57 protein-coding genes, 1 pseudogene and 2 riboswitches (1 of these 60 running past the window's edge) are annotated in these 57,208 nt (G+C 38.8%); of the genes and pseudogenes, 37 read left to right on the top strand and 21 right to left on the bottom strand.

What is annotated here, in order from left to right; all coding sequences use genetic code 11:
• The 3 genes in view from rimI (I6G50_RS07790) to tsaD are tightly spaced (at most 1 nt apart) and all read left to right on the top strand, a layout consistent with a single transcriptional unit that may run on beyond the window.
• Positions 1-154, top strand: partial view of a ribosomal protein S18-alanine N-acetyltransferase gene (gene rimI, locus I6G50_RS07790; protein WP_042753095.1) — the final stretch only. The gene continues 383 nt to the left of window position 1, outside the view; 154 of the gene's 537 nt are visible here — the last part of the coding sequence; the start codon falls outside the window, past its left edge; it ends in the stop codon at positions 152-154.
• The gene (gene rimI, locus I6G50_RS07785; protein WP_232252348.1) at positions 138-578 is read left to right on the top strand and encodes a ribosomal protein S18-alanine N-acetyltransferase; all 441 of its coding nucleotides are present in this window, start codon (positions 138-140) and stop codon (positions 576-578) included. Before rimI (I6G50_RS07790) ends, rimI (I6G50_RS07785) begins: the two co-directional genes overlap by 17 nt.
• 1 nt (position 579) lies before the next feature.
• Complete coding sequence (tsaD, locus tag I6G50_RS07780; protein WP_197908432.1) at positions 580-1,599, top strand: tRNA (adenosine(37)-N6)-threonylcarbamoyltransferase complex transferase subunit TsaD; 1,020 nt, start codon at positions 580-582, stop codon at positions 1,597-1,599.
• A 54-nt stretch (positions 1,600-1,653) separates the two neighbouring features.
• Here tsaD and I6G50_RS07775 read toward each other — a convergent pair whose 3' ends face one another.
• Positions 1,654-2,454 carry a hypothetical protein gene (locus I6G50_RS07775; RefSeq protein WP_197908430.1) on the bottom strand — a complete coding sequence of 267 codons (801 nt, stop codon included), beginning with the start codon at positions 2,452-2,454 and terminating at the stop codon, positions 1,654-1,656.
• 181 nt (positions 2,455-2,635) lie between these two features.
• On the opposite strand from I6G50_RS07775, the gene I6G50_RS07770 reads away from it, so the two are divergent.
• Positions 2,636-5,176 (top strand): M1 family metallopeptidase, encoded by a 2,541-nt coding sequence (locus I6G50_RS07770; protein ID WP_197908429.1) that lies wholly within the window; start codon positions 2,636-2,638, stop codon positions 5,174-5,176.
• Positions 5,177-5,336: 160 nt separating this feature from the next.
• A riboswitch (THF riboswitch) is annotated at positions 5,337-5,435 on the top strand.
• A gap of 43 nt (positions 5,436-5,478) precedes the next feature.
• Entirely contained in the window at positions 5,479-6,018 is a 540-nt protein-coding gene (locus tag I6G50_RS07765; RefSeq protein WP_003134821.1) for a folate family ECF transporter S component, read from the top strand.
• 11 nt (positions 6,019-6,029) lie between these two features.
• On the opposite strand, the gene I6G50_RS07760 is transcribed toward I6G50_RS07765, so the two are convergent.
• The 3 genes from I6G50_RS07760 to I6G50_RS07750 form a co-directional block, all read right to left on the bottom strand.
• Positions 6,030-7,223, bottom strand: a complete 1,194-nt coding sequence (locus tag I6G50_RS07760; protein WP_197908427.1) for an MFS transporter — start codon at positions 7,221-7,223, stop codon at positions 6,030-6,032.
• Positions 7,224-7,318: 95 nt separating this feature from the next.
• A complete protein-coding gene (locus tag I6G50_RS07755; RefSeq protein WP_197908426.1) occupies positions 7,319-7,777 on the bottom strand; it encodes a winged helix DNA-binding protein in 459 nt (152 codons plus the stop codon).
• A gap of 1 nt (position 7,778) precedes the next feature.
• Positions 7,779-8,993, bottom strand: a complete 1,215-nt coding sequence (locus I6G50_RS07750; protein WP_197908425.1) for a cation diffusion facilitator family transporter — start codon at positions 8,991-8,993, stop codon at positions 7,779-7,781.
• Positions 8,994-9,322: 329 nt separating this feature from the next.
• On the opposite strand from I6G50_RS07750, the gene I6G50_RS07745 reads away from it, so the two are divergent.
• Complete coding sequence (locus tag I6G50_RS07745; protein WP_003134815.1) at positions 9,323-11,056, top strand: ABC transporter ATP-binding protein; 1,734 nt, start codon at positions 9,323-9,325, stop codon at positions 11,054-11,056.
• A 70-nt stretch (positions 11,057-11,126) separates the two neighbouring features.
• Complete coding sequence (locus I6G50_RS07740) at positions 11,127-13,220, top strand: ABC transporter ATP-binding protein (RefSeq protein ID WP_003134813.1); 2,094 nt, start codon at positions 11,127-11,129, stop codon at positions 13,218-13,220.
• An 84-nt stretch (positions 13,221-13,304) separates the two neighbouring features.
• Here I6G50_RS07740 and I6G50_RS07735 read toward each other — a convergent pair whose 3' ends face one another.
• On the bottom strand, positions 13,305-14,021 hold the full coding sequence (locus I6G50_RS07735; protein WP_197908424.1) for a hypothetical protein: 717 nt from the start codon (positions 14,019-14,021) through the stop codon (positions 13,305-13,307).
• Between the two features lie 220 nt (positions 14,022-14,241).
• Here I6G50_RS07735 and I6G50_RS07730 point away from each other — a divergent pair, with 220 nt between their 5' ends.
• Positions 14,242-15,507 carry a UDP-N-acetylglucosamine 1-carboxyvinyltransferase gene (locus I6G50_RS07730; protein ID WP_197908423.1) on the top strand — a complete coding sequence of 422 codons (1,266 nt, stop codon included), beginning with the start codon at positions 14,242-14,244 and terminating at the stop codon, positions 15,505-15,507.
• Positions 15,508-15,556: 49 nt separating this feature from the next.
• Positions 15,557-15,772: a YdbC family protein gene (locus I6G50_RS07725; protein ID WP_003133281.1), complete on the top strand. Its 216-nt coding sequence runs from the start codon at positions 15,557-15,559 to the stop codon at positions 15,770-15,772.
• Between the two features lie 70 nt (positions 15,773-15,842).
• Here I6G50_RS07725 and I6G50_RS07720 read toward each other — a convergent pair whose 3' ends face one another.
• The 4 genes from I6G50_RS07720 to I6G50_RS07705 form a co-directional block, all read right to left on the bottom strand.
• The gene (locus I6G50_RS07720) at positions 15,843-16,199 is read right to left on the bottom strand and encodes a DUF3397 domain-containing protein (RefSeq protein WP_003134809.1); all 357 of its coding nucleotides are present in this window, start codon (positions 16,197-16,199) and stop codon (positions 15,843-15,845) included.
• A gap of 109 nt (positions 16,200-16,308) precedes the next feature.
• Positions 16,309-16,788: an aminoacyl-tRNA deacylase gene (locus I6G50_RS07715; protein ID WP_081168052.1), complete on the bottom strand. Its 480-nt coding sequence runs from the start codon at positions 16,786-16,788 to the stop codon at positions 16,309-16,311.
• A 12-nt stretch (positions 16,789-16,800) separates the two neighbouring features.
• Positions 16,801-17,337, bottom strand: coding sequence for an energy-coupled thiamine transporter ThiT (gene thiT / locus I6G50_RS07710; RefSeq protein ID WP_197908422.1), 537 nt, complete (start codon positions 17,335-17,337; stop codon positions 16,801-16,803).
• A 56-nt stretch (positions 17,338-17,393) separates the two neighbouring features.
• A riboswitch (TPP riboswitch) is annotated at positions 17,394-17,492 on the bottom strand.
• 36 nt (positions 17,493-17,528) lie between these two features.
• Entirely contained in the window at positions 17,529-18,317 is a 789-nt protein-coding gene (locus I6G50_RS07705; RefSeq protein ID WP_197908421.1) for a CPBP family intramembrane glutamic endopeptidase, read from the bottom strand.
• Between the two features lie 77 nt (positions 18,318-18,394).
• Here I6G50_RS07705 and I6G50_RS07700 point away from each other — a divergent pair, with 77 nt between their 5' ends.
• Both I6G50_RS07700 and I6G50_RS07695 read left to right on the top strand, forming a co-directional pair.
• Positions 18,395-19,171, top strand: a complete 777-nt coding sequence (locus I6G50_RS07700) for a CppA C-terminal domain-containing protein (RefSeq protein ID WP_197908420.1) — start codon at positions 18,395-18,397, stop codon at positions 19,169-19,171.
• Positions 19,168-20,112, top strand: a complete 945-nt coding sequence (locus tag I6G50_RS07695; RefSeq protein ID WP_197908419.1) for a serine hydrolase domain-containing protein — start codon at positions 19,168-19,170, stop codon at positions 20,110-20,112. The genes I6G50_RS07700 and I6G50_RS07695 overlap by 4 nt, the downstream gene beginning before the upstream one ends.
• Positions 20,113-20,185: 73 nt before the next feature.
• Here I6G50_RS07695 and I6G50_RS07690 read toward each other — a convergent pair whose 3' ends face one another.
• On the bottom strand, positions 20,186-21,523 hold the full coding sequence (locus tag I6G50_RS07690; protein ID WP_197908418.1) for an amino acid permease: 1,338 nt from the start codon (positions 21,521-21,523) through the stop codon (positions 20,186-20,188).
• A 538-nt stretch (positions 21,524-22,061) separates the two neighbouring features.
• On the opposite strand from I6G50_RS07690, the gene I6G50_RS07685 reads away from it, so the two are divergent.
• From I6G50_RS07685 to dinB, 4 genes are all read left to right on the top strand, one after another.
• Positions 22,062-25,172 (top strand): DEAD/DEAH box helicase, encoded by a 3,111-nt coding sequence (locus tag I6G50_RS07685; RefSeq protein ID WP_042753088.1) that lies wholly within the window; start codon positions 22,062-22,064, stop codon positions 25,170-25,172.
• A 132-nt stretch (positions 25,173-25,304) separates the two neighbouring features.
• Entirely contained in the window at positions 25,305-25,934 is a 630-nt protein-coding gene (locus I6G50_RS07680) for a hypothetical protein (protein WP_003134799.1), read from the top strand.
• A gap of 50 nt (positions 25,935-25,984) precedes the next feature.
• Entirely contained in the window at positions 25,985-27,316 is a 1,332-nt protein-coding gene (murC, locus tag I6G50_RS07675; protein ID WP_197908417.1) for a UDP-N-acetylmuramate--L-alanine ligase, read from the top strand.
• A gap of 108 nt (positions 27,317-27,424) precedes the next feature.
• On the top strand, positions 27,425-28,522 hold the full coding sequence (gene dinB / locus I6G50_RS07670) for a DNA polymerase IV (protein ID WP_197908416.1): 1,098 nt from the start codon (positions 27,425-27,427) through the stop codon (positions 28,520-28,522).
• Here dinB and I6G50_RS07665 read toward each other — a convergent pair.
• Positions 28,476-29,123, bottom strand: a pseudogene (locus I6G50_RS07665) (prepilin peptidase). The gene dinB and the pseudogene I6G50_RS07665 overlap by 47 nt on opposite strands.
• A 113-nt stretch (positions 29,124-29,236) precedes the next feature.
• On the opposite strand from I6G50_RS07665, the gene I6G50_RS07660 reads away from it, so the two are divergent.
• Entirely contained in the window at positions 29,237-29,683 is a 447-nt protein-coding gene (locus tag I6G50_RS07660) for a Dps family protein (protein WP_003134795.1), read from the top strand.
• Between the two features lie 32 nt (positions 29,684-29,715).
• On the opposite strand, the gene I6G50_RS07655 is transcribed toward I6G50_RS07660, so the two are convergent.
• Genes I6G50_RS07655 through I6G50_RS07645 form a run of 3 tightly spaced genes read right to left on the bottom strand, consistent with a single transcriptional unit; the run spans position 29,716 to position 31,286 of the window.
• Positions 29,716-30,096, bottom strand: coding sequence for a rhodanese-like domain-containing protein (locus I6G50_RS07655; RefSeq protein ID WP_003134794.1), 381 nt, complete (start codon positions 30,094-30,096; stop codon positions 29,716-29,718).
• A 16-nt stretch (positions 30,097-30,112) separates the two neighbouring features.
• Complete coding sequence (locus I6G50_RS07650) at positions 30,113-31,081, bottom strand: ROK family glucokinase (RefSeq protein ID WP_003134793.1); 969 nt, start codon at positions 31,079-31,081, stop codon at positions 30,113-30,115.
• Complete coding sequence (locus I6G50_RS07645; protein WP_003134791.1) at positions 31,074-31,286, bottom strand: YqgQ family protein; 213 nt, start codon at positions 31,284-31,286, stop codon at positions 31,074-31,076. The genes I6G50_RS07650 and I6G50_RS07645 overlap by 8 nt, the downstream gene beginning before the upstream one ends.
• 317 nt (positions 31,287-31,603) lie before the next feature.
• Between I6G50_RS07645 and typA the strand changes: the two genes are divergently transcribed.
• From typA to I6G50_RS07605, 8 genes are all read left to right on the top strand, one after another.
• Positions 31,604-33,445, top strand: coding sequence for a translational GTPase TypA (gene typA, locus I6G50_RS07640; protein ID WP_197908415.1), 1,842 nt, complete (start codon positions 31,604-31,606; stop codon positions 33,443-33,445).
• 76 nt (positions 33,446-33,521) lie between these two features.
• Positions 33,522-33,752, top strand: a complete 231-nt coding sequence (locus tag I6G50_RS07635; protein WP_003134788.1) for a DUF3165 family protein — start codon at positions 33,522-33,524, stop codon at positions 33,750-33,752.
• 44 nt (positions 33,753-33,796) lie between these two features.
• The gene (locus I6G50_RS07630; RefSeq protein ID WP_197908414.1) at positions 33,797-34,732 is read left to right on the top strand and encodes a class I SAM-dependent methyltransferase; all 936 of its coding nucleotides are present in this window, start codon (positions 33,797-33,799) and stop codon (positions 34,730-34,732) included.
• An 84-nt stretch (positions 34,733-34,816) separates the two neighbouring features.
• Positions 34,817-36,010, top strand: a complete 1,194-nt coding sequence (locus tag I6G50_RS07625; RefSeq protein ID WP_197908413.1) for an acetate kinase — start codon at positions 34,817-34,819, stop codon at positions 36,008-36,010.
• Positions 36,011-36,138: 128 nt separating this feature from the next.
• The gene (locus I6G50_RS07620; protein ID WP_003134782.1) at positions 36,139-37,332 is read left to right on the top strand and encodes an acetate kinase; all 1,194 of its coding nucleotides are present in this window, start codon (positions 36,139-36,141) and stop codon (positions 37,330-37,332) included.
• 90 nt (positions 37,333-37,422) lie between these two features.
• Complete coding sequence (gene pyrH, locus I6G50_RS07615) at positions 37,423-38,139, top strand: UMP kinase (RefSeq protein ID WP_003134781.1); 717 nt, start codon at positions 37,423-37,425, stop codon at positions 38,137-38,139.
• A 32-nt stretch (positions 38,140-38,171) separates the two neighbouring features.
• Complete coding sequence (gene frr, locus I6G50_RS07610) at positions 38,172-38,729, top strand: ribosome recycling factor (protein ID WP_003134779.1); 558 nt, start codon at positions 38,172-38,174, stop codon at positions 38,727-38,729.
• Positions 38,730-38,842: 113 nt separating this feature from the next.
• Positions 38,843-39,703 (top strand): S1 RNA-binding domain-containing protein, encoded by an 861-nt coding sequence (locus I6G50_RS07605; protein WP_197908412.1) that lies wholly within the window; start codon positions 38,843-38,845, stop codon positions 39,701-39,703.
• A gap of 64 nt (positions 39,704-39,767) precedes the next feature.
• On the opposite strand, the gene I6G50_RS07600 is transcribed toward I6G50_RS07605, so the two are convergent.
• The 3 genes from I6G50_RS07600 to I6G50_RS07590 form a co-directional block, all read right to left on the bottom strand.
• Complete coding sequence (locus tag I6G50_RS07600; RefSeq protein WP_197908411.1) at positions 39,768-41,180, bottom strand: glycoside hydrolase family 1 protein; 1,413 nt, start codon at positions 41,178-41,180, stop codon at positions 39,768-39,770.
• A 21-nt stretch (positions 41,181-41,201) separates the two neighbouring features.
• Positions 41,202-42,491, bottom strand: coding sequence for a PTS cellobiose transporter subunit IIC (gene celB / locus I6G50_RS07595; RefSeq protein ID WP_197908410.1), 1,290 nt, complete (start codon positions 42,489-42,491; stop codon positions 41,202-41,204).
• Between the two features lie 86 nt (positions 42,492-42,577).
• Positions 42,578-43,348: a MurR/RpiR family transcriptional regulator gene (locus I6G50_RS07590; RefSeq protein WP_003134775.1), complete on the bottom strand. Its 771-nt coding sequence runs from the start codon at positions 43,346-43,348 to the stop codon at positions 42,578-42,580.
• 206 nt (positions 43,349-43,554) lie between these two features.
• On the opposite strand from I6G50_RS07590, the gene msrA reads away from it, so the two are divergent.
• The 6 genes from msrA to I6G50_RS07560 all read left to right on the top strand — a co-directional run bounded on the left by msrA (position 43,555) and on the right by I6G50_RS07560 (position 46,827).
• The gene (gene msrA / locus I6G50_RS07585) at positions 43,555-44,070 is read left to right on the top strand and encodes a peptide-methionine (S)-S-oxide reductase MsrA (RefSeq protein WP_081168003.1); all 516 of its coding nucleotides are present in this window, start codon (positions 43,555-43,557) and stop codon (positions 44,068-44,070) included.
• Between the two features lie 23 nt (positions 44,071-44,093).
• Positions 44,094-44,282 (top strand): YozE family protein, encoded by a 189-nt coding sequence (locus I6G50_RS07580; protein ID WP_003134773.1) that lies wholly within the window; start codon positions 44,094-44,096, stop codon positions 44,280-44,282.
• A 17-nt stretch (positions 44,283-44,299) separates the two neighbouring features.
• Positions 44,300-44,671: a VOC family protein gene (locus I6G50_RS07575; RefSeq protein WP_081168000.1), complete on the top strand. Its 372-nt coding sequence runs from the start codon at positions 44,300-44,302 to the stop codon at positions 44,669-44,671.
• Between the two features lie 461 nt (positions 44,672-45,132).
• The gene (gene rplK / locus I6G50_RS07570; RefSeq protein ID WP_003133340.1) at positions 45,133-45,558 is read left to right on the top strand and encodes a 50S ribosomal protein L11; all 426 of its coding nucleotides are present in this window, start codon (positions 45,133-45,135) and stop codon (positions 45,556-45,558) included.
• Between the two features lie 89 nt (positions 45,559-45,647).
• Positions 45,648-46,337 (top strand): 50S ribosomal protein L1, encoded by a 690-nt coding sequence (rplA, locus tag I6G50_RS07565; RefSeq protein ID WP_003133341.1) that lies wholly within the window; start codon positions 45,648-45,650, stop codon positions 46,335-46,337.
• Positions 46,338-46,470: 133 nt separating this feature from the next.
• The gene (locus I6G50_RS07560; protein WP_197908409.1) at positions 46,471-46,827 is read left to right on the top strand and encodes a hypothetical protein; all 357 of its coding nucleotides are present in this window, start codon (positions 46,471-46,473) and stop codon (positions 46,825-46,827) included.
• Between the two features lie 4 nt (positions 46,828-46,831).
• Here the strand turns inward: I6G50_RS07560 and I6G50_RS07555 are convergent, their stop codons facing one another.
• Together I6G50_RS07555 and I6G50_RS07550 are read right to left on the bottom strand one after the other, a co-directional pair.
• Positions 46,832-47,059, bottom strand: coding sequence for a hypothetical protein (locus I6G50_RS07555; RefSeq protein WP_003134768.1), 228 nt, complete (start codon positions 47,057-47,059; stop codon positions 46,832-46,834).
• Positions 47,056-47,451, bottom strand: coding sequence for an HIT family protein (locus tag I6G50_RS07550; RefSeq protein WP_003134767.1), 396 nt, complete (start codon positions 47,449-47,451; stop codon positions 47,056-47,058). The genes I6G50_RS07555 and I6G50_RS07550 overlap by 4 nt, the downstream gene beginning before the upstream one ends.
• A 211-nt stretch (positions 47,452-47,662) precedes the next feature.
• Here I6G50_RS07550 and I6G50_RS10535 point away from each other — a divergent pair, with 211 nt between their 5' ends.
• The 6 genes from I6G50_RS10535 (at position 47,663) to I6G50_RS07525 (ending at position 53,203) form a co-directional block, all read left to right on the top strand.
• Positions 47,663-47,926: a hypothetical protein gene (locus I6G50_RS10535; protein ID WP_232252347.1), complete on the top strand. Its 264-nt coding sequence runs from the start codon at positions 47,663-47,665 to the stop codon at positions 47,924-47,926.
• A gap of 59 nt (positions 47,927-47,985) precedes the next feature.
• On the top strand, positions 47,986-49,605 hold the full coding sequence (locus I6G50_RS07545) for a MucBP domain-containing protein (protein WP_232252346.1): 1,620 nt from the start codon (positions 47,986-47,988) through the stop codon (positions 49,603-49,605).
• A gap of 90 nt (positions 49,606-49,695) precedes the next feature.
• Positions 49,696-50,337 (top strand): HAD family hydrolase, encoded by a 642-nt coding sequence (locus tag I6G50_RS07540; RefSeq protein WP_197908408.1) that lies wholly within the window; start codon positions 49,696-49,698, stop codon positions 50,335-50,337.
• Between the two features lie 79 nt (positions 50,338-50,416).
• Positions 50,417-51,250: an Rgg/GadR/MutR family transcriptional regulator gene (locus I6G50_RS07535; RefSeq protein ID WP_197908407.1), complete on the top strand. Its 834-nt coding sequence runs from the start codon at positions 50,417-50,419 to the stop codon at positions 51,248-51,250.
• A 200-nt stretch (positions 51,251-51,450) separates the two neighbouring features.
• Complete coding sequence (locus tag I6G50_RS07530) at positions 51,451-52,191, top strand: ABC transporter ATP-binding protein (RefSeq protein ID WP_420028279.1); 741 nt, start codon at positions 51,451-51,453, stop codon at positions 52,189-52,191.
• Complete coding sequence (locus tag I6G50_RS07525) at positions 52,184-53,203, top strand: ABC transporter permease (protein WP_197908406.1); 1,020 nt, start codon at positions 52,184-52,186, stop codon at positions 53,201-53,203. The genes I6G50_RS07530 and I6G50_RS07525 overlap by 8 nt, the downstream gene beginning before the upstream one ends.
• Positions 53,204-53,227: 24 nt before the next feature.
• Here the strand turns inward: I6G50_RS07525 and I6G50_RS07520 are convergent, their stop codons facing one another.
• A complete protein-coding gene (locus tag I6G50_RS07520) occupies positions 53,228-53,854 on the bottom strand; it encodes a copper homeostasis protein CutC (protein ID WP_003136935.1) in 627 nt (208 codons plus the stop codon).
• 565 nt (positions 53,855-54,419) lie between these two features.
• Between I6G50_RS07520 and I6G50_RS07515 the strand changes: the two genes are divergently transcribed.
• The gene (locus tag I6G50_RS07515) at positions 54,420-56,063 is read left to right on the top strand and encodes a DUF6273 domain-containing protein (RefSeq protein ID WP_197908405.1); all 1,644 of its coding nucleotides are present in this window, start codon (positions 54,420-54,422) and stop codon (positions 56,061-56,063) included.
• A gap of 528 nt (positions 56,064-56,591) precedes the next feature.
• On the opposite strand, the gene I6G50_RS07510 is transcribed toward I6G50_RS07515, so the two are convergent.
• Positions 56,592-57,167: an NADPH-dependent F420 reductase gene (locus I6G50_RS07510; protein ID WP_197908404.1), complete on the bottom strand. Its 576-nt coding sequence runs from the start codon at positions 57,165-57,167 to the stop codon at positions 56,592-56,594.
• Positions 57,168-57,208 lie beyond the last annotated feature (41 nt).

Here is a 57,208-nt window from a genome sequence, read left to right as displayed (position 1 = left end):
GATGACGCTTGAAGTTCGTCGTGACAATACAAAGGCCCAAGGACTCTATCGTCGTCTCGGTTTTACTACCGGAAAGCTCATCTCTGAATATTATGAAGATGGCGGAGATGCGGTATGGATGTCAAGGCAGTTGCGAAATGAACCTGAAAATTAATCGATTTGACCGTCACCATAGTGATGCTGCCGAAATGGCTAAAAAGTTAAAAGAAGTTTTGGAAGCTTGCTATGGACAATCACCTTGGTCTGAGCCATATCTTGTAGGAAATTTAAAAACGGACACTTATTTTTTAGCAGAAGTTGACGGAGAACTTGTTGGTTTTTTATCGCTCCAAGTTATTATGGATGATATGGAGATTACCAATCTTGCAGTGAAGCCAGAATTTCAAAGTCAAAAAATAGCCAGTTCTTTGATGAACCAGATAATGAACTTTTCTGGAACTTTCTTTTTAGAGGTCAGAGAGTCAAACTTACCGGCACAAAATTTATATAAAAAATATAATTTCGAGCAATTTCATACTCGAAAAAATTATTATTCGCACCCGACAGAAGATGCGATTCTAATGAGGAAGATACAATAAAATGAATGATAAATATATATTAGCTTTCGAGACCTCTTGTGATGAGACATCTGTTGCTGTTTTAAAAAATGGCACAGAACTACTTTCTAATGTTATTGCGAGTCAGGTGAATAGTCATAAACGTTTTGGAGGAGTCGTTCCTGAGGTGGCAAGTCGTCACCATGTGGAACAGATTACGGCTTGTATTGATGAAGCTCTAGAACAAGCAGGTATTCAAGCAACGGATCTTACAGCTGTGGCTGTGACGGAAGGCCCGGGACTTGTGGGTGCCTTGCTTATTGGTATTATGGCCGCAAAAACTTTTGCTTGGGCTAATAATTTGCCACTTATTCCTGTTAATCATATGGCTGGGCACCTTATGGCCGCAGCTTTGGTTGATACGATTGAATATCCAGCTATGGCCTTGCTCGTTAGTGGTGGACATACAGAGTTGGTGTATGTGGAATCTGAAGGTAACTACAAAAAAATAGGCGAAACACGGGATGATGCTGCAGGTGAAGCCTATGACAAGGTTGGTCGAGTGATGGGACTGACATATCCATCAGGAAAAGAAATTGACGAACTTGCGCATAAAGGCGAGGACACCTATGCTTTCCCACGTGCGATGATGACCGCAGCAGATGGTCTGGAAATGTCTTTCAGTGGCTTGAAATCTGCTTTTATAAATCTTGTGCATAACGCAAAACAGCAAGGGCAAGATTTAGTAGCAGATGATTTAGAAAATTTAGCAGCAAGTTTTCAAGCAGCTGTGGTAGATGTGCTGATTGCAAAAACAAAACGTGCACTTGCCCAGTATCCAGCCAAGACACTAATCATAGGTGGCGGAGTATCAGCCAATCAAGGCTTACGCGAACGTCTTGCTACAGATATGACCGATATCAAGGTTATCGTGCCTCCGCTCCGACTTTGCGGAGACAATGCTGGAATGATAGCAGCGGCAGCTTCGATTGAGATGGAAAAAGGGAATTTTGGAGACTTGTCTCTTAACGCACGTCCGAGTCTTGTCTTTGGTGATATATAAGCAAATAAAAAAGTTCGGAAATTTTTCCGAACTTTTTTTAGTGTATGGACTTTCTTAGCCAACAACAGTAAGCTCATGGATAGAACGACCTTCATCATCAAACATTTCAAGCCAGCTGTTTGTTCCCGCGAAATAGATAAAATGGCCCATTTCATTAACGGAACGCAGGATAATGTCTTCCGTGGTTGTCCAAGTGTTTTGATCAAATTTATCCTTGTTTTCTTCGCGTAGATTTAAAGCAAATTTGGCTGTGAAACCTAGGGTCCCGTCCGCTCTTTTAGGTGCGGCATCATTCGGTAGAATTTTTGCGCCAGCAAGTAGGCGCATTTCTGTCGCTTTTTGCCAGATCACAGTTCCAGATGTCCCTTCATGCTTAATATGGAACTCAATGGTGGAGATAGCCTTTTTCCAGCGGTGTTGTGCCTTAGCGGAGTAAGCTTTTTTCTTGGCAAACTTAAAACCAAATGCTTCAAGACTTGGCAAAAATTCTGCAGCAGCTTTACTGCAAGCTTTATAAATATTTGAAGGAAGCTTGATCGGCTCAGGTTGTGCAGCTAATTTTATTCCTGCATCTTGGGCAGCTTGGATAAGAAAAGCTTCCAAATATGCTGTTTCTAAATCATAGACAGTAGGATCAAGGATGATAACTCTATCGAACTCGAGTTGAGGAATCAAGTTTTTATCGGCAGCAATCATAATAATATGTCCTTTTTTCGTTAAGAAAAAAATTTCGCCTTTCTTGAGGGCAAAGCGCGTGTTATTACTTTCAAAAATACGTATATTTGACCCAGAAGCAAGCTCCAAGAGGAGCTTTCCTTTTTCATCAATCGTTACTGTAAATCTTGTTTTTGTCATACTTTTATTGTAGCAAAAAAGTCTGTTTTTTCACTCTCTTATGAATGAAACTTTTATTTATATTAAAAAATATTTAGATCGAGCTTTAAAAATTAAATGCTATAGAGACAATCTTTTCTCGAAATTTTCTAAACAATTTGCTATAATTGAATAAACTAACAAAAAGGAAGCGAATAACCCTATGGCAGTAAAACGTTTAATTGAAACATTTGTACCAGAAAATTATAAAATTTTCCTTGATATTGACCGTAAGTCCAAGACTTTTAAAGGTCAAGTGGCAATCAAAGGTGAAGCAAAAGCAGACACCATTTATTTCCACCAAAAAGATTTGAATATCACTAAAGTCTCTGCTTTTAGTGTGGAAGCAGATTTTACTTTGGATAATGCCAATGAAGAAATCGCTGTTAAAGTAGGAAACACGGGCACTGTAACTGTAGCTTTTGAGTATGAAGGCAAGATTACTGACAATATGATGGGGATTTATCCATCATATTATGAAGTGAATGGCGAGAAGAAAATGCTTATCGGTACGCAATTTGAATCTCACTTTGCCCGTCAAGCTTTTCCATCTATTGATGAACCAGAAGCTAAGGCTACTTTTGACCTTTCAGTGAAGTTTGATGAGGAACCAGGTGATATTATTATTGCTAATATGCCAGAGTTGCTCAATATTGGAGGCATTCACGTCTTTGAGCGTACAGTTCGTATGAGTTCATATCTACTTGCTTTTGTCTTTGGGGATATGCAGTATAAAAAAGGACGTACAAAATCAGGTGTTGAAGTAGGAACTTTCTCAACAAAAGCACATTCAGAAGCTGTATTAGATTTTCCTTTAGATATTGCGATTCGCTCTATTGAATTTTACGAAGATTACTATAAAACACCATATCCATTGCCACACAGCTGGCATGTAGCTCTTCCTGACTTCTCAGCAGGTGCCATGGAAAACTGGGGCTGTATCACATACCGTGAAGTATGTATGTTGGTTGATCCTGAAAATGCAACTGTCGCCAGCAAACAATATGTAGCGACTGTCATTGCGCACGAGTTGGCTCACCAATGGTTTGGTGATTTAGTTACAATGCGTTGGTGGGATGACTTGTGGCTCAACGAGTCATTTGCGAACAACATGGAATATGTGGCTATTGATGCTATCGAACCAGATTGGAAAGTCTGGGAAAGCTTCTCAGTTAAGGAAGCCAGTCTTGCTTTGGACCGAGATGCAACTGATGGGGTTCAATCTGTACACGTTGATGTTAACCATCCTGATGAGATTGGTACACTTTTTGATGCGGCCATCGTTTATGCTAAAGGCTCACGCTTAATGGTTATGCTCCGTAAATGGTTGGGAGATGAAGACTTTTCAGCAGGTCTGCGCAAATACTTTGAAACTCACCAATACGGCAACACCGTAGGTGATGATCTTTGGGATGCACTCTCAAGCACTTCAGGTAAAAATGTGGGTGAATTTATGCACTCATGGGTTAACCAACCGGGTTACCCAGTATTGACAGCGGAAGTTGTTAACGACACACTTATCTTAAGCCAAAAACAATTCTTTATCGGACAAGGTGAAGACAAAGGCCGCTTATGGCAAATTCCATTGAACAGTAACTGGACAGGTTTACCAGATACTTTAACAACAGAAAAAATTGAAATCCCCGGCTATGCAGCACTTAAAGCTGAAAATGCTGGCCAACCGCTTTTCCTCAATGAAGCTCATGCGGCACACTATATCATTGACTATAAAGGTGAGCTCTTAGAAAATCTCTTAGATAACCTTGCAAACTTAGAAGATATCACCAAGTTCCAAATCCTTCAAGATCGTAAATATCTTGCTAAGGGTGAAGTTATCAGTTATGCTGACGTTGTAAAAATTCTTCCTGCCTTTGCCAATGAAGAAAGTTATATTGTTAATCAAGCCCTCAATCAAATCTTTGGTGAGTTGGATATCTTTATTGATGATGAGTCAGAAACGGAAAAATCATACAAATCACTCGTTGGTAAAGTCTTTGCTAAGAACTATGCACGCTTAGGTTGGGAGAAAAAGGCCGGAGAGTCTGCTGGAGATGAAACTCTACGTGGAACAGTACTTTCTCGCACTCTTTACTCTGAGAATGCTGAAGCTGTAGCAAAAGCCAGTGAAATTTTTGCGGCTCATAAGGAGAATGTAGCAACAATACCTGCAGACATTCGTCCAATTGTTCTTAATAACGAAATTAAAGCAACGAATTCGGCTGAACTTGCTGAGTCTTATATGGATACATATGTGAAAACAAGCCTTCAAGAGCTTAAACGTGAGTTGGCGGCAGCTGTTGCTAATATTCGTGATGAAGCAGTGATTCAAAGTATTTTAGAGGATTTCAAAAATGCTGATGTTGTCAAACCACAGGATATTGCTTTCTCTTGGTTCTATCTTTTAGCAAAAGACTTTGCTCAAGACGCAGCTTGGACATGGGAGCGCGATAACTGGGATTGGATTGCAGAAAAACTAGGTGGCGATATGAGTTACGATAAGTTTGTAATCTATCCAGGAAACGTCTTCAAAACTTCAGAAAAATTTGAAGAGTATAAAGCATTCTTTGAACCAAAATTAAGTAACCCAGGACTTAAACGTTCAATCGAAATGGCTATCAAGCAAATCGATGCGCGTGTATCCCTTATTAGCAATCAAAAAGCTGCTGTTGAAGCTGCTATTGCTGATGTAGAAAAAGAATTGTAAGATTAAAAGCCCCTTAGAAGTGAGAATAGATCGGACTTCTAAAGGGCTTTTTCTGTACAGAAATTTCTGTAAACATCTAAAACTCAATGTAAAAGAAAAGCCTTTAAACTGAGAAGTATCTGAACAAAGCTTATGGTAAGCTAGAGAGGTAAAAAATATAAACAGAGTAGGGCCAATGCGTTAAGTGCTGTGAAATGGGATGTCGTTCACAGACGAAACTTGGAATTTCCAAGTGCGGTAGAGGCTTGCATCCGCTGATTCTCATATAATCAGTTACTCACCAGATCCTTGGGAGGTACTATATGAAAAGATTTACTGTGAAGCTGTCACTGATACAGCTTGTTTTTTTGGCGATTTTGTTGGCACTCTCCATCATCTTACGCTCTTTTACTTTCGGGAGTAGCTTTTGGAAACTGTCGCCAGGTTTTGTAGCTGATGGGCTAATTGGTTTCTTTGTTGGTCCCTTATGGGCTGGATTAGCTTTAGGCCTTGGCGATATCTTTGGCGTTCTTTTTCGAGGAAGTATATCGTCACCTGGGATGACAATAACCGCTGTTGGAGTTGGTATTATTTATGGCTATGCTTTCTACAATAAAAAGATTAATATTACCCGTAGTAAGGATTGGCTGTATATTTTAGCTATTGTTAGTCTGATAATGTTTTTTCAGACACTCTTGCTCAATACATTTTGGCTTTCGTTAATGTATCAAACACCTTTTAAGGTATTACTCGCCACACGTATACCTTTGTTGATTCAGATACCAATAAGAACGGTAATTTTGATGTTGGTTTTTGACAATATCCAAAGAATCCCGCAGATTATGAGAAGCCTTAAGAAATAGAGAGAAAACCGTCATTTTTGGCGGCTTTTCTTTTTGAGGATAAAGAGGGAAAAAGTTAACAGGAAAGCTCCCATAAAAGCAGGAGAAGATGGTCCGAAAAGGCTGTAAAATTGCCCTCCGATTAACGGGCCGATAATCCTAGTAAGAGCTTGGAGGGCTTGACTTCCACCTTGAATTTTTCCTTGGTGCTGCTCCGATACAGCTTTAGAGAGATAGCCGTTAAAAGTGGGTGAGAAGAGAGAATCACCAAAGCCATAAATGAAAATACCTAAGATAAAGAAGAGTGGATTAAGACTGAGAGCGGAGATAGCGATGAAAATATACCCTAAAAGTTCTGAAATTATAGCTAAAAGGATAATCCGAAAATCAGATAATCGTTTAATCAAATAAGGCATAATAAAAGATTGTGTGAGGATATCTTGAAGTCCCATTATAGAAAAAACTAAACCGATGAGTACAGGTTGCCAAGCAAAACTATCAAGAGAAAATTGGGACATGATAGCCTGTAAAGCTCCGTTAGGAATCCATAAAAGTATACCAGCGATCAGTAAGCGGCTTAACTTTTGAAGCTGAAACAAACTCATAATTTGGCTAAAAGGATTGAGTTGACGTATCTCAAGTTGTGTGAGGCGGTTTTCTTCAGGTAGGCTTTCTGGCATAAAGAAGTAGCCATAGATGAAATTAATCAGGCTGATGAGTGCTGCAAAGAAAAAAGGTGTACGATAGCCAAAATGTGATAAAAGTCCTCCAAATGTAGGTCCTAGCAGGGTGCCAATACCGACCACAGCCGACATCCACCCAAAAATTTTAGTACGTGATTCAGCACTGGTAATGTCTGCAAAATAAGCAAAAAGAGTCGCAATATTTCCTCCTGATATCCCATCAATAATCCTCCCGAGAAAGAAAAGCCAAAGTGCGCCCGCCATTCCAAACATCAAATAACCAAGGGTAGATCCGAGCAAGCAGAAAAGTAAGATAGGTTTGCGACCAAATCGGTCACTTAAGCTACCAAGAGCTGGTGCAGCGAAAAAGGTACACAAGGCATAGACGGAAGTGAGCAGCGTAACCATTAAAGGTTGGGTAGAGCTTGTAGTATAGGGGGTAAGTAAAAAAGGGATGACTGGATTAATAATGGTAAAGCCAAGTCCTGTGAGAAAAACGGAAATCAGGCCAAAACTGAGAGCGTGCTTGTTTATAGTGTGCATAAAACTCCTTAATTAATGTTTCTTAGGAAACTATAATATAGAGTATATCCGTTTATTGTTTCTTTGTCAACAAAAAACTTTGATAAAAAACAGCTCTATTTAGAGCTGTTTCGGAGTTCTTTATCTAAGTGCTCATTGTAAAGTTGGGTGAACTGTAAGATAGTATCCAAATCTTTCGAGCTAAAGGATTCGAACACGGGCTGATCACTGATGAGAAATTCATCATGAAGTTGCTCGTGCTGTTGATTTATTTTTTTACCTTTTGCTGTTAGTTTAAAATAAATTTCCTTTTTATTATCTGCTTTCTGAAAAGTAGCAATGTCTTCTTTTTGAAGTAATTTTTTTGTAGCTTTACTAATCGCTCCTCGTGTGACATACAGCTGATCAGCAAGTTTGGTTACATTTGGTTCATCCAGTTTAGCAATAAATTCAATACAGGCAATTTCTAAAAAGGAGTAGCCTTGAAATTTTTCAACCATTTGCGGTTTTCTTAATTGATCCATCTTATTAAATAAATCAGTAAGACTCAGCATAATCTCTTCTTGTTCTTTCATACTATGACTCTCCTGTTATTTGACGATAGATGCAGCGCCATTGCTCATTTCGCCGCCAAATACTTGATACAGTGTAACGTTTTTGATGTTCAAGATAATGATAGGTGAGAATGAATGTTTTTTTGCTGACTTGTTCCGCTTGGTAATTTTTTATAGCTAAATGTTCTTTCGGAGTAGACGCGGAAATAAATTCTTCAAGATGAATGATTTTACCATTTACGGTAACAGCCTGAAATTGAGGAGCTAAGAGATTTTCAAGGTTTTTTCCATTGAGAAGAGCTTCCTCCTTAGGTAATAATTCAAGGGCACGAGAAGCAAAATGCTCTTCTTCTGGTAAGGCGGCTGGTTCAACATGAACATCGACATCGTAAACATCAAAACCGGCCATTAGCATACGTTCAATTTTTTCCGTTGCAGCATGACTCTCATAAACCGATAAATCACGAGACATTTCCACAACAACATCAAGAAATATGTTACTTCCGTAAGTTCGACCCCGAATCATTTTTACAGATTTAACTTTATCAACCAGTTCAATAGCTTCTTTATAATCTACTAACAGATTATCATCAAAGCCATCAGATAAAGAAAAGACACTGTCCCGAAAGATATCATAGGCAGTCTTCAAAATAAAGCCACAAATAACCAAGGCCATAATTCGGTCTAGCCAAATCCAGTGTAAAGCAGCAGCAATGATAGCGACAGTTGTTCCGAGTGAAGTTAGGGCATCACTCAGATTATCTTTACTTGAAGCTTCCAGCGCTTTCGATTGGGTTTTCTTTGCTAAACGGCTAGAGTAAAAGTAAACGGAAATCATAACAACAGCTGAAAATAAAGCAACTGCAGCACCGATTGGATTGATTTCTGTTGAACTTCCTTCTATAAAACCAATGATTGTTTGCCGTAAAACTTCAAAGCCAATGAAGAACATGATAAAGCTAGAAATAAGACTAGCAATCGACTCCACCTTCCAGTGCCCATAGGTATGGTCATTATCCGAAGGAATACGTGCAATACGAAGACCGATGACAATGGCAATATTTCCTAAAATATCCGTGACATTATTGAAACCATTTGCAAGGAGTGAAGCCGAGTTCGTGATTTGTGCGACACCAAGTTGCAGAAGAGACAGGAAGATATAAGCAGCTATACTTACCCACACACCTCTTTCGGCAAGCTTAAGATTGTGAGAACGTGAAATTTTGCTAGTATTCATATATTTAATTATAACAAAAAAGCTCTAGAGCTGCTTTTGTGCATCGCTATTTATAGAAAAAATGACGAGAAATTTTGTAAAAATTATTCTGCTGTACGAAGAATTTAAAAATACCAAACAGAGATGAAATAGTTGTCGCAAATCGTTGACAGTAGTCTAAAAAAACGTTAAAATGAATTTGTTAGTTTATTTTTATTGTAAACTAAAGAAAAGACTAATAGTGTTAGTTATTAGCATTGCAAAATAGATATTTAAATGTTATAATTTTTCAGCTAACGTATTTATTCTTGTTATTTTTGACAAGAAAATGAAAGGAACCTTTTTTATTTATGGTAATGAAAGCCATTGGCAAGTACAAGCTACTTGTCTTCGCTGCCCTTGCTACCATGCTTCTTCAAGTCGGTGCTGCACTTTGGCAGCCACAGTACATGAAGAACATTTTGAGTGTCATGGCAGAATCTATTTCGATATCGGATAAGGTCGATAAAATTAATCATTATGGGGTATATCTTTTGATTATCGCCGTAGTGGGATTGGTTGGTTCTATCCTCAACACAGTGACGGCTGCAAAACTTGCCCAAGCTGTATCCGCAGATATCCGTGAAGAAACCTTCCGTAAAATTCAAACTTTCTCTTATGAAAATATTGAGAAGTTTAACGCCGGTAATCTCGTTGTACGTATGACAAACGACATCAACCAAGTACAAACACTTTTGATGATGACTTTCCAAGTCTTGATTCGTGTTCCGTTACTCTTTGTTGGTGCCTTTATCTTGTCAATTATTACAATGCCTGAACTTTGGTGGATTATTATTGTCATGGTTGTACTTATTGTAATAGTAACAATGGTGTCAATGAAATCAATGGGCCCTCACTTTATGGTTTTCCAAAAATTGATGGATCGTATCAACGGAATTGCTAAAGAAAATCTGCGCGGTGCGCGTGTTGTTAAATCCTTTGTACAAGAAAAAGACCAAATTCAAAAATTTGATGAAACTTCCGATGAACTCTTAGGACATAACATGGCTGTTGGATATACTTTTGCCGCAATGATCCCAGCATTTACAATTATTTCTCAATTGGCCGTGTTTGGTGCCATTTTATTGGTTTCTACATATGTAACACGTGATTTGAATACAGCAGCCAACACTCTAGGCGGTATCATGTCATTTATCCAGTATATGATGCAAATCATGATGGCTATTATCATGGGTGGTATGATGTCAATGTTTGCTTCACGTGGTTTTGTTTCTATCGGACGTATTAATGAAGTTTTGAAAACTGAACCTGCGATGACCTTTGAGGATGTACCAGATGAAGAACTTAACGGCTCTGTTAAGTTTGATCATGTATCATTTTCATACCCTAACGATGAGCATCCAACCTTACAAGACATCAGCTTTGAAATCAAATCGGGTCAAATGGTTGGTATTGTCGGAGCCACAGGTTCAGGTAAATCAACATTGGCACAATTGATTCCACGTCTTTTTGATCCTACAGAAGGAACAGTTAGTGTGGGTGGTAAAGATCTCCGCCATGTTTCAAAAGCAACCTTGAAAAACACTATTTCCATTGTTCTGCAAAAAGCTATTCTTTTCTCAGGAACTATCGCAGGCAACTTGAAACAAGGTAAATCTGATGCCACAGTTGAGCAAATGAGCCGTGCAGCAGAAATTGCTCAAGCTGCTGAGTTTATCGAAAAACTTCCAGATCATTATGAATCACAAGTTGAAGAACGCGGAAATAACTTTTCTGGTGGACAAAAACAACGTATGTCTATCACACGTGGTATTATCAAAGATCCTAAAGTTCTTATCTTAGATGACTCAACATCGGCACTTGATGCTAAGTCAGAAAAGTTAGTACAAGAAGCTTTGAGTAAAGACTTGAAAGATACGACAACTATTATTATCGCTCAAAAGATTTCATCAGTGGTTCATGCGGATAATATTCTTGTGCTTGATGAGGGTAAACTTGTCGCTCAAGGGACACACGCGGAGCTTGTCGAAAACTCTTCTGTCTACCGTGAAATCTATGACACACAGAAAGCAAAGGAGGACTAAGTTTTCGTTGTGTTTCAACATATTTTAAACCTTAAAATATTGGTTGAAAACAGGAAAATGAAAAAAGATTATGAATGATACATCTCGTGCATTGAAGTTCTTCTATCTCTACTTCAAAAAATATAAATTACAATTCCTAGTGATTGCGATATTTATCATTGCGGCTACTTATCTGCAAGTTAAAGCACCTGTCCTTCTTGGGGATTCTATTACACACCTTTCGACTTATGTTGGAGACTACTTTAGTCATCAACATGCAGGAGATGCGGTGAAAGGATTGCAACAGATTGCAGCTGGCTCTAGTCAAGCTCAAGATGCCTTGCAACAAATTGCGAGTCAGATGTCGCAAGCAGCCGGACAGGTTGTGGATTGGCACAGTCTGACATCTGCAAATGTACCTGCAGCAGTAACTTCAAACTTACCATCAGGTACGACTATTGATAGCCTCCAAGCGATGGCTAAAATACCAACAGATTGGCACCAATTGACAGATGCGAATGTTCCAGAAGCGATTCGTGCGAGTCTGAATGGTCAGTCTATTTCTGATTTGATGAAGGTTGCAACTTCACAAGCGCCAAGCAAAGCTGATTTCATGCGTTCAATGTGGATGCTTCTTGCATTTTATGTCATGACAGGTATTGCTCAACTTATTTATAGCTTGCTTTTCACACGTATTGTTGCACACTCAACAAACCGTATGCGTAAAGGCCTTTTCGGTAAGTTGGAACGTCTAACAATTTCTTACTTTGACCGTCATGCAGATGGCGATATTCTCGCACGTTTTACATCTGACTTGGATAACATTCAAAATACTTTGAACCAAGCAGCAGTCAATGTAACAACTAACTTTGCACTCTTTATCGGGATTTTGTACATGATTTTTGACCAAAATGTCAAAATGGCTTTAGTCACAATCTCGACAACACCTGTCGCTGTTCTCTGTGCTGTGATTATTATCGTTCAAGCTAAAAAGTATACTGACAGACAGCAAAAAGAAGTTGGTGAGCTTAACGCTTATATGGATGAGAAAATCTCTGGTCAAAAAGCGATTATCGTTGAGGGTCTTCAAGCTGAGGCTATTGAAGGGTTTGAAGTACGTAATGACAAAGTTCGTAAAACAACTTTTGCCGCGCAAGCTTGGTCAGGTATGATTTTCCCATTGATGAATGGTTTCTCTCTTGTGACATTAGCATTAGTTATCTTTGCAGGAGCAAATATTCTCCTCAATGATGCGTCATTGTCAACAGCAGCAGCCTTTGGTTTGCTTGCTACATTTATCCAATATGCTCAACAATATTACAATCCAATCATGCAAATTTCATCATCATTCGGTCAATTGCAACTCGCCATCACGGGAGCAACACGTTTGAATGTTATGTTTGATGAAAAAGAAGAAGTACGTCCTGAAAATGGAAAACCTTTTGAAAGCATTACTAAAGGTGTACATATTGAGGATATTGACTTTAGCTATCTTCCAGGAAAACCTGTCCTTAAAGATGTCAACATCAATGTAGAAAAAGGCCAAATGGTTGCCTTAGTTGGTCCAACTGGATCAGGTAAAACAACCGTCATGAATCTCATGAACCGTTTCTATGATGTGGACAAAGGTGGTATCAAGTTTGATGGTACGGATATCCGTGAATTTGATTTGGACTCTTTACGTTCAAAAGTAGGTATTGTTTTACAAGAGTCCGTTCTTTTCTCAGGTACAATTGCAGACAATATCAAATTTGGTAAAAAAGATGCCACTATGGATGAAATCATCACAGTAGCAAAAACCACGCATATTCATGAATTTATCGAGAGTTTGCCAGATGGTTATGAAACACAGGTGGATGATGATGACAATGTCTTCTCAGTGGGTCAAAAACAACAAATCTCGATTGCACGTACAATCTTGACAAATCCCGAATTACTTATCCTTGATGAAGCAACATCGAATGTTGATACGGTAACCGAAGAACAAATTCAGATGGCTATGGAAGCAGCGATTGCTGGTCGTACATCATTTGTTATTGCGCATCGTTTGAAAACAATTCTTAATGCGGATAAAATCGTTGTCCTTAAGGACGGTGAAGTTATTGAAGAAGGAAACCACAATGAACTAGTAAATCTTGGTGGCTTCTATTCTGAACTTTATCACAATCAGTTTGTCTTTGAATAAAATTTCAAAAAGAACGGAAGAAAAAACGCTTGTACTAAAAGTACAAACGTTTTTTTCTTCTAAAGGGAGAGTGAAAAATTATTATTATGAGGCTTGTTCAAAGATGGCTACTATCTCCACTGATCCGATACCCGAAGGGATAATAAGCTGTTCCTTACTCAGAGGCTCATCGTCAACTTTCCAGCCCACGAACTGATAGTATGGCAGTTTAGCTTTGGCTTGAGAGATATAGCCTTGTTCAATACTACGGATACCCTTAGGGTGCGTCCAATCTAATGGCTCATCCCAGATGGTTCGTGCACTATAGCTTATGGCGTATTTTATGGGTGTCCATTGAGCATGGAAGTCATAAATTTGTCCAATAGGATCAAATTTATGGTTCTCCTGTGGCTTCCAAAGAAAACTTGGGTTATACACTCTGGTTCGATGGATAACCGAGCTTGGTCCCGCATAAAGTTGTGCCTGCTCTGAGGATTGAGGATGAGCGAGTACATTATGGCGATTGCGTACTTTTGCCCAGCCTTCAAATTTGTATCCCTCAAGTTTCAAGCTCTTGTTTTTGAGTGAATAACTTTGACTTTTTGGCAGTAAATCTGAGCTCATACCAATCCATTGACCGTCGGCATTGATGATTTTATTATAGTTTAAATAGTCTGTATCCTGTAAAGAGGGCGTAGTTGGCAAGCCCGCTCGTTTTAGGTGGTTAAGCATGTCTTTGTTGATGTTAAAAAAATAATTAGCTTTGAAATAGTTGGATTTATTTTTATTTGGGATGAAAGAAGTTTTGAGTGAGAAATTCATCGTTTATCACTTTCTTTATTTTTGTCTTTAATGCTATATTATCATTTTTTTCTAATGATAGACAATAATATACAAAAAGACTTTTTGGTAAAAATTAAACAGTCCTACTTAAAGAAAAAAGGATATCTTCATCTATTCAAAATAAGGGAAAAATGGTAAAATAAAGGGTACATGTATTCCATGTTTCAAATAAAACAATAATAGTGATAGAGTATAATTTATGAAAAAAATAGTAATTAATGGTGGTAAAAGCATCTCGGGTAAGGTAACAATTTCTGGGGCGAAAAATAGTGTAGTTGCTCTTATCCCAGCAACAATCTTAGCCAATGATGTTGTTACACTTGAAGGTGTGCCTGACATCTCTGATGTCGCTAGTTTAGTAGAGATCATGGAAATCATGGGAGCAAAAATCCAACGAGATATTGCTGCTGGTATTTTAACGATTGATACACGTGAAGTGGTTTCCAAACCATTGCCTTATGGAAAGATAAATTCTTTGCGTGCTTCTTATTATTTTAACGGAGCTTTATTGGGTCGTTTTGGGAAGTCAACGGTAGGCTTACCTGGTGGTTGCGACTTGGGTCCACGTCCAATGGATCTCCATATAAAGGCTTTTGAAGCACTCGGAGCAGAACTTTCTTACCTAGAAGATGCAATGCATTTGGAAGCCAAAGAAGAGAAGTTGCGTGGCTCTACTATCTATATGGACATGGTGTCAGTGGGAGCAACAATCAATACCATGCTTGCGGCAAGTACCGCAGAGGGTGTGACGATTATCGAAAATGCTGCACGTGAACCCGAAATTATTGATGTGGCTACTCTGCTTAATAATATGGGGGCGAAAGTTCGTGGTGCTGGCACAGATGTTATACGTATTACAGGTAAGCCAGAAATGCACGGCGCGCATCATACGGTTATACCAGACCGTATAGAAGCTGGAACTTATCTAGCCTTAGCTGCAGCTATAGGTGACGGTGTAATTGTGGACAACGTGATTTATGAGCACCTCGAATCTTTCATTTCTAAATTAGAAGAAATGGGTGTAAGAATGACGATTCGAGAAGACTCAATAGAAGTTCATCGTTCCGAAAATCTAAAAGCCATCAATATAAAAACAGTGCCTTATCCAGGCTTCGCTACAGATTTACAACAGCCGATTACTCCGCTTTTACTTCAGGCACAAGGTCGTGGCTGGATTATGGATACAATCTACGAAAAACGTGTGAATCATGTTCCTGAAATGGCCCGCATGGGTGCAAAAATTTCAACGGTAGATGATCATATAATTTATGAAGCGCCTAATAAGTTGAGAGGTGCGCATGTTCGAGCTACAGATTTGCGTGCAGGTGCTGGGCTAGTCTTAGCGGGTGTTATTGCAGAAGGTAAGACAACGATTGAGAATATTGAGTTTATTCTCCGTGGTTATGATAATATCATTGAGAAAATGACCAGCTTAGGTATAGATATCAAGCTTGTTGAAGAGTAAGGGTGAAACACAAAGAGCTTTTACGTACTAACTAATACAGGAGGTAAATATGGCTGATTTAAAATTTGAAATTGAAGAACATCTCATTACGCTATCCGAGAACGCTAAGGGCTGGACGAAGGAGCTTAACCGTGTCTCTTGGAATGGTATGGAGGCAAAATATGATCTTCGTCAGTGGTCCCCAGATCATGAAAAGATGGGTAAAGGAATTACTTTGACGGATGAAGAATTTGCGGTTCTCCTAAAAGAACTCGGAAATAAATAAAAAACAGCACGTGCTGTTTTTTTATTTATATTGAGCTTATATAAAAAGAAAAATCATAAAAATGATTTTTTTAACGCAGATATATCATGACAATCATGGCAACATAAAGCGCTAGAGTAATTACAAAAGTGATTCGCCAAAAAAGCTTGAAAAAGCGTTTATAGGAGAAAGCCTTATAGTAAAATAAGTCAAGCAGCAGTAAAATTAGAGCTAGGACTGAAATAATGAGAAAATAGTAAGGCAAGATATTTACAGCAGTGAGTTGCTCTGAAAAAAGATGGAGCCCATAAATCAAGAATAAGATATAGACATCAGGAATGAGAAGTTTACGATGTGTCAGGTGGCGAATACGTAGAAATTTAAAAGCAAAAACCAATATAAGCCAGGTGATAAGCGGATACAAAGTGGCAATAATCTTAGGTAACATAGCTTAATTTTAGCGGTTTTAGACTGTTTTGTAAAGTATTATTTGAGAGATACAGGGTCTTAAAAGTAAAAAGAAAGAGAAAAGACGCTTTTATCTTTTTCTCTTTCTTTTAAAACTCACGAATATCAACAAACTGGGCATGGACAAAATCAGCTAAATCTTTGGGATTGAGTCGTACAGAACGCCCAAGTTCACCAGCAGAAACAATGATTTTATCAGCTTTAAGAGCTATTTCATCAATATAGATAGGGAATTTTTTTGTTTGCCAAATCCCAACAGGATTATTCGCACCGTGGATATACCCTGTTGTTTTTTGTAACTCTTTTTGGGGTATCATGTGTACTTTTTTATTACCTGAAACTTTAGCTAATTTTTTTTCAGCCAAGTGCTCAGTTAAAGGGATGATACCAATAAGAGGTCCGCTCTTATCGCCTATAAGTGCTAATGTTTTATAAATATCACTGCGTTGGATGTCATCTGGAAGGAGCTTTTCTTCCAAAGCGTTAATGGCAAGAGCTTCATGATTGATGAGTTCTTTGTCCAAAATTTGCTCAACCAGTGTTTTCTTCAGTTTCTTTTTCTTGCTCATGACTACATTATATCACTTTTTTCCTTGGAAAATTTGGGGTGCACTTTTAGCAATAATAAGGAGAACAAGAGCTGCAAGAATGGCCGTTGCCAGTCCACTGACACCATTCGCAACGAGGGAATACGGGATGGCTCCCCAGCCTTCCCAAGCATACTGTCCCCAGAAAATTACTCCAGCAATAAAATGCCAAAAGTATTTAATAAGCACTCCAAGAAAAACAGCAGCTAAGATAGTTTTTGAGTGGCTTGAATCTTTTTGTCTTAACAAACCCGCCAAGCCAAGAGAAACAGGGGCAACGATATACTCTAGGATGGTCTGAACCGGAGTGAGCACAGTTGCTTGTCCTAAAACGATTAAGAGCAAACCAAAGACAAGTCCGCCAGACATACCCCAGAGTACCCCACGACGTAAAGCTAAAACGAGTAGTGGGATGACTGCAAGCTCAAGGTAAAAGACCTGAGCATAATTGATCGAAATAAAACTCAAGACAAGAGCTAAAGCTGCTGCAATAGCAGTTTCGGTGAGTTCTAAAACCTTAGAATTAGACATAAAAAAATCTCCTTTTGTTGGCACAAAGGAGGGTTAAAGAGAATCAGGAAAAAACTCCCTGAGTACAAACACATTCCTACGCTGGTACTAGCCAGATCAGGTCAAATGGTGTTTCTCAGCCCTTAGCTTTTCTAAGAGCACCCATTGTGCAAATTTATTAATTTTACATTATCAAATATATCATAATGTGTTTATTTTAGCAAAAATGTCATACTTATACCGAGAAAATTCCAAGCCATATGGATAGCCATGTTGAGATAGAAATTACGGTATTTGAAGTAAAAACCAGTAAGAACCAAACTCATCGAACCATAGACAAGCCAACTGTATAAATCTGTTGGACTGTGCATACCAGCGAAAAGAAATGCAGCAGTAATAAAGGCAAGAATTTTATGCTTTTCAAAAAGAATTTCAAAAGGCCCCACGCGATAAGTCAACTCTTCGAAAAAGCCAGCAAAGATAGTTTGAACCGCAAAGATACCTAGAGGAATAACTTGTGCTAAACTATTCAGTGCTTCTTGGTTTTCAGTGCTCGCCTGTAGGCCAAGAACTTGAGCTAAAATATTAACAAGGAGTGACACAAGAAAGAGAGAGCCAAAACCTAAGAAAATTTTCCCAAGAGGAAACTGTTTAATAGCAATGGGTGGGATAACTTTTCTGCGACGGGCGATAAAGTAAGAAAAACCCAAAGAAATAAAGAAGACAACAAAGAAGATGCCTTTATCAAGCGAAGAAAAAGCTTTGCCAGAGTGAAGTTGGCTAATAAGTGTTGTAGTAAAGGTTGGCAGCAAGGAAAGGGCAAACAGAGCTAACCAGCTGGCTTTTTTATAGACAAAAAGCAAACTAATCATATAAAGTATAGCCCCAAGCATTAGCCATTGGATCCAGCTTCCGCTTAAAGAAAAAGGAAGCGCAAAGAGGAAGGCAGGGAGGATAGTCCAAGTCCAAGGTTTTTTAAAAAGGTCACGAAATTTAGTCATAGAATAATTTTAACATATAATCATTGATAAATTGCATAAGTTTTAATAAAATATAATAAGATAAATGGAGAATCAGAATGAAAGAATTCATAGACAATTTAGAAATTTGCTTACCAGGATATCGCGTATTGAACCGTGAAGAAAATTTAGATTTTTATCGTGAAGTTTTAGGCTTGAAGGTCCTTCACGAAGAAAATGCTGAAGTTTTTCTGGCAGGGCATGAAGCAAAAGAACCAAGACTTATACTGGAGGAATCTCCTGGTGTGGCTTCTGTTCAAGGCGTGAAAAAGCATGGTCGTACGGTTATTAAAGCAGAAGAAGATGAGATTGAGCAACTTTTGGCTCATAATATAGACAGAGTTGCCCATATCTATCAAGTGAAAGATAGCTGGGCTTTTGAAGCTGTGTCACCAGAAAACGATGTTTTTCTAATGGTATCGGTAGACGACTGGTCAGATTTGACCGAGGTAAGCAAAGTTGAAGTTGATTTCGACGAAGGCGAATGTCTTGGACTTTCTGATTTCACAATCAAAGAGGTGCAAATTAATATAGCCGAAAAATCAGTGATTGGCGAATATGAAAAGATTTTAGGTTTGAAAGCAGAGAATAATATCTTAGATCTTCATGATTTGCGTCTAGTTTTTTGTCTAGCAGAAGGTGATGATTTAACAGCTGCTATGGATGAAAAATTGGATTTAATGCTGCTACGTTTCCAAGTTTCTCAAAGTTTTGATTTGGCTCAATTTGCAGAGAATCTGTCAACAGATAAACTGTATCTAGATAAAAGAGCAAAAACGCTTGCTATTGATATTCCTCATCATATGGAACTCTGGTTCACAAAACAAGGCTTATGAAAAAAGAAAAAGAATTTTTAGCGAAGATTGATGAATATATTAACCACTCAATCTTTCCTGGATGTCAGTTTTCTGTCTTGGAGGGTGGGAAAGTTCAAGAATTCAGTTTTGGCAATCAAGAAACTATCCCCCAAATAAAACCATTAGTAGCAGATAAAAAATGGGATTTGGCCTCTGTTTCCAAGGTTGTTGGGACAGGAACGGCTGTAATCAACCTGGTTTTGGAGGGGAAGCTAGATATCGATGCCCCTTTTACACAGTATTATCCTGATTTTCATGATGATTCGATTACTTTACGCCAGTTACTCACGCATACAACAGGGATTAACCCCTTTATCGAGAACCGGGATAATCTAGATTTTTCTCATCTAAAGTCAGCGATTGATAACATCGTAGTAACCGAGGATAAAACTTGCCACTATACAGATATTAACTTTATTTTGTTGGGCTTTATGCTTGAGAGGTTCTATGATAAGTCCTTAGACAAAGTCTTTGAAGAACAGGTTTTTGAGAGATGGGGTATGTCAGAGACTTCCTTTGGACCTGTGACAAATGCTGTTCCTACTCGTTCAGACATGAAAGCAGGTACAGTGCATGATCCGAAGGCGAAAGTTCTTGGCGTACATTGTGGATCAGCAGGTCTTTTTGCTCCCATGAGTGATCTTGTAAAGTTTGTTCAAGCTTACTTTGCAGATGAAAAATATTTGGAGTTACAAAAAAACTTTGCTTCTGGAAATCGTCCGCGAAGCTTAGCGTGGGACTTTATTCATAACCAATGGCTGCTTCATACCGGCTATACAGGAACGTTTATCTTGATGAATTTACAAACGCAAAAAGCGGTTATTTTCTTATCAAATCGAGTTTATCTTAAAGATGATCGTGCACAATGGATTGCTGATAGAGATGTACTGATCGAAAAACTTATTGAGAATTTAAGCTAACGTCTGTTAGCTTTTTTAGTGGAAAAAAATATAAAAACATCTCCTTCCCAAATGGAAGGAGATGTTTTAGTGTTTATGTATGAGGCAGTTCGTCATTTTTCTTACGGTAACTGATAAATATAATGAAATAAAGAATCACAGTAAAGATAGATACTCCTATAGCATTGGTAGCGAGGATGCCGATGAAGATAAGTATAAGAGCAAGCAAAGCAAAAAGACTCATGCTTAGCGTAGCAAAGGCTTTTGTCTTACGAGCCAGTAAAAAGCCAGCAAGACTAATCAAGAACCAAACGAGCAGTACAGTATAAGATAAAGAGCCAGCCAAGTAATTGAACAAACTATCTCCAAGGAAATAAGATAGAACAACACCAATATAAAGGGTTCCTGAGCAGAAAAGAACGGCTCTTTGTGGAACTTTACTCTTATTTAGCGTAGCAATTTTATTAGAAAATTTTCCTTTGTGATTTTTCAAACGGAAAAAGAGAATTCTTGAAGAAGCGTAGATTCCTGAATTGATTGAAGAAAACAGAGCTAAAATAATAATAAAGTTAATGATATCTGCAGCAAAAGGAACATGCATTTTATTAAAGACCATAACAAATGGGCTCATTGATGAAGTTGCCAAATCATTCCAGTTATAGATAAGCAGTAATAAGAACATTGGGACAATGTAAAACGAGATAATACGACCGATTACGCCACGGATAGCTCTTGGGATTGCTGTTTTAGGATTCTCAGTTTCGCTGACGGTAATGGCGATTAATTCAGATCCGCCATAAGAATAGATGACGATGAGTAAAGAGTTAACGACACCCTTTAGGCCATGTGGGGCGAATCCGCCATATTTTGTCAACCCAGAGAAAGCAGTAGCGAGGTTTGTATTAAAAATATTTTGGGCAACTAAGATTACACCAAAAATAATGAGAAGAATAATAACACTGATTTTAATAAACGCTAGCCAGTATTCTGTTTCGGCAAAGAAAGTTACAGAAAGTAAATTGATAAGAGAGGTTAGGACCGCAATGAGCAATACAAAAAACCATGAAGGGATGTTGGGAAACCAGAGCTGAATAAAACTGGCAGCAGCAACAGCTTCGGCAATAATATTAATCATCCACATTGACCAATAAAGCCAGTCCGTAAAGTCGGCAGCATGATTACCAAGATAAGGCTGAACTAGGCCTGCTAAACCATGAGGTTCATTAGAATGAAGGACTAATTTTTCTAAGCTCTTCATTACAAAGAATAAAACCACACCTCCGATAAAATAAGAAAGTAAGACCGAAGGTCCAGCAAGTTCAAGAGCAGAAGCGCTCCCTTTAAAAAGCCCAGCGCCGATTGCTCCTCCCAAAGCAATCATAGTGATATGGCGTGTAGCCATTCTTTTTTGTAAATTTTGGTTATTTTCCAATTATAAGTTCCTTTCGTTTTATCTGCTCATTTTGAGTAAATAATGAGCAGTAAAATAAATTAAAAAAAGATGTCCATGGGACACCTTGTTGTCCCATGCTTGACTAACGTCAAAGAGGACTTACACTTTGCTTTAGGGCAATTTAGTGTAAGTCCATTATCAACAACAAGACTGTGTGATAGATGTTTGTCATTTTGGGACCTCTTTATTTTAATAGTGTAAAGTATAATATAAAAAATGCAAAAATTCAAATTTTTATACAAATTAGAAAAAATAAAAATAGAAAAACTGAAAATTTTATTAAGGGCGAGAGAATAAATATTTTAAAAATCACTTTTTTACGATAAAAATAAGTATCCAGTAGGGCCTTCTTGTAAAGAAGAACTTTGAATTATAAAATTTAAAGTTCTTTTTATTGAGAACATCGTGAAAAAGCTAGCAAAATATGGTATAATATATGCACATTTTAATAGGAATTATTAAGAATTATCGGACGGAGAGTTGATGCAAGAAGGCATCAAAATGGGATAGAAATAAAATGAGCAGAATGATGCCAGCGCGCGTGCGCAGTGAAGGAATTGCCCTGTATAGTCAGGGACTTTTAATTGATCCGTCAATAGAAGATTTTAAGCTTTCCGCAGAAGTTGAGGGAGAGCAAGTAATTTATGATATGGATGGTGCACAAGATTACTGTTCGTGCGCAGAATTTCAGCGTAATCATCGCTATTGCAAGCATATTGCTGCAGTGGAAGAGTACTTGAAAAATGAAGTCAAAGAAGGCGAAGAAGAAAAGAAAAATATTGAAAAAATAGAATTAGTAGCAAATGATGAGTTGGCTGCCAATGCTACTTTTTTGGATGCCTTAAATGGTGAAGCACAGGTCAATTTTGGCACAGAGCAGTTTTCTATAGAAGCACACATTGAAGATAATGCACAACTCTATGATGTCTTTTCTATGGATTATTTCATGTATTTTGATTTGCGTTTATATAGTGAACGCTTAGGCAGAGCTTATGTTATCAAAGATATTCCTTATTTTTTGCGAACGCTCCAAAACTTTGGTCAGTATTCTCTCGGAGCATTGCACTATGTTGATCTCTTTTTTGATAACTTTGATGAAGCCAGTCAGGATTTTTTGAACTTTTTACTTAAAATCCATGGTAAGTTGGATGCGCAGATGGCGAATCAGCTCTACATTAAAAACGGACGTTATCTCAACTTCCCTTATCTTTTTATCGAAGAAGCGATGGACCTGGCTTCAAATCTCGCACGCTTTAGTCTGAGATTATCAGGCAGTCTGGTCAACTACTTTACTTTTGTTCCTCTAGATAAGGATTCGGAAATTTTCAAGTTCACAGTGAAAAGCCAAAGGGATTTTATTGAATTAAAAATCGAAGATAAATCTTTTAGTGCATTCTACAGTGGCTCGCTTTTGTATCATCATAATGTTTTCTATAAAGTTGATCATGAGCAAAAACGCCTTTTACAACTGGTTCAAAAAGAACTTGAAGAGAAAAAACACAATCAATTTTCGTATACGGACAAGGATAAAGTTGCTCAAGCCCTGCAGCAACTCTCAACTCTAGGACAGATAGAGGCGCCAGAAAATTTTGTTATACGACCTTTTACACCTATTTTCAATTTTGCGAATCCAGATGGCCAAAGTATTGAGCTGTCTGTTCAGTTTGATTATGGTAACTTTAAAATTGAACATTTTCATGAGCTAGAAACCCTTGAATTTTCACGTGATTTACGCCTCGAAAATAAGATATTTACCCTCATGTCACGCTTTGGCTTTGCGCGATCTTTTACCAGTACAGTGACCCTCTCTACACAATTTGCAGAGACTTTCTTTATCAAAATCCTGCCACAATTTCAAAAATTAGGTCAAATTAAACTCTCACCTGGCTTGATGGACATGAAGGTGGACGAAGTACCTGAAATTATGATTGACCGTCGTGGCGGTTTGCTTGACATTGCTTTTGAAATGCCAAGTATTGGTGAAAATGAGTTTGCGAATGTCATCGCACAGCTGCAGAATAACGCAGAATACTATGTGAGTGAAAATGGTAAATTATTCATCTTTGACCAGAAGTTTAGTGAATTGAAGTCTGCTTTGCGTGAACTGGATGATAATTTTACTATTACGGGGACGAGCTTAGAAGTCAATGTAACACGTAGTTTTCAGGTTTCCAAAATTTTTGAAAATATTTCCAGTAGTAACTTTTCGGCTGAATTCAAGGAATTTTATAGTCACTTGACGGATCCTGAGACATATCCTTATGAAAAACCCGAGCACATCAAAGCTGATTTACGTAGTTATCAAGAAACTGGTGTGCGGTGGATGTCGATGTTAACACACTATCACTTAGGTGGTGTGTTAGCCGATGATATGGGGCTAGGAAAAACAGTTCAAGCGATTACTTATCTCCTTTCTAACTTGAAAGAAGGTGAAGCTGCTTTGGTTACGGCCCCAGCAAGTTTGATTTATAACTGGGCCAGTGAATTTGAACAATTTACAGACACAATTGACTTTGTTGTTGTAGATGGTATGAAAGCGGAGCGCGATGCTTTGATTCAGGGCAATCATCAAGTATATATCACAAGCTATGGAAGTTTCCTTAAAGACTTTGATGACTATCAAGCTAAAAAACTTAATTATCTGCTTCTTGATGAAGCGCAAGCTGTTAAAAACTATAGCAGCAAGACAAACAGAGCACTCAGTCAATTAGATGTGGAACATACTTTTGCCTTGTCTGGCACACCACTGGAAAATCGCTTAGAAGAAATCTGGGCAATTTTCCAAGTTGTTATGCCTGGCTTCTTACCGAAACGTGAAACCTTCAATAAAATGGCACCCGAAGTTATTGCTCGTATTATACATCCCTTCATCATGCGCCGTAAAAAAGAAGAAGTCTTGACGGAATTACCGGATAAGATGGAAATGACTTTGCGTAATAATATGGTGGAAGAGCAAAAACTGATTTATTTAGCTCAGTTAGAGTTAATGCAACAGTCTGTCCGTCAAATGGATAGTGCAAGTCTAAAAAAATCACGTATCGAAATACTTGCCGGCATTACGCGACTACGCCAAATTTGTAATACACCAGCGCTTTTCATGGATAATTATGAAGGCGGCTCTGGTAAGCTTGATAGTTTAATGGAGCTTTTGGAGCAAGTGAAAGAATCAGGCCATCGTCCACTTATCTTTTCACAATTTACAAAAACCTTTCCATATATCGAAGCGGCAATGGAAAAACTGGACTTAACCTCGTATAAATTGACAGGTTCAACACCTGTTAAAGAGCGTCTAGAAATGGTACAGGCTTTCAATGCAGGAAGCCGTGATGCTTTCCTTATTTCCCTTAAAGCTGGCGGCGTCGGACTTAATCTGACCAGTGCCGATGTGGTTATTCTGGTAGACTTATGGTGGAATCCAGCTGTGGAAGAACAAGCCATTGCCCGTGCTCACCGAATGGGGCAAAAGAGCACTGTAGAAGTCATACGTTTGATTACACAAGGCACAATTGAAGAAAAAATTATGGAAATACAAGAACGTAAAAAAGATTTGATTGCCAATGTTTTGGATGGAGATGTGATTGATAAGACGCTCAGCGAGTCAGAAATCCGAGAAATTTTAGGACTATAACTTTAAAAATCAATGAAAATGCGATATAATAGTACTAAAGTACTTACCTAAGAAAAAGATAAGAAAAAATAAACTTTTTAATATAAGTAAGGAAAAATTTCAAGACTAACAAAAAAATAAGTAGGGCAAGCAATGAACGAAGGAAGAAGAGTCGTATTTCCAATCATCGGCGATGATGAAATGCTTGAAAAAGACACACGTGTCATCATGACTAATACGCAGTTGATTACTAAAAATCCTAGTCAGCAAGACGAGGCTTCTTTTAGTAATGTTCAAATGTCTGATAAAAAACGTTCAGATGTTTATAAGCCGGTCAAAACGAAAGTCAGCTACAGTACACAACATCGTCCATTGAACAGCAACCATAGTGGTTATAGCTCTTTTGATAAAATGCCTAAAAAAACGAGTGTTGATGAGTCAAAAGAAAAAGCAAAAAGAGAAGCTGCAGTGCTTCCCAAACGTCCAAAGGATTATGTTCATCCTTTAGAACGTGATAAAGATGATTTCTCTATGCGTCGTTCATCAGCTGTTCTTAGTGCAGCTAAACCACCCACTGGTGAGAAAAAATCTATCGAACAAAAACCGATGTCTCCGAGACGTCCAGTAAACAATAATCCTATTCGGGATATGAAAAAACGCGGTTTGAACCTTGATGAAGCAGTTATTTCAGGTTCACCACAAAAAACAGAAGATAAAAATAAAACTGTTAAAAATGAGTATTTTGATAACAAACGCAAGAACTTATTTGACCGCGGATTTTAAATAAAAGAAGGAGAAAAGATTTCAGTTCCGACTGAAATTTCTTATTTATCATGGAAAAAGTATATCATTTTATCGGAATTAAAGGTGCAGGGATGAGTGCGCTCGCTCTCATGCTCCACCAAATGGGTAAAAAAGTTCAGGGGTCAGATACGACAGATTACTATTTTACACAGCGTGGTCTTGAAGAAGTAGGAATTTCTATTCTTCCCTTTGATGAAAAAAATATTACGCCAAATGTTGAATTAATTGTCGGAAATGCTTTCCGTACGGATAACAATGTCGAAGTAGCATTTGCTGAAAAAAATGGTTTTGCTTTCAAACGCTACCATGAATTCCTTGGACATTTCATGGAAGACTTTATCAGTGTAGGTGTGGCTGGAGCACATGGGAAAACTTCCACTACAGGTATTCTTGCTCATGTGATGAAAAATGCGGTGGATACGTCTTATCTGATTGGTGATGGTACTGGTCGAGGTAATGCTGACAGCGAATATTTTGTTTTTGAATCTGATGAATATGAACGTCATTTCATGCCTTATCATCCAGAATATACGATTATCACAAATGTGGACTTTGATCACCCTGATTATTTCCAAAATATTGAAGACGTCGCTGCAGCTTTCCAAGATTACGCTCAAAATATTAAAAAAGGTATCTTTGTTTTTGGTGAAGATGAGTACTTGCGCAAAATTACAGCTGAAACACCAATTTACTATTATGGCTTTGAAGATAATGACGATTATCAAGCAAAAGATATTATTCGTTCTACACGTGGTTCATCATTTGACGCTTATTTCCGTGGTGAAAAGATTGGTCACTTTGTAGTTCCTGCTTATGGTAAGCACAACATTGCAAATGCTTTAGCTGTGGTTGGTGTAACCCATCAACTTGGTTTGGATATGAATGATATTGCGGATCACCTTTTAACTTTCTCTGGCGTTAAACGCCGCTTTACAGAGAAAAAAGTTGGTGAGACAATTATCATTGATGATTTTGCACATCACCCAACAGAAATCGAAGCAACGATTGATGCGGCGCGTCAAAAATATCCGGACCGTGAAATTGTGGCAGTCTTCCAACCACATACATTCACACGTACGATAGCTTTCGCGGATGAATTTGCTCAAGTCCTTGATTCAGCAGACACTGTATATCTTGCAGAAATTTATGGTTCAGCTCGTGAAGTTGACCATCATGAAATTACAGCGCAAGACCTTGCTGACAAGGTCCGCAAACCTGCACGTGTAATTTCAGTGGACAATGTTTCTCCACTCTTGGACCACAATCGTGGTGTTTATGTCTTCATGGGTGCTGGAAATATCCAACAGTACGAAGCTGCCTTTGAAGATTTGCTCAGCCAATTGACGAAAAATACATTGTAAGATTAGATAAAAAACTTCCGTATATCGTGGAAGTTTTTTTGGTTTGAAGAATTTATATTTGGATTTGGATGTCATGTTCCTAAGACATGTCTATGATATAATAAAAATATGTTAACTTTCCCACTGATCAATGATACATCTCGCAAAATCATCCATATCGATATGGATGCCTTTTTTGCATCTGTGGAAGTTCGGGATAATCCTAAGCTAAAAGGAAAACCAGTTGTGATAGCACGAAATCCTATGGAAACAGGTGGACGTGGTGTTGTCTCGACCTGTTCATATGAGGCGAGAGTTTTTGGGATTCATTCAGCAATGAGTGCTAAAGAAGCCTATGATTTATGTCCACAAGCCATTTTTATTAGTGGTAACTATGAAAAGTATCGTGCAGTATCCAAGCAAGTTCGTGAGATATTCAACCGCTATACAGAGGAGGTTGAGGCAGCTTCTATTGATGAAGCTTATCTTGATGTAACAGAAAATAAAATAGGGTCAACAAGTGCGATTAAGATAGCAAAACTCATTCAGCATGACATATATGTGGAACTTGGTCTAACTTGTTCAGCTGGGGTTTCTTATAACAAATTTTTAGCAAAAATTGCTTCAGACTATGAGAAACCGCATGGACTGACGGTGATTATGCCTGATGATGCGAAAGAATTTCTAGCTGAGCTTCCAGTAGAAAAGTTTCACGGGGTGGGCAAGGCAACAGGAGCTAAACTCCATGATATGGGTATATTTAAAGGAGCAGATATTCAAAAAGCTGACCCCTTAGACTTAGCAGATCGTTTTGGTATATATGGTTGGAATCTTTTTCTTAAAGCCAATGGTATCCATGATTCAGCAGTCGTTACCAGTCGGCAACGCAAGTCCGTAGGAAAAGAAAGAACCTATGGTAAACTACTTTATCAGATAGAGGATATCAAACAAGAACTAGCTAATCTGTCCGAGCGCGTTTCAAGGAATCTCAACCAACATCAGCTGACCGGGGATACGGTGGTTCTAAAACTACGTTATTCCGACTTTAGAACGTTAACCAAGCGAAAGAAGTTCGCCGAAAAGATAAGCAAAGCAGACGATATAGCACATACGGCCCATGATTTACTTGAAGAAATTGACTATGATGACACTCTAGGGGTACGCCTACTTGGGGTCACTCTTACAGGATTTGGGGTAGAAGAATTACGATTAGATATGCAAGACTAAGAAAAGGAATGAAAGGCAACTTTCTTTCTTTTTTGATGAGCAGAAAGAAAAGACCACAAAAACTTGCAATCTGAAGCAGGTGAAGCATCTGATTGAGTGACAGGGAAAAGGAAGCCAGAAATAGCCAGAGAAAGTCTCCAGCACCGATATTAATATCGAAAAAATGAGCAAGAAAAGCTAGGGCAAGACAAAAATAGGACAAGAGATGAGCTGGAAAGCACAAGAAAAAGAGAATGGAGAGAAACAACCCAAGGCTTAAAGGGTAGGAGAAAGAGTCAATATCAAATTTGCTCAGAAGTAAACTGAAAAGTAGAGTGAAGAAGCGCACTAAACTTAAATCAAGCGCTGCAACAAATAAAAGACCTGTTAAAAATTCCAAGAAAAAATAACTATAAGAAAAAGCTTCTTGACAATATGCACAACGACTTTTATAGAAAATTTGTGAGACGAGAGGGATTAAATGCCTTCAGCTTAATTGCCTTTTACAGCTGTTACAATGCGAGTGACCCCAAATAATAGCAGCCTTTGAACCCCAGCGGTCAGAAACGACGCCAAGGAAAGAACCAAATATACAGCCTATAAGAAAAGAGAAAAATATCATCATACTTATACAGACGTAAAAAAGAGAAAAAACTCACAATCTTAAGCAGAATATTTTATAATTGACCTTTTTTTTTATATAATTGTAATAGAAATAAAAAATTGGAGGTTTCTATGTCAAAGGAAAAAACACAAGAAGTTTTGAATCAAACTGTTGCTGATCTATCTAAAGCTGCAGCTCTTGTGCACCAAACACACTGGTACATGCGTGGTTCTGGTTTCTTGAACTTGCATCCTAAAATGGACGAGTTCATGGATGGGCTCAACGAACACTTAGATGAGTTCGCGGAACGTTTGATTACTATTGGTGGTTCACCTGTTTCGACGCTTAAGGAATTTGATGAAAAATCGAAGATTCAACTTGAGACAGCAACTTGGGATAAATCAATGTCTGAACGTTTACATGGTGTGTTAGATACTTATAAATACTTGGCACAACTTTTCCAAGAAGGCATAGATACAGCTGAGTCTGAAGGAGATGCAGTTACTGTTGATCTCTACACAGTAGCCCTCGGTGATGTTGAGAAAACAATCTGGATGCTGGATGCAGAACTCGGATAATAAAAAAAGACCTTCAAGTAGGTCTTTTTTTATTATCCATTTTTAATTTTTCCAGACCAGCTGTTCAAGCCTGCTTTGAGGATGTAAACCTCTGGGACTCCAGCTTTTTTAAGTTGTTTGGCAACTTTTACTGAAGCAGTAGGTTTGCCATTTTCATAAAGTAAAACAGGCTTATTTTTGCTTATAGCATTCAAGCTTTGTTCCATTTGTGAAGCAGGGAGGTTACGAGCTCCAAGGATGTGCTTTGCACGGAAATCCGCAGCTTCACGTATATCAATAAGCTGCGATGTAGCCATCAAGCGCTCGAATTCTGGTTGCTCTACTACTTTGGCATTACGTTTAAGTGTCCAACGTGGGTAGATAAAGAAGACGACTATGATAGCTATAAGTAAGATGTCAATGATCCAAATCATTTATTTTCTCCTAAGATTATTTTTTAAATTTTAAAGCAAGGCTTGCTGCTCCGATGATGCCAGCATCATTTCCCAGTTCAGCAAGTTTGATTTTTGTTGAGTCACGGACAGTTGAAAAAGAGTACTTTTGGAAATAAGTTTCTACTTTTGCACGGAGAAACTCACCCGCGGCAGATACTCCACCACCGATAACGATAGCAGCAGGGTTGAGCGTACTTCCAAGATTTGCACAAGCAAAGCCAAGGTAGTATGCAAACTTCTCAACCACACTAAGTGCAAAGGCATCGCCAGCTTCAGCAGCCATAAAGATGTCTTTAGAAGTGACATCTTCACCGTTGTCAATGCTTGCTTTGATGTGACTGTCACCTTCGTACTCTTCAGCAAACTTTCTTGCTAAACGTACTACACCAGTAGCAGAGGTAACTGTTTCTAAGCATCCTGAATTTCCACAAGTACATGCAAAACCGTTGTGAGGTTCTACGACGATGTGACCAATTTCCCCAGCTGCACCCACAACACCATGAATGAGATTGCCAGCTGCAACTATACCGCCACCAACACCAGTTCCTAAAGTGATGAAGACAACGTCAGGTTGATTTTCACCAGCACCAACCCAGCGCTCGCCTAATGCAGCGACGTTGGCATCATTATCAAGGACAAAAGGAAGACCAACTCCTTGGCTGATTGGGACTCCAACTTCTTGGACGTCCGCCCAGTTTAGATTGTATGCACCACGAACTGTCGCCGACTCAATGTCAACAGTTCCTGGTGTCCCCATACCAATACCGATGAAGTCTGATTTATCCAATTTGTAAAGATCGAGACGATGATTAATAGATTCAATAATATCAGGGACGATGTGCTTGCCGTCGCTGAGAACATTTGTTGGGATAGTCCATTTATCTTGAACTTCTCCATCTAGTGTCAGAATACCAAATTTGATAGATGTTCCACCAAGATCAATACCAATAATTTTGTTAGCCATTTAGTTTTTCCTTCTCAATTCTTTCTTCACGACGCAAAATAAGCTGAGCGGTAAGATAATCTTTATCGCTTTTCTCAAAGATACCTTGGTCAACCATTTTTGTAAGTTCCTGTTGCATAAAATAAATCGCATCTAAGCGATTGGTCATGAAATTAATAAAACCGTATTTCTTTAACAATTCCTGTACATCATAAAGTGTTTCCATTGTTCTATTTTACCTTAACTGTAAGCGGTTTTCAAGTGTTGAAAGATTTTAGGAAGATGTATTTTACCTTTCCTGACTTTGAGACTTGACGCTGGTAATTTTTTTAGCGCTTAAAATAAAATGTGCATAGTAGAAAGCAGTGAATTTTTCTCATTTTTATTCCTTACAAAACTTGTAAACGCGTGCATTTTCGCCTTTGACAAAAAGTGTGCTATAATAAATCTGATATATTGTTTGGGCGCACCATAAAAGCTAGCGTTCAAGCTACGGAGACGCGATTTCCGTATGAATTTTTCGAAAGAATAGGTAGAAATAAATTGACTAAATTACGCGAAAACATCAGAAACGTTGCGATTATTGCCCACGTCGACCATGGTAAAACAACTTTGGTTGATGAGTTGCTTAAACAATCTCAAACTCTTGATGCCCGTACTAACCTTGCTGAACGCGCTATGGACTCTAACGCCCTTGAACAAGAACGCGGGATTACAATCCTTGCTAAAAATACAGCCGTAGAATTCGGTGACACACGCATCAACATCTTGGACACACCAGGTCACGCGGACTTCGGTGGTGAAGTAGAACGTATCATGAAAATGGTTGACGGTGTTGTGCTTGTTGTCGATGCTTACGAAGGTACTATGCCTCAAACACGTTTCGTTTTGAAAAAAGCATTGGACCAAAACTTGACACCAATCGTTGTTGTAAACAAAATTGACAAACCATCTGCACGTCCGCAAGAAGTTGTTGACGAAGTATTGGAACTTTTCATCGAACTTGGTGCCGATGATGATCAATTGGACTTCCCAGTAGTTTACGCATCAGCAATTAACGGTTCATCTTCATTAAGTGATAACCCAGCTGATCAAGAAGCAACAATGGATCCAATCTTCAACACAATTATTGAACACATCCCAGCTCCAGTAGATAACTCTGACGAACCATTGCAATTCCAAGTTTCACTTTTGGACTACAATGACTTCGTTGGACGTATCGGTATTGGTCGTGTGTTCCGTGGAACAATCAAAGTTGGGGACAATGTTACTTTGTCTAAACTTGACGGCTCAACTAAAAACTTCCGTGTTACAAAACTCTTTGGTTTCTTCGGTCTTGACCGTCAAGAAATCACAGAAGCAAAAGCGGGAGATTTGATTGCTGTTTCTGGTATGGATGATATCTTCGTTGGTGAAACTGTAACTCCAACAGATACAATCGAGCCATTGCCAGTGCTTCACATTGACGAACCAACTCTTCAAATGACTTTCCTTGTAAATAACTCACCATTCGCTGGCCGTGAAGGTAAATGGGTAACTGCACGTAAAGTTGAAGAACGCTTGCAAGCAGAACTTCAAACAGACGTATCTCTTCGTGTTGAAAATACTGATTCACCAGATAAATGGATCGTTTCAGGACGTGGTGAATTACACTTGTCTATCCTTATCGAAACAATGCGTCGTGAAGGTTATGAACTTCAAGTTTCACGTCCAGAAGTTATCGTTAAAGAAATCGACGGTGTAGAGTGTGAACCATTTGAACGTGTTCGTATCGACACACCTGAAGAATATCAAGGTTCTATCATCCAAGCCCTTTCAGAACGTAAAGGTGATATGTTGGATATGGAAATCACAGGTAACGGTCAAGCACGTTTGGTCTTCTTAGTTCCAGCACGTGGTTTGATTGGTTTCACAACAGAATTTATGTCAATGACACGTGGTTATGGTATCATGAACCACACATTTGACCAATATATGCCAATGGTTAAAGGAACAATCGGTGGACGTAGCCGCGGTGCTTTGATCTCTATGGACCAAGGTTCTGTAACATCTTACGCGATGGGTTACGTACAAGAACGTGGTACACTTTTTGTTGATGCTGGTACAGAAGTTTACGGCGGTATGATTATCGGTGAACACTCACGTGATAACGACTTGACTGTTAACGTAACAAAAGCTAAACAACAAACAAACGTACGTTCATCTAATAAAGATTCAACTTCAGTTCTTAACGCTTCTAAAATCTTGTCACTTGAAGAATCACTTGAATTCTTGGGCGATGATGAATACATGGAAGTAACACCAGAATCTATTCGCTTGCGTAAACAAATCCTTGACAAAGCAATGCGTGAAAAAGCTACTAAAAAGAAAAAAACTGCTGAATAATAGATTTGAAACAAGTGCTTTAGCACAATGAATAATCTGAGAGAAGCTCCGTCAAGCAATATATAGGGAGGAAAACATGTTTTATCTGATACTTTTAGTTTTATTTGCCTTAGGCTATATCTTTTTAATGCCTAAAGATGTTCGAAGAAGTACAGATATCTTTGTTTTTGCTGCTGTGTCTGTGTTAATCGTAGCTGTGGCCATCGGTCAAGCCGTTAGCCACCGTGCAGCCTTATATGAAATAGCAATGATAGTTGCCCTCTTAGTTCTTGCTTTTAAGGCACTCGTAGAAATTGAAAAATTATAAAAAAGAAATAGTTTGTCTCTGGCAGGCTATTTTTTGGAGGTTATATGGATATAGAAAAAATCGAAAAAGCTTTTGGACTCGTACTTGATAATATCATGGCAATCCAAGCAGAACTTATGACGGATTTTTACGATGCTTTTGTGGAACAAAATGCCGCCTATCTCGGTGCTCTGGAATTTGCTGAAATTACAAAAGAAAATAATGATAAAGTGCGTGCGATGAACTTAAGCAAAGGCGAATGGCAAAAACTCTTCCAATTTGTTTTGCTTCAAGGCTCACGTATAGCACCGATGCAAGCAAATCATAATCTCACACCTGATTCTATTGGTTTTATCTTTAATTTTATTATTGAAGATCTCCACAAAGATCATAAAGTTCGTGTTTTAGAGTTTGGTTCAGGCACGGGAAATCTAGCAGAGACTCTTCTGGTTCATATGCAAAAAGAGTTGGACTATGTTGGTTTTGAAGTGGATGACTTATTACTGGATCTTTCTGCCTCAATGTCAGAAGTGATGGGTACGGATGCGAGCTTCACACAAATAGATGCTGTGAAACCCCAAGCCCTAGAAGCTGTGGATGTGGTAATCAGTGATTTGCCTGTGGGATATTATCCTGATGACGAAACAGCCAGTCATTTTCAAGTGCACGATAAGTCAGAACACACCTATGTACATCACTTGATGATCGAACAATCTTTCAAGTATCTTAAAGAGACAGGGTTTGCTCTCTTCCTCGCCCCAGATAACCTTTTAACGAGTGCCCAATCAGAACTTTTGAAGAATTGGATAAAAGACAATGCTCATGTGGCAGCAGTTGTTACATTGCCGTCTTCTCTATTTAAAGGGGCTGGGAAGTCAATTTATTTGTTAAGTAAAAAACAAAGTAATACACCTACATTTGTCTACCCACTCGCTGATTTAGCCGACCGTGCTCTTTTGCAAGAATTTATGTCTGAGTTTGTGAAAAATGTGAAGATTTGACCAAAAACTTCTGCCCGTTCACTGTCATCACTTTGGATTTGTGATATAATTTAATAGAAATTTGAAAGAAGAAGGATAGATAAAATGACAAAAACTCTTGCGGTTAATGCTGGTTCATCATCAATGAAATGGCAAATGTACGAAATGCCAGAAGAAAAAGTTCTTGCAAAAGGCTTGATTGAACGCATTGGCTTGAAAGATTCAATCACAACTGTGAAATTTAATGATCAAAAAGAAGAACGTATACTTGATATCGTCGATCATACGCAAGCAGTGCACATTTTACTTGAAGACTTGAAACGTTTCCATATTGTGGAAGAATTTACTGAAATTACAGGAGTTGGCCACCGTGTGGTTGCTGGGGGAGAAATCTTCAAACAATCAACTTTGATTGACCAAGAAGTTTTGAAACAAATCGAAGAACTTGCACCACTTGCTCCTTTGCATAATCCAGCTAATGCAGCAGGAATCAAAGCCTTCTTGGAACTCTTACCTGATGCAACAGCAGTGGCCGTATTTGATACAGCTTTCCACACAACGATGCCTGAAAAAGCTTTCCGCTACCCATTGCCAAAAAAATATTACACAGATAATGCTGTTCGTAAATATGGTGCACATGGAACGTCACACATGTTTGTTGCTCAAGAAGCTGCAAAAATGTTAGGCAAAGATATTAAAGACACTAAAATCATCACTGCCCATATCGGTAATGGAGGCTCAATTACAGCTGTTAAAGGTGGAGAATCTGTGGATACTTCAATGGGCTTCACACCTTTAGCAGGTATCATGATGGGAACACGTACAGGAGATATGGATCCTTCTGTATTCCCTTATCTTATTGCAAATGATGATGCTCTTAAAGATGCTCAAGATGTTGTCAATATGATGAATAAAGAATCTGGTTTGTACGGTGTATCAGGTCTTTCCTCAGATATGCGAGAAATTATCGAAGCCCGTGATGCAGGAAACGAAGACGCGACCTTGGCTTTTGAAATGTATGTGGATCGTATTCAAAAATTTATCGGACAATACTTGGCTGTTTTGAATGGAGCAGATGCTATTGTCTTTACTGCAGGTGTTGGTGAAAACTCAGCTCCCGTACGTGAAGGTGTTCTTAAAGGCCTGTCATGGTTTGGCATTGATGTTGATTTTTCTAAAAATGTGCTTGGTTTTGAAGGAGAAATGTCAACACCAGAATCACGTGTAAAAGTTTTTGTAATCCCAACAGATGAAGAACTTGTTATTGCGCGTGACGTTGAGTCAGCAAAAACAAAATAAAGAAAAATGGCTCAGTAAAAGCCATTTTTTTATATGGCCTTATTAATAATATATTGATATTCGTTAGACTTATGTTATACTGGTAAGATAAAAGAAAACACTTACATATTGAAAGGGATTTTTAAAATATGGAAAAAACACTCGCTGTTAATGCTGGCTCATCTTCACTAAAATGGCAACTCTATGATATGCCTGAAGAAAAAGTTATTGCTAAAGGTATCTTCGAGCGTATCGGCTTGAAGGACTCTATTTCAACTACAAAATTTGATGAGCAAGTGCACAAAAGAGAACAAGATATTGTGGATCACCGTCAAGCAGTCTTGCTCCTGATGGACGAGTTAATACACTTTAAACTGATCAGCAGTTTCCGCGAAATAACAGCTATTGGTCATCGTGTTGTGGCTGGTGGAGAGTTTTTCAAGACTTCTACTGTGATAACACCAGAAGTTCTCGAAGAAATAAAAAACCTTTCGATTTTAGCACCTTTACATAATCCCGCAAATGTTTTGGGGATTGAAGCCTTTAAGCGACTTCTACCTGATGCGCTTGCTGTCGCTGTATTTGACACAGCTTTCCACACGACTTTACCAGAAAAAGCTTACCGTTATCCAATACCAACAAAATACTATACAGACTATGCTATTCGTAAATACGGTGCGCATGGAACATCACATATGTATGTTTCTCGTGAAGCAGCAAAAGTTCTTGGAAAACCACTTGAGGAGTTAAAATTAATAACGGCTCACATCGGTAACGGTGCGTCTATTACAGCTATTGAATGTGGAAAATCTGTGGATACTTCAATGGGCTTCACTCCTTTGGCAGGTGTAATGATGGGGACACGTTCAGGTGAAATGGATCCATCAGTTATCTCATATATGCTTGAAAGTGATCCTAGCTTGCGTTCAGCTCAAGATGTTATTGACGTGCTCAATAAAAAATCAGGCTTGCTCGGTGTATCTGAATTTTCAAGTGATATGCGTGACCTTGAAGAAGCGCGTAATTCAGGTGACGAAAAAGCTATGCTTGCCTATGAGATGTTTATTGACCGTTTGAAAAAATTCATCGCTCAGTACTTTGGTGTGCTCAATGGTGCAGATGCTCTGATCTTTACAGCAGGTATTGGTGAGAATGATACAGATGCACGTCGTGATATTGTAGCAGGCCTTTCATGGTTTGGTATGGAAATTGATCCAGAAAAAAATGTCCGCGGTGCCAATGGTATTATTTCAACACCCGAATCACGTGTAAAAGTTTTGGTTATTCCTACAGATGAAGAACTAGTTATTGCGCGTGATGTCGAAGCAGCAAAAAATAAATAATCTTTTTAAAAGACCTTCTGGTCTTTTTTTCGAATTAAATTTATGGTAAAATAGTAGGGATAAAAAAGAATAGAGAAGAGACAGGTAACTATGGCTGATATTAAATATAAACGCGTACTTTTGAAACTTTCGGGCGAAGCTTTAGCAGGGGACAAAGGATTCGGAATCGACCCAGAAACAGTAAAAAAAGTTGCTGAAGAGCTTAAAGAAGTATATGCTCTTGGGGCAGAGTTGGCTATTGTTTGTGGTGGCGGAAATATCTGGCGTGGAGTAACCGGCGAAAAGATTGGCATGGAACGTGCGCAAGCAGACTACATGGGGATGTTGGCAACGATTATGAATGGACTTGCTCTTCAAGATACACTGGAAGCGTTAGGTGTACCCACTCGTGTTCAAACCGCTATTGAAATGAAAGCAGTAGCTGAACCGTATATTCGTCGTCGTGCAGAACGTCATCTTGAAAAAGGACGTGTTGTTATCTTTGCTGGTGGTACTGGTTCACCTTACTTTTCAACAGATACAACATCCGCACTACGTGCAGCCGAAATTAATGCTGATGTTATCTTGATGGCTAAAAACGGTGTAGATGGTGTCTACAACGCTGATCCAAATCTTGATGAAACAGCCGTTAAATTTGACAACTTGACTCATATGGATGTCATCACTAAAGGTTTGCATGTCATGGATTCAACAGCTTCAACTATGTCAATGGATAACCACATCCCATTAGTGGTTTTCAATATGAACGAAACTGGAAATATCAAACGTGTTGTTCTCGGTGAAGAAATCGGAACAACTGTAGAATAAAATTATTAAGTAAAAAAATAGAAGGAACTATCATGTCAAACGAAATTATCGACAATGCCAAAGAACGTATGAAGAACTCGCTTAACAGCTTGCAACGTGACCTCGGTCATATCCGTGCTGGTCGTGCAAATGCCAGCTTGCTTGACCGTATCTCTGTAGAATACTACGGAGCTCCAACACCATTGAACCAATTGGCTTCAATCACTATTCCAGAAGCCCGTGTTTTGATGATCACACCTTTCGATAAAACAATCTTGAAAGAGATTGAACACGCCTTGAATGCAAGTGATATTGGAATTACACCAGCAAATGACGGTTCAGTTATTCGCTTGGTTATCCCAATGTTGACAGAAGAACGTCGTAAAGAGCTTGTTAAAGAAATGGGCAAATATATCGAAGGTGCTAAAGTAGCCATCCGTAACATCCGTCGTGATGCCATTGATACTGCGAAAAAGCAAGAAAAAGCAAAAGAAATCACGGAAGATGATTTAAAAGTGCTTGAAAAAGATATCCAAACAGCAACGGACAATGCTGTTAAAGAAGCAGATAAAATGGCTGCGGAAAAAGAAAAAGAACTTTTGGATGTTTAAGCTTGCCTAGTAATCTGGTAGCAGTAGTGTGATATATTATTCTACTGATCAAATTTGAGCAAGAAAACAATCAGAAAATAACGGCTCTGCGGGGCCGTTTTTAAGGAAATAGAATGAATAATTTATTAGCAACTACATTTTCAGCTATCATCACAGCTGAGGGTGATCAATTTTACTTTTTGCAAAAGGATGACAATGTCATTCGTCTCGCAAAATCAGAAGGAGAACATCAAGTCGGAGATATCGTGACTGGTTTTGCCTATATGGACAAATCGGACAAGATGTGTATGACTACACAAGAGCCCAATGCAACTCGTGAAAAATTTGGTTGGGGTACAGTAACCGATGTCCGCCGTGACTTGGGTGCCTTTGTTGATATTGGCTTAGCTGGAAAGGATATTGTCGTTTCTCTTGATGATCTTCCTCTGCCGGAAGACAAAAATCAGTGGCCTAAAAAAGGCGACAAGCTTTTTGTTAAGATTGTTGTTGATGCGAAGGATCGTCTTTGGGGTAAATTAGCTTGGCACCAGGACTTCTGGGAAATGTCAGGTCCTGCCTATGACAATATGAAAAACCAAGACTTACGCGCTATTGTTTACCGTAATAAAGAAACAGGAGCTTTTGTCTACCTTCCAGACAATAACATGCTTGGTTTTATCCATCCTAGTGAATCTTTTGGTACATTACGCATTGGTCAAGAACTTCAGGTTCGTGTTATTGGTTTCCGTGATCAAGACCGTAGCTTGAATCTTAGTGCCAAACCACGTGCTTATGAAATGCTGGATGCAGATGCGCAGATGATTCTTGCTTATCTTGACAGCATGGGCGGCAAGATGCCTTTTAATGATAAATCTACACCAGATGAGATTAAAGCAACTTTTGGCATTTCCAAAGGACAATTTAAAAAAGCACTTGGTGGTTTGATGAAAAATAAAAAAATCAAACAAGGGCCAGAAGGCACAGAACTGCTTTAAGCGTTAAAGAAAATAACAAAAAAGTTGGAGATTATTCCAACTTTTTTTGTGTTTTTTTACTCTTTTAAGTTTCTTCTATAAGCGGACTAACTTCAAACTGGTTACTGTCTGACAAATCTCTGAACCAGTGGGCAGATTTTTTTAAGGTTTTAACTTGAGTGTGGATATTAGTTGAAATCAGACCATAACGGTTACGATAAGCATTCAGCCAACTCCAACAATCAATAGGGGTCCATAGGTGGTATCCTAAACAGTTACTGCCTTCTAGCATCGCCTTATTCAGCCAATAGAGATGTTCCTTAATAAATTGAATACGATAATCATCTTCAATAATCCCATCACTATTCATATATCTCTCTTCATTTGAAACGCCCATTCCATTCTCGGAAATAAACCAGTCAATATTTCCATAATTTTCTTGAATATCTTTGGCGATATCATAGATTGCTTGAGGATAGATTTCCCAACCTTTATCGACATTCATGCGGCAAGAAGGGAGCACAAATTCCTGCCAAAATTTATTAGGCATAAAATCTACAGCCAAAGAATTAGCAGAGTATTTCGGCCGTTGGACACGATTAGGATGATAAAAATTAATGCCTAACAAATCAACTTTGTTTTCACGAATAATTTTTAATTCTTCTTCATCCGAGTTCCAGAGCGCATTTTCTTTTTGTAGAATATCAATCAATTCTTGAGGAAATTCACCTTTAACAGAAGCGTCCATATAGAGACGATTTAACCATAAGTCAGCAATATGACTTGCCTGAAGATCTTCGGGCTCTTGAGTGGAAGGGTATGGGGGCGTGAGGTTGAGAATAATCCCAATCTTTCCGTCTAAATTGAGCGCACGGTATTTAGCTATAGCTTTACTTGAAGCTAATTGTAAATTATAAGCCACTTGAACAGCCGTGTGCCCATCAATTTTATTCGGATAATGGAATTGGAAGAGGTAGCCTCCTTCAACAACTACCAAAGGTTCGTTATGGGTGAACCAATATTGGATACGATCACCAAAGCATTCAAAAGCTTTTTCGGCAAAACCAGCATAGAGGTTAACAACTTTTTTTGACTCCCAGCCTCCATACTTATGATACAGCTCCACAGGTAAGTCAAAATGATGAAGATTAATCATTGGAGTGATACCTTGGGTGATGAATTCATCAATGACAGCATTATAAAAGTTTACAGCATCTTGATTTACAGTATTTTTTTCTAAATCATCGATAAAACGACTCCATTGGATAGAGGTACGAACCGTTTTTAATCCAGCTTCTTTCATTAGGCGGATATCATTTTTAAAATCATTGTAAAAATTACTTGCTGTGTCGGGGCCTTGGTGTTGGTAAAATTTTTCAGGCTGTATTTCATAAAAATAATCAAACATGTTAGCATGCTGTTTATTAAAGCGTCCTTCAGATTGAGGGCCACTTGTGGCGGCGCCCCACCAGAAGTTCTCGGGGAATTTAATTTGCATTTGTTTTTCCTTTATATTTTTTTAAAGAGCTTCAGTATGGTCAATAACTTTCAAAAATGGAAGCCAGATTAAACCAATCACGATAAATTGTACGAGTTGAAGTAAAGAACCCATAATCGAATTTGTTGCTAAAAATCCTGAGAGGAAGATGGGCATCGTCCACGGAACTTGAGCACCAGTAGTGAGCGGTACGAGACCAGAGGCAAAGCCAAAGTAGGCAATGATAACTGAAACAACAGGAGCGAGTAGCCAAGGGATAAAGATGGTGGCATTCATGACTATAGGAAGACCGAAAATAACTGGTTCATTGACATTGAAGATACCAGGAGCGAGTCCTAAACGTCCAATACTCTTGTATTGTTTATGCTTTACTAAAAAGGCCATGATTAAGACAACGACTAAAGTAGAGCCAGAACCACCTAAACTTACGGTAAATGTATCCATAAATGATTTTGTCACTATATGACCATTTTCAGCTAAAGCCGAAGCACCTTGCTGGGTTAGAGCAGCATTGTCTAACATATTTGTTTGCCAGAAAGGTTCAAAGACGGAGTTAACGATGATTTGGCCGTGGAGACCAAAGAACCATAAAAATTGAACAAGGAAGACCGCTATGATTGTTGCGGGAAGACCAGTACCTAAACCTGTCAGAGGTTTTTGAATGACATTATAAATGACATCATGAAGATTTGTGGTAAAAGCGCCTACCATAAGGGCATTAATAAGCAGGAAGACAAGTAATGTACCTAAAGCAGGGATAAGTGAGGCAAATGATTTTGCAACAGCAGGCGGCACCCCATCAGGCATTTTTAAGGTATAGCCCTTTTTAGTGAGAGCGGTAAAGATTTTTGCTGCCAGAAAAGCGGCTAAAATACCTAAGAACATCCCCTTGGCTCCAAGGCGATCCAAGGTAAGAAGTCCAGTCCCTTCAATGGTTGTGGCACCGTCAGCGGATGTAATCAATGCCGCAAATGGTGTCAATATTAAGAAAGAAGCTAAAGATACAACGCCACTGAAGATGGCTTCAACTTGTTCGGACTTGGCCCAATAATAACCAATGGCGAGGGTGACAAAAATTGTCATGATCGACATTGTTGCACTTTGGCCATTTCCAAAAAGATTGGCTAAGTGTCCTTTCATGGCGTCCGACCAGAAAGGCAAATTATTGAAGACGACAATCAGTGAGCCAAACATTGTGAGCGGAAAACTGACCATAAAGGCATCACGTAAAACAGTGAGATACTTATTTTGACCCAAGCGAGAAGCTACAGGTAAAACTTTCTCTGATAGCAGAACCATAAATTTGTTCATGAAAAAACTCTCCTTAAATATTATAAGGAGAGTATAACACAAGTGAGAATTTATTTCAAACTAAATATATAAAATGGAATAAATTCCTAAAAATTAAGATAATAGGCTGCTAAAATTTCTGATAAAACGATGAAAGCAAAGCGATTATCCAGTTGGTAAATGTCTGTTTTAGAAAAGTCGGTTACATTCGAGGGAAGAAGCACAACCTCAGTTGCCAGTTTTTTGAACTTGGAATTTCTATTCATAGTGATGAGTACAATTTTTGCACCCGTCTCTTTCGCTTGTTCAAAGATTTCTTCATAAAGTTCTGCATTTCCAGAAACGGTAAAAATAATAAGCAGCGTATCTTCATCAAGTACACGAGAAAGATAAAATATCTTTGTTCGGCTTGTTATCGCTTCGACATATTTATCTTGGTATAAAAGAGAATAGACGAATTGCTCAGCAGCCAGCCCTGAGCTACCAATACCTAAAACCCTTGTCGTTTTTGCGCCTTGGATGAGTTGGGCAATATTGGCGAGCTGCTTTTCGGATAAACAAGTGCTAATTAAGTTGAGACGTTCTTTATAGTCGTCAATAATTGATTCAGAGAGAATTTTTTCTTTGGTACTTTCTACCAGTTCTGTTTTTTCATTCTTGTAATTTTCTAAAGAATTTTTTAAATCAGGCAACCCACGATAACGCAGTTTTTTAACCACACGCATGATGGCTGAAGGAGAAACTTCAAGATCTTTAGCAGCTTCTTGTATCGCGCGATTGATAAGCACTTCAGGCTTTCTCATCAACTCCCCTGTAATTTTACGATCTGTTTTTGTTAATTCGGTATAATGAATAGACACTCTTTCCTTAAATGACATATTATTCCTCTCTTTACTTACAGAAGTATCCGTGTTTTTTGTAAGTCAACTCTAAATTAATATAAGAGTTCTATAACTAGTAGTGTACTAAAAATATTATAAGATGACAATTAAAGCTAAAAGAGAGCGATAAAAGAGAAGAATAAGTGCATGATAGTGAGAGTTTTGTTATAATATTTTCAACTAAGAAGAATGGGGTGAAGAGGATGAGTAAAGAAAGAGCGATATTTGCTGGCGGCTGTTTTTGGTGTATGGTGCAACCTTTTGAAGAACAAGCAGGGATTTTAGCAGTGACAAGTGGCTATACAGGCGGTCATGTAGATAACCCAACCTATGAACAGGTATGTAGTCATCAGACAGGACATACTGAAGCCGTTGAGATCATTTTTGATAATGAAGAAATAAGTTATAAGGACTTGGTTGAACTTTATTGGGAGCAAACAGATCCTACAGATATGTTTGGGCAATTTGAAGATCGTGGAGATAACTATCGCCCTGTGATTTTCTATACGAATGATGCACAAAGAAAGATTGCGGAAGCCTCTAAAGCAGAGCTCCAAGAATCAGGACGTTTTGATCAACCTATAGTTACGACAATAGAGGCTGCCCAAAAATTCTGGCCTGCTGAAGATTACCATCAGGAGTTTTATAAAAAAGATCCGATGCGTTATGCATTATCTAGTCGTACACGTCATGAATTTTTGGAGGAAAACTGGAAGTGAGACAGCCTTTTTATACATACCTAATGCGTCACAGATCACCCGTCGAAGTTGATGATGTAACACGTTTGGCTAATCTAGCTTTTGCAGACACACAATTTCCAAAACAATCGAAAGACTTTGATGAAGTTTCCACGTATTTGGAAACCTATGCCCCTTTTTACTTTAACTTGGGACTTTTTGATGAAATCTGGGCTTCATACTTGGAAGCTTAAAAAATGGAGGAAAATATATGAAAATGGCACACACTTGTTACCGCGTGAAAGACTTAGAAGCATCAATCAAGTTTTATCAAGAAGCTTTTGGTTTTGAAGAAAAACGACGTCGTGACTTTTTGGAATATGAATTTACTTTAGTTTATTTGACACTGCCAGGTGACGACTATGAATTAGAGTTGACTTATAACTATAATCACGATGCTTATGATCTAGGAGATGGCTATGGACATATTGCCATTTCAGTTGATAACTTAGAAGAACTACATACACAACAAAAGAAAGCTGGGTTTGAAGTTACAGAGCTTAAGGGACTTCCAAATTCAGAGACACGTTATTACTTCATTATTGACCCAGATGGTTATAAAGTCGAAGTAATCGCGGAGTAAAATAGAATGCAAAAAGACTGAATTATTTCGGTCTTTTTTTTATTTTCCCTGAATATAGCAGGAATATTTTTCGAGTTTACATGATTTCTGATTTTCATGAAAACTGAAGGAAGAGGAAAAATGATAAGAGAATTCTTGTGTTAGACTGTTTGATATTGAAGAAAGATACATTATGAAAATCAAAAAATCATTAGCGTATCAAACTTCGTATGGAGAACTAGAACGCCTGATAATCAGCGGGTGCCTAACAAGAGGTATAAGGTAGGAAGGCGGTTATTATCGTTACACATGTTCCAGCAGTTGTTGCAACTTGTGATGAGGCAATCGAAATATAGAAACTTGACAAATAAAGGCATATTTGGTAGAATATTTAAGTATGTTTTTTGCATACAGGCGTGGAAGATAGAATGGTCTATCATCATACCACATCACGAAAACAAAATAATAAGGAGAAATTTATCGTGGCTAAACAAGTAGAAAAACTCGTTAAATTGCAAATCCCTGCCGGTAAAGCAACACCAGCTCCACCAGTTGGTCCAGCTTTGGGTCAAGCAGGTATCAACATCATGGGATTCACTAAAGAATTCAACGCGCGTACAGCTGACCAAGCTGGTATGCTCATCCCAGTTGTAATCTCAGTATATGAAGACAAATCATTTACATTCATTACAAAAACTCCTCCAGCAGCAGTTCTTTTGAAAAAAGCAGCTAAAGTTGAAAAAGGTTCAGGTGAACCTAACAAAGTTAAAGTTGCAACTGTAACAAAAGCACAAGTTGAAGAAATTGCAAACACTAAGATGGCTGACCTTAACGCTGGTTCACTTGAAGCAGCAATGTCAATGATCGAAGGTACTGCGAAATCTATGGGATTTGTAGTAGAAGGTTAATTTTAAATTAATCGTCGCTCATATTCCACACAAGTGGAAGGCTGTTATAATAACAGACAACCGATATTACCACAAGGAGAAATATAGAAATGGCTAAAAAAAGCAAATCAATGCGCGCTGCTATCGAAAAAGTAGACGCAACTAAACTTTACAGCGTTGAAGAAGCAGTAGCACTCGCTAAAGAAGCTTCAATCGCAAAATTTGATGCATCTGTAGAAGTTGCATACAACCTTAACATCGATACTAAAAAATCTGACCAACAAATCCGTGGAGCAATGGTATTGCCAAACGGTACTGGTAAAACTGCTCGTGTTCTTGTTTTCGCTCGTGGCGAAAAAGCTAAAGAAGCAGAAGCAGCTGGTGCAGATTTCGTAGGTGCTGACGAACTCGTTACTAAAATCAACGGTGGTTGGTTGGACTTCGACGTTGTTATCGCAACACCTGACATGATGGCAGTTGTAGGTCGTCTTGGACGTGTCCTCGGCCCACGTAACCTCATGCCAAACCCTAAAACTGGTACTGTTACAATGGACGTAACTAAAGCTATTGAAGAATCAAAAGCTGGTAAAGTTAACTACCGTGCTGATAAAGCGGGTAACATCCACGTACCAATCGGTAAAGTTTCATTCGACAACGAAAAACTTATCGAAAACTTCAAAGCGATCAATGCCGTAGTTGTTGCTGCTAAACCAGCTACAGCTAAAGGTACATACATCACTAACCTTTCAGTTACTACAACTATGGGTGCTGGTGTTAAAGTTGATACAACAAGCTTCTAAGTTAAAAAATAAAAATCTCCTTAGGGAGATTTTTTTGTTTCCCATAAAAAGGAAGATATTATGTAAGAAATATTAGAGTAATATTTGGTAATTTTAATTAGAAAATGCGCCTTCTTCATGTTATAATAGTGTCATGAAACAAATATTGTGGTTTATTGCCTTAATAGCAATGGTTTGGACAATTATTTTTATTGGGACGATTCTGGAATTTCCGATGTGGGGGTTACAAATAATTTCAGTTATGTTACTTTTTGCGAGCTTCACGCTCATAAAAAAATATGGAAGACATGCGTGGTCGTATTTGCTCGCTATGGATGTTGTATTGGCCCTTCTTCTTTTTATCCTGTATTCCTCACGTTATTTCTTAACTTATTTTCAACATGGAAGTGGCACGACAGAACTTTTAATAGTTACAGGCTCATTTGTAATATCTCAGGTTGTAGGGATTTTCTGGGGAAGACAGTTTTATATAGATGAACATAAAAAGTAGTGATTTATTTATCACTACTTTTTTCTGAAAGCTTTTCTAAAATTTCATTGATTTTATCAATTTTAGGTTGGGCTGTAGTTTGAAATTCACTGACCTTTTTTTGAATTTCTTGACCAGTAAGTTCAGCCTTTTTTGCCTCAATCTGTACTTTTTCGAGATTGACCTTTACCTCATCTATCTCTTTTTTAAGATTGGAAAACATTTCTGTTATATCCTTAATAAAATCTTTCATAGAATTTCCTCCGCAATGGCACGTAAGTCATAAGTATGTTCAGTGAAACGCGCATAGAAACCATCATCTTCAGTATAGCGTGGGATGAGATGGACATGAGTATGAAAAACAGTTTGCCCTGCAATTTCTTCATTGTTTTGTAGAATATTCATACCCTTTGCTCCTAGTGAGTCGACGAGTTTATTGGCGATTTCTGGAATTTTAGCAAAAAGTTGAGAAGCTTCCTCGGGTGCCATCGCCATCAGATTTCGGGTATGTTTTTTTGGAAGAACAAGAGTGTGCCCCTTTGTGGTCTGAGTAATATCGAGAAAGGCAAGTACGTTATCGTCTTCATAGATTTTAGTGCTTGGAATTTCACCCGCAATTATTTTACAAAAAATACAATTATCCATAAGAAATCTCCCTGTTTGTGTATAGTATTCATATAAAAGATGAATCTACTTGGTTATAAGTAAATTATAACAGATTCTTTTAATTTTGCTTAGTATGACTGGTTAAAGGAAGCTATTAAAGTAAGAAGATGACTTTAAGGCAGATAATTCGTTTTTCCTAAATAAAATTGATATTATCAAAGTAAGAAAACAAGGATAAGGAGTAGACATCATGAAAAATTTTATAAATAAACTGTTACTTTTAGTTTTATTTTTAGGAAACACTTTAAACATCAGCCCACTTGTGCATGCGGCTACGAGCACCAGTGCGGTACAGTTTGTTGATAATGTAACTCTGGCAACGAGTAATGGACCAATAACCTCAAACAAAATAAGTGACGCTTCACTGGTGAATTCGACTTATACCTTGAATATCCCCAATGGAGAGGTACTTGATACTTCTCAGCCCTATACCATGCCTCTCCCCCAGAATTAAAACCGACATCAAGTGCACCGATACAGCTGACAAAACCGGATGGGACTTTATTAGGAGAAGTGACTGTCCAAAATAATGTTATTAGTATAATGTTTGAACCGGTCATCAATAGCTTATCTAATCGGGTATTATACTTCAACTTTTGGTCAGCTTTTAATAAAGACACTTTAAACTATGAAGTAGGAAATAATTTAATTTTTCCTACAAAGACTAATCCCAATAACAGTATTCACGTGAACTTCTCTAAAAGTAGTTCTGGAGAAGGATCTGGGACAAGTGCTGTGGCTAAAACACTGCGATATGAGGCTAATAATATAGTCACGTGGACGGTCACGATTAATAATGGTGGTTATAGTGTAGCAAATGCCAACTTTTTTGATACGATGAGCAATACGCAAGACTACGTTCCAGGTTCCACAACCATCCATTATCGAAACTATAAAAATACGGTCATTAGATCAGAAACAACTGATCTAGCTTTCTATACTAACTCTGACGGCAGCAAGTCGACTTCCCTGAATTTTGGGCGCTTGTATGGAGACGCTGAAGCATCACTGACGGAAACAAACTCCATTGTCATTCATTATCAGACCAAAATGACTTTTAACCCCCTGAATAACAAGTATCCCAACCATGCTTCCACTTATGACGGAGATACGTTTATTGATAGCGTAGTCTCCACAGCAACCTATCATGGGCAAGGCGGTGGCGGAACAGGCGATCCTGCCGGCGATGTTACCGTTAAATACGTAGACGAGTCCGGCAATAAACTCTCAGACGATGTCGTCCTCACCGGTAATATAGGTCAAAACTATAATTCAGAACAAAAAACAATCGACGGCTATACTTTTAAAGAAGTACAGGGCAACCCTACAGGAAGCTTTACTGACCAAGCACAAACCGTTACTTATGTGTATACCAAAACTCCAGCCGGGAATGTCACTGTCAACTACGTGGACGAGTCCGGCAATAAACTCTCAGACGATGTTGTCCTCACCGGTAATGTAGGCGAAAACTATAACTCAGAACAAAAAATAATCGACGGCTATACTTTTAAAGAAGTACAGGGCAACCCTACAGGAAGCTTTACTGACCAAGCACAAACCGTTACTTATGTGTACACTAAAACTCCAGCCGGGAACGTCATTGTCAGCTACGTGGACGAGTCCGGCAATAAACTCTCAGACGATGTCGTCCTCACCGGTAATATAGGCGAAAACTATAATTCAGAACAAAAAACAATCGACGGCTATACTTTTAAAGAGGTACAGGGCAACCCTACAGGAAGCTTTACTGACCAAGAACAAGTCGTGACTTACGTTTATTCAAAAGTGCCAGTAAAAGCGGGCGATGTGACGGTTAAACACACGGATGAAGAAGGCAATAAGATAGCAGAAGACACGGTTCTTACCGGGAATATAGGAGACCGTTATACAATAAAAGAGAAAGACATACCAGGATATACTGTGAAAGAAGTTCGAGGAAATCTGTCTGGAGTCTTTACAGAGAAGGAACAAGAAATAAGCTATATATATGCCGAAGATAAAGTATTTCAACTTCCTGCCACAGGCGATGACAGTGGGAAATTTTTGAGTATTATCGGGCTCATCTTACTTGTGATGGTTGGTGGCATAATCTACTTCGTAAGAAAATTTAAGAAAAATGATGTGGAAAAGTAATTAAGGCCCATTTTTAAATATTAGGAAAATCAAATATATGTTATAATAATTTCTAACAAATTATGCCCATAATAAAGGAGAAGGACATTGATGGAAGCCTATATTTTTGATTTTGATGGAACTTTAGCTAATTCTGGAAGCACGGGGATATTAGCAACCCAATCAGCATTTAAAGATTTTAATTTGGATGCTCCGACAGAGGATATGATTGATTACTATACAGGTATCCCCATCGAGGAGTCCTTTAAAAAAATGACGCCAGGCTATACTTTTAAGGAAGAAGAATTTGAAGCTTTATTAGTAGCATTTAGGGAACACTACAAGGTGTATGAACAAGAAAATTTAACTCTATTTCCGAAAATAAAAGAAGTCCTTCAAGAACTAAAATCTTTAGGTAAGAAGTTATATGTTGTCTCAAGTAAGCACTCCACTGCCTTAAAGAGAAATCTAGAGTTTCTCGATATTGCTCAATACTTTGAAGGAGTTATTGGTTCCGATCAAGTAGAAAACTATAAGCCTGCTCCAGATGGTGTTTTATATATCCTCGAAAAATATAAGCTTAATCCACACAAAACGATAATGATAGGAGATGCGTCCTTTGATCTCCAGATGGGCAAGGCTGCAGGTGTTAAGACTTGTGCTGTGACGTGGGGAGCGCATAGTATGGAGGAGCTCTCTGCTCAACATCCAGATGTGATGGTTGACCACGTAGAAGAGTTACTCAACGTGTAACTCCTTTAAAAAAGAAGGAAGAACTTTCCAGTATAAAATTATTCTTTTTTAGAACCAAGTTTGGAAGTGTGGGGACTTTATGATTTATAAAAAGTATGGTAGAGTTTTTAAAATATTACGTTTACAGCATAGACTGTCGTTGAGAGATTTTGAAAGAATCGGTGTCTCAAGATCCACCTTATCTTCCTTTGAAAATGGAAAATCGCTTATTTCCTTTGATAAATTAGACCTTGCTTTGCAAGAGATGCATACTACCTTTAGGTCTTATATGCTGATGTTGAACAATGATGAAGAAGACGACTGGATCAACCAGTTTAAAAAAATCGAAAAAGCTTACTTTAGTAATGACTTTTCCGTCTTAGAAGAAATTTATTCCGAGAATATTAAGTATAATTTTGAAGAGAATCAAGTGATTGCTCTTTCAGCAAAAGCTTGTTACGGTAGTCTTTCTAAGGATGAAATCAGTTATATAGAAGAGAAGTTAAGTAGCTACCATGTTTGGCACAGTTATGAAATGTATATCTTAGTGAATACCTTGGAGGAGATAGATCCTCAGCTCCTTTATGATATTATCAGAAAGATACTTTCACAAAATAAACCCTATCTCAAAGAAATAACGGAATTTAGAAATCTTTTGATTCGGTTGGTTATTAGAACAACTCTTTCGATGATAAGACAAGGCTATAAAGAATACTCTGAGGAACTCATCAAAGAACTCGATGGACTCAGGATAGTCTTTGATACATATATTAGGATATCCTCGCTTTTTGTCAAGGGGTGCTGGATTTATCAGTTTGACAGTAAAGTGGCAGGTAAAAAACTTATTAGTCGTGCGCTTAAGATATTATCAGAGATAGATGCTTTAGAGTTAAGGGGTGTTTTTCAAAGAAACTTTGAGAAAGTAAGTCAGTGACAGCGATCAGCTACGCTCAACCGCTGTAATAATAGACAAATGCCCTCTAGAAGGGAAAACAAAAAGGTTAGTCAAACAGACTAATCTTTTTGTTTTTATAAGGTTCGAAAAAGAGTTTATGGCAGTAGAGCAGAGCAAAAGCAAGTTCGATATGATAAAATTGTTTTATAACAAATTTGAATAGAAGTGGAGATATTAACTTGGCTCTTAAAATAAGTAATTTGACTGGAGGTTATTTTGGGCATCCAGTCCTGAACGATGTAAATTTTGATATAGCAGATGGAGAGCTGGTTGGGCTTATAGGTCTGAATGGTGCAGGAAAATCAACGACCATCCAAGAAATAATGGGTCTCCTCACGCCCTACTCAGGACAAATTGAATTAGACGGCATTACATTACAAGAAGACTTGGAAGGCTACCGTAAAAAAATAGGCTTTATCCCTGAAACACCAAGCCTCTATGAAGAACTGACATTGCGTGAGCATATCGAAGTAACGGCACTGGCTTATGGTGTCTCCATGGAAGAAGCGATGCCCCGTGCTGAAAAGCTCTTGAAAACTTTCCGCTTGGAAGATAAGTTAGACTGGTTTCCTGTCAACTTTTCAAAAGGGATGAAGCAAAAAGTCATGATTATTTGTGCTTTTTTGACCAACCCAAGCCTTTACATTATTGATGAGCCGTTTTTAGGGTTAGACCCCTTAGCTATTCAAGACTTAATAACACTTATGCTTTCGATGCGTGATGCAGGAGCATCTATTCTGATGAGTACACATATCTTGTCAACAGCTGAAAAATTCTGTGATAAGTTTGTCATTCTCCATGAAGGCCAAGTCCTTATCGCAGGTACCATGGAAGATTTGCGTGCCAAGTTTGGCAAGGAAGATGCCAGCTTGGATGAAATCTATCTCGAATTGACGAAAGGTGTAACTATTCATGAATAGCCTATTTGAAGAACGCCGCAAAGTCTATTATCGGCAAAATCTCAAATATCTACGCTATGTCTTTAATGATCATTTTGTACTCTTTTTGATGATTTTGCTCGGTGCTTTGGCCGTACAGTACGCACAATTTTTACAAGTACATAGTTTGTCTGTGGCTGAAAAAGTGGGCCTCGTCCTTCTAGTCTCAGCTTTAAGTCAAGCCTTTGGAAGATTAGCTACTTTTGTGGAGCCAGCAGATAAAGTTTTTCTACTCCCACAAGAAGTCGCTATTCGTAAAGTCCTATGGATGTCGTGCCTTCGCTCCCTTATCTTTCCAGCAGCCATTAGCTTTATCTTAGTGGGGGTTGTCGCTCCTCTTTTGCGATGGTCTTTACTATACTTAGTGCTTTGGTTCATCCTACTGGTGATTCTGAAAGCTCTAGGACTGACTTTCCGTTTGCGTCAGATGATGCCGAGTGGGATTATTGCTTGGGAAAGTTTAATTGCTTATGAGGAAAATCGTAAAACAAATACCTTGCGATTCTTTGCACTCTTTACCAATGTTAAGGGACTAAAAACACAAAGCCGTCGTCGCAAGTACTTAGACTTTCTTTTGCCAAAAACGCTCCGTACTTACGAGTACCTCTTTAGTCGCTCTTTTCTTCGCTCAGGAGACTACTTATCTCTGACTTTACGCTTGGTTTTACTGGCTGTTTTGTCTTTGATTTTTATCGATAATTCTATCGTTGCGGTTATTTTGGCAGCTGTATTCAACTACCTGTTGCTCTTTCAACTTTTTGCCCTGCAAGAATCTTTTGATTATCAACTTTTGACAAGGATTTACCCACTCCGTCAGTCCTCAAAATTTTCAGCTCTGACCAGTGTCCTCTCACGCGTGATGTTGGCAGCTACAGCTGTCGAGTTTGTCTTTGGTTTAATCTTTTTGCAGGCAAGACTTTATCTTGCTCTTGTGTTACTTGTGAACTTTTTCCTCGTGAAATTTTATATAAAGTATCGCTTGAAAGTAAAATAAAAAAACAGCTTAGGCTGTTTTTTTTTATTTTGAAATAATTTTTGTACCATGAACAAAGGAAGTTCCCGTTAAAGAAGCATACTCTTCATAGTTGTCCACAGTTACGCCGCCACCAAGGATGATAGAGATTCGGCCTTGGGCGTATTTCACAAGGTCTGCGATTTTAGCTGTGTTGAGTGGTTTATCGAGGCTATCTCCGTGCATGAGTATCTTTTCAACACCCGCTTCGACTAAGATATCAAGTGCTTCCTGCTGATCTTCGATTTCATCAAAGGCCATGTGAAAGGTTACGGGAAGGCCTTGTGATGCGACCATGAGAGTTTCGAGCGCTTCAGTGTCAATCTTATTATCCTCAGTTAAAGCACCGAAGACCAAGTTCTGAGCCCCTGCTTCGATCGCTTTCAAGATATCATTTTCCATAATCTTTAGCTCATAAGAATTATAGACAAAATTACCGCCACGTGGACGAATAATAACAGCCAAAGTGGTTTTTCTATCCCCGATAAATTCCGCAGCTTGCTGAATAACCCCGTAGCTTGGAGTAGTTCCTCCAACAGCAAGGTTGTCACAAAGTTCGATGCGTTCTACACCTGCAGCAACACCTTGAGGGATTTCAGTAAAGTTCTCGACACAAAGTTCACGAATAATCATATGAGTTATTTTTCCTTTTCTGGCTTTTTCTACATTATAACAAAATTACTGTTCCAACTCTAGATTGACCTCCCTCCCTACAGCAGCTTGGGAATAACAGGTCGTCAAAAGGATTGGCCTGTTGTTCTTTTCTTTTTCATATAAAGTTATTATTTATACTATATTACTAGCGTAATCTATATGAAATCATTTTAACCTTAGAGAAATAAATGTTAAAATATTATGAGAGAGATTCTTAGTTTATTTTAAAAGACTTGACGGGGTAAAAGTGATGACTTATAATCGGCCAGCACAGCACAGCACAGCACAGCACAGCACAGCACAGCACAGCACAGCACAGCACAGCACAGCACAGCACAGCACAGCACAGCACAGCACAGCACAGCACAGCACAGCACAGCACAGCACAGCACAGCACAGCACAAGCGGTAGACACCCGCCTCTTTTTACTTGCACCCAAACGCTCGGGACCTCTGGAGCGCTTTTTTCGTGGCCCGCCCTAAGGCATTAGCACGAAAGATTGAAATAAATAGAAAAACTATAACTGTAAAGAAAGGGTATCACTATGACACCAGAAAAGAAAAAGAACCGGAGATTACGCAACTACGTACTCCTCTCCCTCCTCTTGCTCCTCATCGGAGGCACTTATGCCTTTACCGCCTTTAACCAGCGGGCCATCAATGACCGAGAAAATCAAATCGAGATTAACGTGGGTGGCCGTGTCCACGACTACTATAACCGCGACACCGAAAACAAAGATGTCTTTGTCGAAAACTACGGCGAACGTCCCATCATGGCCCGTATCCGCTTATCGGAGTTTTTAGAAACCCGCCAAACAGGTCAAGACAGCTGGACTCAGCTTGTAGCGGGAACCGAGCGTAACAACTTGGACTCATGGACCACATGGATGCCTAACCCCACAAATATCAATGACCGTCTCAACACCGACCCGTCCAATGCTTTTGACCGCTATGCCCGACTGACCTTTGGCTGGAGCCGTGAAGGACGAGATGCCCCATGGTACATGCCAACCTTCAACCATGACAACATGGACCAGATGACGGCAGCCGCAGGCCATGCCCGGGACTACATCGCAGGAGGTGGTGCAACAGACGGTACCACTGATGGTGCGACGCACCCCGGAGATGGGACCGACGATTACTGGTCAGAAACAGACAGCTTTGATAACGGCGCAGGGACGTGGCCGGGTGAAACCATCACCAATGATGCCGCCCAAAACCTGCACCAGCAACGTGCCCCAATGACCATCGAGCAGTGGGCGCAACTCGAGCCTTACCAACAGATTGGTGACTTCTGGGTGGTAGACCATCAAACAGGCTGGGCTTACTGGGCCTCGCTCCTAGAACCGGGCGAAGCAACTTCTTACCTGCTTGATGCGGCAGAGATGACGGCGGCTATCGAAGATACGGTTTTCAATGGCTCGTACTACTATGGTATCCATGTGGAGAGTGGCCTAGTAAGCCCTGACAACAGTGATGACTTTCTACCTGATGGACATGACCGCTTAGCCGACTTCCTCACAGGTATCCGTAATAATGCTATGGACGATGGGGATCAAGGGACAAACCCTGGTGCCGATGTGGATTCACCACCGTCAGACTTTAACTTTGGAGCGATGTATCCAGGACGGATCTTTACCATGTCAGGAGAACAATACCGTTACCTTGAAAATATGGGCAATGGCAATCATATGATTATCCGTAACAATGCCATCCGTAATGTGAGTTTTAACGGCCAAGCAACTCAGTTGACTATTTGGTATAACAATCTTGACAGTGCTGTCCAAGCCATAGTCCAGCCTGTAGCCAATAGCTTTACAACAGGTTCTGTGACGGATGGTACAGTGACCTTTACTGGAGGTACAAGATGGATTCCCAGTAACTTAACAGGCACAGTAGCGAATGATATCACCCAAGTTGTTCCAGCAGGAACAGCACGGGCCTTTACCCTTTCTCTGGCGGATGTGACCCGTTTATCTGGAGAAGATTTAGGTTTTCCATATCATGCGCAACGTGGTTCCACTGCTCTAGGCTGGTGGTGGCTGCGTACCCCTGGTGCTTCAGGTAGTGGTTGGCATGTGTCTATTGGCGCCACTGCTGGTCAGCTGACTGCCTATGTGGGCGTGACCCATAACCCTGCCACTGGGGGTGTCCGCCCAGCCCTCATCATCAACCAACCCACAAACTAAAAACGTAGCCCAACAAAAAAAGCAACACAACTGCTTTGTTTAGGAGAAGAATGTCTCAGCTATAAGCTCTCTGTGTTCCTCAAAACTCACTGCAAGCGCATAAACTGTTGCACGCCCCAAAGGTAAGCAGCAAAGGAGAGAAGCAGTAGCATCACAGCGAGAACGATTATGTAGGGTTTGATACTATTTTTATTTTTCATAAAGTTCTTCTTTCTATATTTAGTTTTAAAGCAAAGCTCTGTTGTTTTTAAGAGATAAAGTTATATTTTATATTATAAAAAAAGAAACGCAATGATTGAGCTATTTATTGCTGGGAGAAAAGTCGCTCACTTAGCGTAGCTTTATCGCATATCGCAGGGTTTATATGAGAAGGCAAAAAGTCCATAGGCTTATGGACTTTTTGCTCTAGATGGAGTTAAAAAACTTATAAAGTGCAAGAAAAGGACACAGGAAACTGTGCCCTTTTTCGATATCTATACTGTGATGATGCTTGCTCTTGTTAGGAGGAAATCCCTAAAGAATTTTCTCTTACTTGAAGACCCCAAATCCACCGCCCCAAGAAATCTTTTCGGAGCTGGCTAGAGATATTTGTAAGAACCCCATAGCTTCCAGCTCACGCGCACGTTTCAATGAACCGGCATCAAGAGTAGCTAAGCCACTGCCTTCGAGAGCTTTTATCACAAAGTCTTTCGCTTCTTTGCTCTCTCCTGCAAACAGAACCGTGGTTTGATGCTGATCTGCCACTTTCTTTGTAGTTAAGGTAGCTGCGAAGGTTGTATTAAAGCCCTTAATAACATCGGACTCTGGTAATTTTTTTGAGATAACTTCCGCCGCAGAGCTATCAGAAGGAACCACTAGGTCATCAAAGGTCTCAAAGTTCACGGGATTAGTGATATCAACGACTGTTTTTCCTTCCAGTTCTTTTCCGTACTGCTCAATAATTTCGTCTACTGCAGAATAAGGGACGGCCAGTACAATCAAATCCCCTAGAGTAGTTTTAGAGGTACTTGTAGTGATATACTCTACGTCGTTACCCGCATCCATGAAGTTCTCTCCGATGGCTTTACCCATATTTCCTTGGCCAAAAATAGTTACGTTTACCATAATGTTCTCCTTCATCTATAAATTTAGTTTTATGCTTATAA

It is taken from the genome of Lactococcus garvieae (assembly GCF_016027715.1).
Taxonomy (GTDB): domain Bacteria; phylum Bacillota; class Bacilli; order Lactobacillales; family Streptococcaceae; genus Lactococcus; species Lactococcus garvieae_A.
The sequence above is the reverse complement of the archived record's forward strand: the minus strand, read 5'-3'. Positions and strand labels throughout refer to the sequence as shown.

What these genes read in the sequence shown, in the direction of transcription:
- tsaD (WP_197908432.1), top strand. Translation starts at nt 580, where the DNA reads ATGAATGATAAATATATATTAGCTTTCGAGACCTCTTGTGATGAGACA.
- I6G50_RS07740 (WP_003134813.1), top strand. Translation starts at nt 11,127, where the DNA reads ATGAATGATACATCTCGTGCATTGAAGTTCTTCTATCTCTACTTCAAA.
- I6G50_RS07600 (WP_197908411.1), bottom strand. Translation starts at nt 41,180, where the DNA reads ATGCAAATTAAATTCCCCGAGAACTTCTGGTGGGGCGCCGCCACAAGT.
- I6G50_RS10535 (WP_232252347.1), top strand. Translation starts at nt 47,663, where the DNA reads ATGAAAAATTTTATAAATAAACTGTTACTTTTAGTTTTATTTTTAGGA.
- I6G50_RS07625 (WP_197908413.1), top strand. Translation starts at nt 34,817, where the DNA reads ATGACAAAAACTCTTGCGGTTAATGCTGGTTCATCATCAATGAAATGG.
- I6G50_RS07520 (WP_003136935.1), bottom strand. Translation starts at nt 53,854, where the DNA reads ATGATTATTCGTGAACTTTGTGTCGAGAACTTTACTGAAATCCCTCAA.
- I6G50_RS07515 (WP_197908405.1), top strand. Translation starts at nt 54,420, where the DNA reads ATGACACCAGAAAAGAAAAAGAACCGGAGATTACGCAACTACGTACTC.
- I6G50_RS07765 (WP_003134821.1), top strand. Translation starts at nt 5,479, where the DNA reads ATGAAAAGATTTACTGTGAAGCTGTCACTGATACAGCTTGTTTTTTTG.
- I6G50_RS07525 (WP_197908406.1), top strand. Translation starts at nt 52,184, where the DNA reads ATGAATAGCCTATTTGAAGAACGCCGCAAAGTCTATTATCGGCAAAAT.
- I6G50_RS07695 (WP_197908419.1), top strand. Translation starts at nt 19,168, where the DNA reads ATGAAAAAAGAAAAAGAATTTTTAGCGAAGATTGATGAATATATTAAC.
- msrA (WP_081168003.1), top strand. Translation starts at nt 43,555, where the DNA reads ATGAGTAAAGAAAGAGCGATATTTGCTGGCGGCTGTTTTTGGTGTATG.
- dinB (WP_197908416.1), top strand. Translation starts at nt 27,425, where the DNA reads ATGTTAACTTTCCCACTGATCAATGATACATCTCGCAAAATCATCCAT.
- rplA (WP_003133341.1), top strand. Translation starts at nt 45,648, where the DNA reads ATGGCTAAAAAAAGCAAATCAATGCGCGCTGCTATCGAAAAAGTAGAC.
- frr (WP_003134779.1), top strand. Translation starts at nt 38,172, where the DNA reads ATGTCAAACGAAATTATCGACAATGCCAAAGAACGTATGAAGAACTCG.
- I6G50_RS07535 (WP_197908407.1), top strand. Translation starts at nt 50,417, where the DNA reads ATGATTTATAAAAAGTATGGTAGAGTTTTTAAAATATTACGTTTACAG.
- I6G50_RS07590 (WP_003134775.1), bottom strand. Translation starts at nt 43,348, where the DNA reads ATGTCATTTAAGGAAAGAGTGTCTATTCATTATACCGAATTAACAAAA.
- I6G50_RS07555 (WP_003134768.1), bottom strand. Translation starts at nt 47,059, where the DNA reads ATGAAAGATTTTATTAAGGATATAACAGAAATGTTTTCCAATCTTAAA.
- I6G50_RS07735 (WP_197908424.1), bottom strand. Translation starts at nt 14,021, where the DNA reads ATGAATTTCTCACTCAAAACTTCTTTCATCCCAAATAAAAATAAATCC.
- I6G50_RS07720 (WP_003134809.1), bottom strand. Translation starts at nt 16,199, where the DNA reads ATGTTACCTAAGATTATTGCCACTTTGTATCCGCTTATCACCTGGCTT.
- I6G50_RS07605 (WP_197908412.1), top strand. Translation starts at nt 38,843, where the DNA reads ATGAATAATTTATTAGCAACTACATTTTCAGCTATCATCACAGCTGAG.
- I6G50_RS07620 (WP_003134782.1), top strand. Translation starts at nt 36,139, where the DNA reads ATGGAAAAAACACTCGCTGTTAATGCTGGCTCATCTTCACTAAAATGG.
- I6G50_RS07685 (WP_042753088.1), top strand. Translation starts at nt 22,062, where the DNA reads ATGAGCAGAATGATGCCAGCGCGCGTGCGCAGTGAAGGAATTGCCCTG.
- I6G50_RS07645 (WP_003134791.1), bottom strand. Translation starts at nt 31,286, where the DNA reads ATGGAAACACTTTATGATGTACAGGAATTGTTAAAGAAATACGGTTTT.
- I6G50_RS07750 (WP_197908425.1), bottom strand. Translation starts at nt 8,993, where the DNA reads ATGAATACTAGCAAAATTTCACGTTCTCACAATCTTAAGCTTGCCGAA.
- I6G50_RS07540 (WP_197908408.1), top strand. Translation starts at nt 49,696, where the DNA reads ATGGAAGCCTATATTTTTGATTTTGATGGAACTTTAGCTAATTCTGGA.
- I6G50_RS07575 (WP_081168000.1), top strand. Translation starts at nt 44,300, where the DNA reads ATGAAAATGGCACACACTTGTTACCGCGTGAAAGACTTAGAAGCATCA.
- thiT (WP_197908422.1), bottom strand. Translation starts at nt 17,337, where the DNA reads ATGTCTAATTCTAAGGTTTTAGAACTCACCGAAACTGCTATTGCAGCA.
- I6G50_RS07700 (WP_197908420.1), top strand. Translation starts at nt 18,395, where the DNA reads ATGAAAGAATTCATAGACAATTTAGAAATTTGCTTACCAGGATATCGC.
- pyrH (WP_003134781.1), top strand. Translation starts at nt 37,423, where the DNA reads ATGGCTGATATTAAATATAAACGCGTACTTTTGAAACTTTCGGGCGAA.
- I6G50_RS07550 (WP_003134767.1), bottom strand. Translation starts at nt 47,451, where the DNA reads ATGGATAATTGTATTTTTTGTAAAATAATTGCGGGTGAAATTCCAAGC.
- I6G50_RS07510 (WP_197908404.1), bottom strand. Translation starts at nt 57,167, where the DNA reads ATGGTAAACGTAACTATTTTTGGCCAAGGAAATATGGGTAAAGCCATC.
- murC (WP_197908417.1), top strand. Translation starts at nt 25,985, where the DNA reads ATGGAAAAAGTATATCATTTTATCGGAATTAAAGGTGCAGGGATGAGT.
- I6G50_RS07655 (WP_003134794.1), bottom strand. Translation starts at nt 30,096, where the DNA reads ATGATTTGGATCATTGACATCTTACTTATAGCTATCATAGTCGTCTTC.
- I6G50_RS07760 (WP_197908427.1), bottom strand. Translation starts at nt 7,223, where the DNA reads ATGCACACTATAAACAAGCACGCTCTCAGTTTTGGCCTGATTTCCGTT.
- I6G50_RS07745 (WP_003134815.1), top strand. Translation starts at nt 9,323, where the DNA reads ATGGTAATGAAAGCCATTGGCAAGTACAAGCTACTTGTCTTCGCTGCC.
- rimI (WP_232252348.1), top strand. Translation starts at nt 138, where the DNA reads ATGAACCTGAAAATTAATCGATTTGACCGTCACCATAGTGATGCTGCC.
- I6G50_RS07660 (WP_003134795.1), top strand. Translation starts at nt 29,237, where the DNA reads ATGTCAAAGGAAAAAACACAAGAAGTTTTGAATCAAACTGTTGCTGAT.
- I6G50_RS07730 (WP_197908423.1), top strand. Translation starts at nt 14,242, where the DNA reads ATGAAAAAAATAGTAATTAATGGTGGTAAAAGCATCTCGGGTAAGGTA.
- celB (WP_197908410.1), bottom strand. Translation starts at nt 42,491, where the DNA reads ATGAACAAATTTATGGTTCTGCTATCAGAGAAAGTTTTACCTGTAGCT.
- I6G50_RS07705 (WP_197908421.1), bottom strand. Translation starts at nt 18,317, where the DNA reads ATGACTAAATTTCGTGACCTTTTTAAAAAACCTTGGACTTGGACTATC.
- I6G50_RS07775 (WP_197908430.1), bottom strand. Translation starts at nt 2,454, where the DNA reads ATGACAAAAACAAGATTTACAGTAACGATTGATGAAAAAGGAAAGCTC.
- I6G50_RS07560 (WP_197908409.1), top strand. Translation starts at nt 46,471, where the DNA reads ATGAAACAAATATTGTGGTTTATTGCCTTAATAGCAATGGTTTGGACA.
- I6G50_RS07725 (WP_003133281.1), top strand. Translation starts at nt 15,557, where the DNA reads ATGGCTGATTTAAAATTTGAAATTGAAGAACATCTCATTACGCTATCC.
- I6G50_RS07755 (WP_197908426.1), bottom strand. Translation starts at nt 7,777, where the DNA reads ATGAAAGAACAAGAAGAGATTATGCTGAGTCTTACTGATTTATTTAAT.
- I6G50_RS07770 (WP_197908429.1), top strand. Translation starts at nt 2,636, where the DNA reads ATGGCAGTAAAACGTTTAATTGAAACATTTGTACCAGAAAATTATAAA.
- I6G50_RS07630 (WP_197908414.1), top strand. Translation starts at nt 33,797, where the DNA reads ATGGATATAGAAAAAATCGAAAAAGCTTTTGGACTCGTACTTGATAAT.
- I6G50_RS07635 (WP_003134788.1), top strand. Translation starts at nt 33,522, where the DNA reads ATGTTTTATCTGATACTTTTAGTTTTATTTGCCTTAGGCTATATCTTT.
- I6G50_RS07715 (WP_081168052.1), bottom strand. Translation starts at nt 16,788, where the DNA reads ATGAGCAAGAAAAAGAAACTGAAGAAAACACTGGTTGAGCAAATTTTG.
- I6G50_RS07650 (WP_003134793.1), bottom strand. Translation starts at nt 31,081, where the DNA reads ATGGCTAACAAAATTATTGGTATTGATCTTGGTGGAACATCTATCAAA.
- I6G50_RS07680 (WP_003134799.1), top strand. Translation starts at nt 25,305, where the DNA reads ATGAACGAAGGAAGAAGAGTCGTATTTCCAATCATCGGCGATGATGAA.
- I6G50_RS07580 (WP_003134773.1), top strand. Translation starts at nt 44,094, where the DNA reads ATGCGTCACAGATCACCCGTCGAAGTTGATGATGTAACACGTTTGGCT.